Source organism: Clostridium sp. MSJ-8 (genome assembly GCF_018918325.1).
Lineage (GTDB): Bacteria > Bacillota > Clostridia > Clostridiales > Clostridiaceae > Clostridium.
Window position 1 is genome coordinate 1 of sequence record NZ_JAHLQH010000043.1, and the last position, 57,671, is coordinate 57,671.

Annotated in this window: 55 protein-coding genes and 2 pseudogenes (1 of these 57 running past the window's edge); 2 read left to right on the forward strand and 55 right to left on the reverse strand. The window is 28.1% G+C overall.

Annotated features, from left to right (window positions below; translation table 11 throughout):
* Positions 1-319: 319 nt before the first annotated feature.
* Positions 320-1,222, reverse strand: a complete 903-nt coding sequence (locus KQI77_RS09530; RefSeq protein ID WP_216390198.1) for a chemotaxis protein — start codon at positions 1,220-1,222, stop codon at positions 320-322.
* Positions 1,223-1,460: 238 nt separating this feature from the next.
* Between KQI77_RS09530 and KQI77_RS09535 the strand changes: the two genes are divergently transcribed.
* Entirely contained in the window at positions 1,461-1,874 is a 414-nt protein-coding gene (locus KQI77_RS09535; RefSeq protein ID WP_216390199.1) for a hypothetical protein, read from the forward strand.
* A 52-nt stretch (positions 1,875-1,926) separates the two neighbouring features.
* On the opposite strand, the gene KQI77_RS09540 is transcribed toward KQI77_RS09535, so the two are convergent.
* The 3 genes from KQI77_RS09540 to KQI77_RS13210 form a co-directional block, all read right to left on the reverse strand.
* Positions 1,927-2,787 carry a hypothetical protein gene (locus KQI77_RS09540; RefSeq protein ID WP_216390200.1) on the reverse strand — a complete coding sequence of 287 codons (861 nt, stop codon included), beginning with the start codon at positions 2,785-2,787 and terminating at the stop codon, positions 1,927-1,929.
* A 246-nt stretch (positions 2,788-3,033) separates the two neighbouring features.
* A complete protein-coding gene (locus KQI77_RS09545) occupies positions 3,034-5,583 on the reverse strand; it encodes a calcium-translocating P-type ATPase, PMCA-type (protein WP_216390201.1) in 2,550 nt (849 codons plus the stop codon).
* 95 nt (positions 5,584-5,678) lie between these two features.
* Complete coding sequence (locus KQI77_RS13210) at positions 5,679-5,804, reverse strand: hypothetical protein (RefSeq protein ID WP_301281685.1); 126 nt, start codon at positions 5,802-5,804, stop codon at positions 5,679-5,681.
* 161 nt (positions 5,805-5,965) lie between these two features.
* Between KQI77_RS13210 and KQI77_RS09550 the strand changes: the two genes are divergently transcribed.
* Positions 5,966-7,612: a putative manganese-dependent inorganic diphosphatase gene (locus KQI77_RS09550; RefSeq protein ID WP_216390202.1), complete on the forward strand. Its 1,647-nt coding sequence runs from the start codon at positions 5,966-5,968 to the stop codon at positions 7,610-7,612.
* Positions 7,613-7,665: 53 nt separating this feature from the next.
* Here the strand turns inward: KQI77_RS09550 and wecB are convergent, their stop codons facing one another.
* The 51 genes and pseudogenes from wecB to KQI77_RS09795 form a co-directional block, all read right to left on the reverse strand.
* A complete protein-coding gene (gene wecB / locus KQI77_RS09555) occupies positions 7,666-8,769 on the reverse strand; it encodes a non-hydrolyzing UDP-N-acetylglucosamine 2-epimerase (RefSeq protein ID WP_216390203.1) in 1,104 nt (367 codons plus the stop codon).
* A 254-nt stretch (positions 8,770-9,023) separates the two neighbouring features.
* Positions 9,024-10,778, reverse strand: coding sequence for a methyl-accepting chemotaxis protein (locus KQI77_RS09560; protein ID WP_216390204.1), 1,755 nt, complete (start codon positions 10,776-10,778; stop codon positions 9,024-9,026).
* Positions 10,779-11,655: 877 nt separating this feature from the next.
* Positions 11,656-12,423: a flagellar hook-basal body complex protein gene (locus tag KQI77_RS09565; RefSeq protein WP_216390205.1), complete on the reverse strand. Its 768-nt coding sequence runs from the start codon at positions 12,421-12,423 to the stop codon at positions 11,656-11,658.
* A 43-nt stretch (positions 12,424-12,466) separates the two neighbouring features.
* Positions 12,467-13,240, reverse strand: a complete 774-nt coding sequence (locus KQI77_RS09570) for a flagellar hook-basal body complex protein (protein ID WP_216390206.1) — start codon at positions 13,238-13,240, stop codon at positions 12,467-12,469.
* Positions 13,237-13,359 (reverse strand): hypothetical protein, encoded by a 123-nt coding sequence (locus KQI77_RS13215; RefSeq protein ID WP_301281686.1) that lies wholly within the window; start codon positions 13,357-13,359, stop codon positions 13,237-13,239. The genes KQI77_RS09570 and KQI77_RS13215 overlap by 4 nt, the downstream gene beginning before the upstream one ends.
* 80 nt (positions 13,360-13,439) lie before the next feature.
* Positions 13,440-13,883 (reverse strand): hypothetical protein, encoded by a 444-nt coding sequence (locus KQI77_RS09575; protein WP_216390207.1) that lies wholly within the window; start codon positions 13,881-13,883, stop codon positions 13,440-13,442.
* 17 nt (positions 13,884-13,900) lie between these two features.
* Positions 13,901-14,626, reverse strand: a complete 726-nt coding sequence (locus KQI77_RS09580; protein WP_216390208.1) for a FliA/WhiG family RNA polymerase sigma factor — start codon at positions 14,624-14,626, stop codon at positions 13,901-13,903.
* A 20-nt stretch (positions 14,627-14,646) separates the two neighbouring features.
* Positions 14,647-15,282: a flagellar brake protein gene (locus tag KQI77_RS09585; RefSeq protein ID WP_216390209.1), complete on the reverse strand. Its 636-nt coding sequence runs from the start codon at positions 15,280-15,282 to the stop codon at positions 14,647-14,649.
* An 11-nt stretch (positions 15,283-15,293) separates the two neighbouring features.
* Positions 15,294-16,178 carry a MinD/ParA family protein gene (locus tag KQI77_RS09590; RefSeq protein ID WP_216390210.1) on the reverse strand — a complete coding sequence of 295 codons (885 nt, stop codon included), beginning with the start codon at positions 16,176-16,178 and terminating at the stop codon, positions 15,294-15,296.
* Entirely contained in the window at positions 16,172-17,320 is a 1,149-nt protein-coding gene (gene flhF, locus KQI77_RS09595; RefSeq protein WP_216390211.1) for a flagellar biosynthesis protein FlhF, read from the reverse strand. The genes KQI77_RS09590 and flhF overlap by 7 nt, the downstream gene beginning before the upstream one ends.
* On the reverse strand, positions 17,320-19,389 hold the full coding sequence (gene flhA / locus KQI77_RS09600) for a flagellar biosynthesis protein FlhA (RefSeq protein WP_253289421.1): 2,070 nt from the start codon (positions 19,387-19,389) through the stop codon (positions 17,320-17,322). The genes flhF and flhA overlap by 1 nt, the downstream gene beginning before the upstream one ends.
* 38 nt (positions 19,390-19,427) lie before the next feature.
* Entirely contained in the window at positions 19,428-21,269 is a 1,842-nt protein-coding gene (locus tag KQI77_RS09605; protein WP_216390213.1) for a fused FliR family export protein/FlhB family type III secretion system protein, read from the reverse strand.
* 10 nt (positions 21,270-21,279) lie between these two features.
* On the reverse strand, positions 21,280-21,549 hold the full coding sequence (gene fliQ / locus KQI77_RS09610) for a flagellar biosynthesis protein FliQ (RefSeq protein ID WP_216390214.1): 270 nt from the start codon (positions 21,547-21,549) through the stop codon (positions 21,280-21,282).
* 20 nt (positions 21,550-21,569) lie between these two features.
* Complete coding sequence (fliP, locus tag KQI77_RS09615) at positions 21,570-22,358, reverse strand: flagellar type III secretion system pore protein FliP (protein WP_216390215.1); 789 nt, start codon at positions 22,356-22,358, stop codon at positions 21,570-21,572.
* The gene (locus KQI77_RS09620; protein ID WP_216390216.1) at positions 22,327-22,728 is read right to left on the reverse strand and encodes a flagellar biosynthetic protein FliO; all 402 of its coding nucleotides are present in this window, start codon (positions 22,726-22,728) and stop codon (positions 22,327-22,329) included. Before KQI77_RS09620 ends, fliP begins: the two co-directional genes overlap by 32 nt.
* Positions 22,729-22,740: 12 nt before the next feature.
* Positions 22,741-23,223, reverse strand: coding sequence for a flagellar basal body-associated protein FliL (fliL, locus tag KQI77_RS09625; protein ID WP_216390217.1), 483 nt, complete (start codon positions 23,221-23,223; stop codon positions 22,741-22,743).
* On the reverse strand, positions 23,223-23,963 hold the full coding sequence (locus KQI77_RS09630; RefSeq protein ID WP_216390218.1) for a flagellar motor protein MotB: 741 nt from the start codon (positions 23,961-23,963) through the stop codon (positions 23,223-23,225). Before KQI77_RS09630 ends, fliL begins: the two co-directional genes overlap by 1 nt.
* Positions 23,964-23,966: 3 nt before the next feature.
* Entirely contained in the window at positions 23,967-24,770 is an 804-nt protein-coding gene (locus KQI77_RS09635) for a motility protein A (protein ID WP_216390219.1), read from the reverse strand.
* An 11-nt stretch (positions 24,771-24,781) separates the two neighbouring features.
* Positions 24,782-24,973: a flagellar FlbD family protein gene (locus tag KQI77_RS09640; protein WP_216390220.1), complete on the reverse strand. Its 192-nt coding sequence runs from the start codon at positions 24,971-24,973 to the stop codon at positions 24,782-24,784.
* Between the two features lie 84 nt (positions 24,974-25,057).
* Entirely contained in the window at positions 25,058-26,557 is a 1,500-nt protein-coding gene (locus tag KQI77_RS09645; RefSeq protein WP_367397298.1) for a flagellar hook-basal body complex protein, read from the reverse strand.
* Positions 26,558-26,737: 180 nt separating this feature from the next.
* A pseudogene (locus tag KQI77_RS13290) lies at positions 26,738-27,046 on the reverse strand (flagellar hook-basal body complex protein); the annotation flags it as partial.
* An 85-nt stretch (positions 27,047-27,131) separates the two neighbouring features.
* Positions 27,132-27,521: a TIGR02530 family flagellar biosynthesis protein gene (locus KQI77_RS09650; protein WP_216390222.1), complete on the reverse strand. Its 390-nt coding sequence runs from the start codon at positions 27,519-27,521 to the stop codon at positions 27,132-27,134.
* Positions 27,522-27,563: 42 nt separating this feature from the next.
* Positions 27,564-28,241: a flagellar hook assembly protein FlgD gene (locus KQI77_RS09655; RefSeq protein ID WP_216390223.1), complete on the reverse strand. Its 678-nt coding sequence runs from the start codon at positions 28,239-28,241 to the stop codon at positions 27,564-27,566.
* A gap of 14 nt (positions 28,242-28,255) precedes the next feature.
* Positions 28,256-29,923: a flagellar hook-length control protein FliK gene (locus KQI77_RS09660; RefSeq protein WP_216390224.1), complete on the reverse strand. Its 1,668-nt coding sequence runs from the start codon at positions 29,921-29,923 to the stop codon at positions 28,256-28,258.
* A gap of 3 nt (positions 29,924-29,926) precedes the next feature.
* A complete protein-coding gene (locus KQI77_RS09665) occupies positions 29,927-30,370 on the reverse strand; it encodes a flagellar export protein FliJ (RefSeq protein WP_216390225.1) in 444 nt (147 codons plus the stop codon).
* A gap of 25 nt (positions 30,371-30,395) precedes the next feature.
* Positions 30,396-31,700 carry a flagellar protein export ATPase FliI gene (gene fliI, locus KQI77_RS09670; protein ID WP_216390226.1) on the reverse strand — a complete coding sequence of 435 codons (1,305 nt, stop codon included), beginning with the start codon at positions 31,698-31,700 and terminating at the stop codon, positions 30,396-30,398.
* Between the two features lie 12 nt (positions 31,701-31,712).
* Complete coding sequence (locus tag KQI77_RS09675; protein WP_216390227.1) at positions 31,713-32,483, reverse strand: FliH/SctL family protein; 771 nt, start codon at positions 32,481-32,483, stop codon at positions 31,713-31,715.
* Positions 32,467-33,495, reverse strand: a complete 1,029-nt coding sequence (gene fliG / locus KQI77_RS09680) for a flagellar motor switch protein FliG (RefSeq protein WP_216390228.1) — start codon at positions 33,493-33,495, stop codon at positions 32,467-32,469. Before fliG ends, KQI77_RS09675 begins: the two co-directional genes overlap by 17 nt.
* 6 nt (positions 33,496-33,501) lie before the next feature.
* Positions 33,502-35,079, reverse strand: coding sequence for a flagellar basal-body MS-ring/collar protein FliF (gene fliF, locus KQI77_RS09685; RefSeq protein WP_216390229.1), 1,578 nt, complete (start codon positions 35,077-35,079; stop codon positions 33,502-33,504).
* 18 nt (positions 35,080-35,097) lie between these two features.
* A complete protein-coding gene (gene fliE, locus KQI77_RS09690; RefSeq protein WP_216390230.1) occupies positions 35,098-35,418 on the reverse strand; it encodes a flagellar hook-basal body complex protein FliE in 321 nt (106 codons plus the stop codon).
* A 14-nt stretch (positions 35,419-35,432) separates the two neighbouring features.
* Positions 35,433-35,837 (reverse strand): flagellar basal body rod protein FlgC, encoded by a 405-nt coding sequence (gene flgC, locus KQI77_RS09695; RefSeq protein ID WP_216390231.1) that lies wholly within the window; start codon positions 35,835-35,837, stop codon positions 35,433-35,435.
* A 30-nt stretch (positions 35,838-35,867) separates the two neighbouring features.
* Complete coding sequence (flgB, locus tag KQI77_RS09700) at positions 35,868-36,275, reverse strand: flagellar basal body rod protein FlgB (protein ID WP_216390232.1); 408 nt, start codon at positions 36,273-36,275, stop codon at positions 35,868-35,870.
* Between the two features lie 219 nt (positions 36,276-36,494).
* Positions 36,495-37,976 (reverse strand): glycosyltransferase, encoded by a 1,482-nt coding sequence (locus tag KQI77_RS09705; RefSeq protein WP_216390233.1) that lies wholly within the window; start codon positions 37,974-37,976, stop codon positions 36,495-36,497.
* Positions 37,977-38,105: 129 nt separating this feature from the next.
* A pseudogene (fliB, locus tag KQI77_RS09710) lies at positions 38,106-39,298 on the reverse strand (flagellin lysine-N-methylase).
* A gap of 149 nt (positions 39,299-39,447) precedes the next feature.
* Positions 39,448-41,802 (reverse strand): glycosyltransferase, encoded by a 2,355-nt coding sequence (locus KQI77_RS09720; protein WP_216390236.1) that lies wholly within the window; start codon positions 41,800-41,802, stop codon positions 39,448-39,450.
* Positions 41,803-41,826: 24 nt separating this feature from the next.
* Positions 41,827-43,911: an adenylyltransferase/cytidyltransferase family protein gene (locus tag KQI77_RS09725; RefSeq protein ID WP_216390237.1), complete on the reverse strand. Its 2,085-nt coding sequence runs from the start codon at positions 43,909-43,911 to the stop codon at positions 41,827-41,829.
* Complete coding sequence (locus tag KQI77_RS09730; protein WP_216390238.1) at positions 43,908-44,972, reverse strand: glycosyltransferase; 1,065 nt, start codon at positions 44,970-44,972, stop codon at positions 43,908-43,910. Before KQI77_RS09730 ends, KQI77_RS09725 begins: the two co-directional genes overlap by 4 nt.
* A 30-nt stretch (positions 44,973-45,002) precedes the next feature.
* Positions 45,003-46,799 (reverse strand): alkaline phosphatase family protein, encoded by a 1,797-nt coding sequence (locus KQI77_RS09735; protein WP_216390239.1) that lies wholly within the window; start codon positions 46,797-46,799, stop codon positions 45,003-45,005.
* Positions 46,800-46,839: 40 nt separating this feature from the next.
* Positions 46,840-47,991, reverse strand: a complete 1,152-nt coding sequence (locus tag KQI77_RS09740) for an adenylyl-sulfate kinase (RefSeq protein WP_216390240.1) — start codon at positions 47,989-47,991, stop codon at positions 46,840-46,842.
* A gap of 84 nt (positions 47,992-48,075) precedes the next feature.
* A complete protein-coding gene (locus KQI77_RS09745; protein WP_216390241.1) occupies positions 48,076-49,353 on the reverse strand; it encodes a WcbI family polysaccharide biosynthesis putative acetyltransferase in 1,278 nt (425 codons plus the stop codon).
* A gap of 36 nt (positions 49,354-49,389) precedes the next feature.
* Positions 49,390-50,433: a glycosyltransferase gene (locus KQI77_RS09750; protein WP_216390242.1), complete on the reverse strand. Its 1,044-nt coding sequence runs from the start codon at positions 50,431-50,433 to the stop codon at positions 49,390-49,392.
* A 26-nt stretch (positions 50,434-50,459) separates the two neighbouring features.
* Positions 50,460-51,752, reverse strand: coding sequence for a radical SAM protein (locus KQI77_RS09755; protein WP_216390243.1), 1,293 nt, complete (start codon positions 51,750-51,752; stop codon positions 50,460-50,462).
* 13 nt (positions 51,753-51,765) lie between these two features.
* Positions 51,766-53,034: a radical SAM protein gene (locus KQI77_RS09760; protein WP_216390244.1), complete on the reverse strand. Its 1,269-nt coding sequence runs from the start codon at positions 53,032-53,034 to the stop codon at positions 51,766-51,768.
* Positions 53,035-53,259: 225 nt separating this feature from the next.
* Positions 53,260-53,556 (reverse strand): hypothetical protein, encoded by a 297-nt coding sequence (locus tag KQI77_RS09765; RefSeq protein ID WP_216390245.1) that lies wholly within the window; start codon positions 53,554-53,556, stop codon positions 53,260-53,262.
* Between the two features lie 168 nt (positions 53,557-53,724).
* Complete coding sequence (locus KQI77_RS09770) at positions 53,725-54,948, reverse strand: radical SAM/SPASM domain-containing protein (protein WP_216390246.1); 1,224 nt, start codon at positions 54,946-54,948, stop codon at positions 53,725-53,727.
* Positions 54,949-55,198: 250 nt separating this feature from the next.
* Complete coding sequence (locus tag KQI77_RS09775; protein WP_216390247.1) at positions 55,199-55,510, reverse strand: hypothetical protein; 312 nt, start codon at positions 55,508-55,510, stop codon at positions 55,199-55,201.
* A 90-nt stretch (positions 55,511-55,600) separates the two neighbouring features.
* Positions 55,601-55,918 carry a hypothetical protein gene (locus tag KQI77_RS09780; RefSeq protein ID WP_216390248.1) on the reverse strand — a complete coding sequence of 106 codons (318 nt, stop codon included), beginning with the start codon at positions 55,916-55,918 and terminating at the stop codon, positions 55,601-55,603.
* 59 nt (positions 55,919-55,977) lie between these two features.
* Positions 55,978-56,100, reverse strand: a complete 123-nt coding sequence (locus tag KQI77_RS13220; RefSeq protein WP_301281687.1) for a hypothetical protein — start codon at positions 56,098-56,100, stop codon at positions 55,978-55,980.
* A 67-nt stretch (positions 56,101-56,167) separates the two neighbouring features.
* Positions 56,168-56,425 (reverse strand): hypothetical protein, encoded by a 258-nt coding sequence (locus KQI77_RS09785; protein WP_216390249.1) that lies wholly within the window; start codon positions 56,423-56,425, stop codon positions 56,168-56,170.
* A gap of 13 nt (positions 56,426-56,438) precedes the next feature.
* Positions 56,439-57,557: an FkbM family methyltransferase gene (locus KQI77_RS09790; protein ID WP_216390250.1), complete on the reverse strand. Its 1,119-nt coding sequence runs from the start codon at positions 57,555-57,557 to the stop codon at positions 56,439-56,441.
* A 14-nt stretch (positions 57,558-57,571) separates the two neighbouring features.
* Positions 57,572-57,671: the end of an NAD(P)-dependent oxidoreductase gene (locus KQI77_RS09795; RefSeq protein WP_216390251.1), read on the reverse strand. The gene runs 782 nt beyond the window's last position; the window shows 100 of its 882 coding nt (coding positions 783-882); the start codon falls outside the window, past its right edge; its stop codon occupies positions 57,572-57,574.

Sequence of the window (57,671 nt, forward strand, 5' to 3'; positions counted from 1 at the left end):
AAAATGTATTAGCTGAAAGTATTTTGCTTGCCTTAGCACATAATATAAATAAGTTACATAATAAAATTCAATCAGGAAAAACAGGAACACATTTATTTCATATTCAAAAAATAGCTTAAAATTTAGTAAAAAAATATGATTTTTATATTTCCTTATTAAAGTGCACCTATTTTTAAGAAAAGTACTTTTTATAGTTTTAATCATTAATTTAAGACATGAAAAAAGGGTTTGCCGCTAGCAGTTTTTAACTGCTAATGCGACAGCCCCTTTTTCAGATTATATATTATACAAAAAAATATATTCACCTTTTCATTAATAATTATAATTCTAACAATTTATCTACAACTTCAACTAATTGTTCTACTTCAGGTTTGCTTAGTTGTGCGTCAGCTTTAACTTCTTCACCTTTATGTCTTAATTCATCAGTAATTAAAGATGAGAATATTATTACAGGTAACTTAGATAATATAGGATCTTCCTTAATTCTTCTTGTTAATGTTAAACCATCTAGTTGAGGCATCTCAATATCTGTAATTAACATCTGAGCTTCATCTTTAAAGTTTTCACCATAATCCTTAGCTAATCCCTTTAAATAATCTAAAGCTTGTTTTCCATCATCAAATATAGTTAAATTCTTGAATCCAGCCTTAGTTAAAGTATCTTTTAATAATCTTCTAATTAAAGGTGAATCATCTGCTAATACAAGTTTTACATTTCCTCTATCTTTATACTCTACCTTCACTAATCTATCTTCACTTATTCCTGCATTAGGTGCTATATCTGTTACTATTTTTTCGAAATCCAACATTATAACAACTCTTCCGTTTATTATGATGTTACCTACACCTAAAGAAGATTCAGTTAAATCATCTGGCTTCTCTATTTCACTCCATTTAATTCTATGGATTGCAAGTATATCATCTATATTAAATGCCACTTTAACCTTGTTAAATTCACATATAATAACTTTAGACCCCATATTCTCGCTCTTTTGTCTAGTTAATATATACTTCAAATCTACAAGTGTTAATATATCTTGCCTACATAAAAGCAAACCAGCTAATTCTGGTTTAGGATCTGGTAATTCAGTAATTGCATTTTTATTCATTTCTATAACTTCTTTTACTTTAACAACATTTATTGCATAATGAACCCCGTTAACCACAAATTCTATTATTTCTAATTCACCAGTGCCTGATTCTAATAATATGTTATTCTCCATATATTCCACCCCAATTCATAATCTTGTCATTTCTTAATTACTTATCGTGTTTGTTTACATATTACTTAATCCTGCAAATGTTAACTATTCTTTAATATAGAATAAATGTTGGCTAACATTATATTAATTTTGTTTATTTTACAATCATTTAATATATGATATAATACTTAATAATTGGTGAATTATTCACTATTATAGTGATATATCGAGGGAATTTTTTATAAAGGAGTTAAAGAATATGGGTTTTAAAGATAAATTAAACAAATATTACACTGAATCATATATGCAGAAATATGGTGATAGAATAACTAGTGCTTCTGGAACTGTTGTTTCTATTAAGATGCAAGAAAAGAATTACATTATAATAAAAAAATTAATTGTAGATCTTGTAATAAAATCTGATACAAGTAGAGGCGTTGTTAAAGCTAGATATAGTAAAAGAAGATGGTTTAAGAAGGTTGACTTCATCCCTATAAGCATGGGTCATAAAGTAATGATTATGGGACTTAAAGGAGTTAAAGGTAAAGAAAATTCTGAAGTTGTTGCTGTACAAAACATCCTTAACTTAACAACTAAACGTGATTTAATTCCTATGGATCATTCTCAGATAAAGAAATCAAGACAACAAGCTAATAGAATAAGATATAAGTAAACAAATATGCCATCATACTATTAAAGTATGATGGCATTTATTATTTAATCTATTATTCTTTTTCTTTCCATTCAGATGTTTCTACAAAAGAAAAATCTCCTCTTTCACTTGTTCCAGCTTCTTGCCATTGAATATGATCTATGTTTAATCTACATTCACTCTTTGTTACAATTCCACTACTTCTATCTACTAAATATGATATATTTAAATCATATGTAGTATTAACTATCTTTTTATTCCCCTCTAATTTAACTAATACAAAATTATCAGTTATATCTTTTATTATAAGTTTTGTGCCTATATCAGATAGTTTTATGTCTGAGTTTTGCAATATATCTACTTGCACCAAGTCTTTAAGCAAATAATTATCCCCAAGAATATTTCTATAGACAGCTAATCCTCCTTCAGAAAATGTTATTCCCGAAAATGTTCCCATACTTGTATCTAAAAATGACATAAGCATTTCATCACCAAAAGCTGCTTTTATATACTCATCCATTTGACCAACATCTGCAGCAAGAACCTTACCTTCATCACTCACTTCATATTCTATATTTAAGTTATCTAATGCATCATAGAATTTTCTATACTTTTCATCACTTCTAATTATAGATTTTTCTTTATCTAGCTTATTTTTTAATTTTACCTCTGAAGAAAAATCATCTATATTAAATCCTATAAGATATCCATCATCTGTCTTAGATTTTATATCTATATCAGTTGATAAATTAGTATCATTTGAATAAATTTTTTCTCTGTTGACTACAAAATCAGTTTTATCTTGTATTCCACAATTATATTTGCTTCCAACTTGTGGGGTAAATTCAATTTTAGCATTTTCACCACCACAACCTACAAATGAAAATGCCATTCCCCCTATTAACATTCCTGATAATATCTTTTTTATATTCATACCTTTACATTGCTTTGGCCACTCCGACCAAATATCCCCCTATTTTCAATTTCATTGTAAATATTATACAATAAAACACAGCTTATTACAATAGACATACCAATTAGGGAAAAAATCGAAACAGAAATAATTTGTTTTCAATATTAGATAAAGATACCATTAGAAATGCTATATTGTCTGAACCTTAATAAGTTTACATAGCATTTAGGTATCTTTACCTATTTCTAATATTTAATATTATGCAATTTACTTTCTCTTTATATACAAAAATAAACTATTAATCATAGCTATGGTTCCAGAAAACACAAAAACTATACACCACATCTTTAAATTTAAAGGTACTGTATGAAATATTCCTTGTAAAAATGGAATGTATAATACGCAAATGAGCATTACAATAGATACTGATACAGCTCCTAGTAAATACGGATTGCTTAATAATTTTATAGAAAATATCGAATATCTCTCTGATCTACATTCAAATACATGAAATAATTGAGACATTATAAGAGTTGATAATGCTATTGTTCTACATGTAATTAAATCCATCTTCATAAATCTACTTATTATAAATGATAATAATGTACAAATTCCTATAAGACATCCCCTTACAATTATCTTTTCAGCTAAACCTCTTGCAAAGATATTTTCTTTTTTATTTCTAGGTGACATTCTCATTATATCTTTATCTGCTGGATCTACTCCTAATGCAATTGCTGGAAGTCCATCAGTTGCAAGATTAACAAAAAGAATCTGAATAGGTGTCAATGGATTAGGTAATGTAAATAATGATGCCAAAAACATTGTAAGTACTTCACCTAAGTTGCATGATAAGAGATACCTTATAAATTTTCTAATATTATCATATATAATTCTTCCTTCTTCTACAGCTGCAACAATTGTACTAAAATTATCATCTAGAAGTATCATAGAAGAAGCTTCTTTTGTAACATCTGTTCCTGATAATCCCATGGATATTCCTATATCAGCTTCCTTTATAGCAGGAGCATCATTAACACCATCTCCAGTCATTGCAACTATATTATTCTTAGCCTTAAGACTTTTTACTATTCTAAGTTTATGATCAGGTGAAACTCTTGCAAATACCCTTATTTTATCTATTTTCTTATCTAGTTCTGCATCATTTATGCTTTGTAATTCTTCTCCTGTCATAACTTGACTATCATTACTACATATACTTAATTCTTTAGCTATAGCTAACGCTGTATTCTTATGATCTCCTGTTATCATTACTGGCTTAATCCCTGCTATCTTACACTTTAACACAGCATCCCTAGCTTCTTTTCTAGGAGGATCTATGCTACCTGCTACCCCTATAAATATAAGATTATCTTCTAACTTTTCATTCTTAACTATACCTTCAACTTTATATGCACATGCAATACATCTAAGTGCTCTAGATGACATAGATTCAATTAATGAATTAATCTGTTTTTTCTTTTGAATAGTTAATATCTTTACAACATTATTTTCTAATATATATGAACATCTTTCAATTATTCTCTCAGGTGCACCTTTTACATAAGCTACTTCTTTATTATCCTCTTTCATAACAACAGACATCATTTTTCTAGTAGAATCAAATGGAATATCATATACTCTTGTTGCACAACTTAGAAATCCTTTTAATGCTACTACATTATCAAAAAACACTCTAATAAGTGCTGTCTCCGTTGGATCACCATGAAGAACTTTCTCCATAGAACTATAATTAAAATCATAATTACAATCATTACAATAAATAAAAGCCTTTTTTAGCATTGATTCATTATGAAGCTTCTCTTCATCAACCTTTGTAATTCGTCCATTAATATATACTTCTTTTACTGTCATTCTATTCTGAGTCAATGTTCCTGTTTTATCTGAACATATGACAGAGGTACACCCTAGTGTTTCTACCGCTGGAAGTTTTCTTATAAGAACATTTCTCTTAAGCATTCTAGACATTCCTAAGGCTAATGATACTGTTACTATAGCTGCTAACCCCTCCGGAATAGCTGCTACTGCCAAACTAACTCCCAATAAAAACATATCTGTTATATTATTCCCTCTAATTATACCAAGTATTGTTACAATCATACATATTACCAAACATATTATAACAAGCACTCTTCCTAAAACCTCTAATCTTTCTTTAAGAGGTGATTTATCTTCTTTTATATTTCCTAAAAGATTTGCTATCTTACCCATTTCAGTATCCATTCCAATAAACTGAACCTTAAATAATCCTTTACCCTTTAATAATGTAGTTCCCATATATCCCTTATTATTTTTAGAACTATGCCAATCTTTAGTTACTCCTATTGACTCACCTGTTAACAGTGATTCATCTACCATGATTCCTGAAGATTCTACAAACTCTCCATCTCCTGGAATTCTATCACCAGCTTCTAACACAACCATATCGCCTATAGTTAATAATCTAGAATTAATAATTTTTATACTTCCATCTCTGTATACTTTGCATGTAGGAGCTGCAAGATTATTTAATGCTTCTAACGATTTTTCTGTTCTAAATTCTTGTATAAAACCTAATATAGCATTAACTATAACTATAATTATAATTGTTACAGCATCAGCTTTATCTCCCATAATACTTGATACAACAGTTGCTCCTAACAGAACCCATACCATAAAATCATTAAATTGTGATAAAAAAATCTTAATAGGAGATACTCTTTTTTTATGTTCTAATTCATTATATCCGTACTCCTTTATCCGCTTTTCTGCTTCTTTTGTTGTTAATCCGGGAATAATCTTCTTTTCCTGTATCACCTTTTTTCCTCTCCCCACTATTAAATACTTCTTTTTAGTATATTTAAATAAAAAAAAACTTAGTCCTATTTTTTAGAACTAAGTTTCTATAATTTTTATCTATTCATAGAAAAAACAAAAGCATCATGTTCACTTGTTTGTATCATTGAACGAATATGAATTGTTCCTGCTTGATTATCTGTTATATAAGCAAATATTATACCTTCAGCTGTTTGCAACACTCTAAAACATACAGCCACTGTCATCAATTTAATTTTAAAATATATTATGACTATTGAAAATATAAATTTAAGCTATAAAATACTACGGTAGTTGAATTAATTTACTAATTGATTTAAAATAATATTGTTTATGTTATTTTTGTATTAGAGGAGGAAATAATTTGAAGAACGTAATATACGTAACTGGACATAAGAACCCTGATTCTGACTCAATTGGTGCTGCTTATGGTTATGCAACATTTAAGAATCTATGTGGAAGTAAAACTCCTGCTGTTCCAGTTAGACTTGGAGATGTAAATAGAGAAACTCAATTTATTTTAGATTATTTTGGAGTTGAAGCTCCTGAATATCTTGAAACTGTTAAACTAAAAGTTGAAGACTTAAAAATTGATAATATTGGACCTGTACTTCCAACTATTTCACTTAGAAAAGCTTGGAATATAATGAAGGATCAAAATGTAAAATCATTACCAGTAGCTGACAAAAACGGTCATTTACTAGGAATACTATCTATATCTAACTTAACATCATCATATATGGATGAATGGGATAATTCAATCCTATATAAGAGTAATACAACTATTGATAGTATAATCGAAACACTTTCTGCAACTGAAATTTCAGTAGAAGATCGTGCTAAAACTTTCCCAGGTAAAATCACAGTTGCTGCTATGCATCCTGACAGTATGAAGAATGTTGTTTCTGAAGGTGATATAGCAATAGTTGGAGATAGACGTGAAGCTCAAGAAGAATTAATAAACCAAAAAGTTTCATTAATGATTATAACAGGTTCTCATAACTTAGACGCTGACTTAACAAGTTTAGCTAAAGCTAATAATGTTACTGTTATCAGTACACCACATGATTCATTCACAACTTCAAGAATAATAGTTCAAAGTATTCCTGTAAGTTATGTAATGGTAAGAGAGAATCTTGTTTCATTTACTACTGATGAGCTTGTAGATGACATTAAAGGAATAATGAGAGAAACTAGATATAGAAGTTATCCTGTTATTGATGCTACTAATGGAAAAGTAATTGGTACAATATCTAGATATCACTTAATATCTGATTGTAAGAAACAAGTTATCCAAGTTGACCATAATGAAAGAGGTCAATCAGTTGATGGTTTAGAAGATGCTGAAATACTAGAAATTATCGATCACCATAGAATAGCTGATATTCAAACTGGTAATCCAATATTCTTCAGAAATGAACCTATAGGAAGTAGTTCTTCTATAGTTGCAAAATGTTATTTTGAAAAAGGTATGACACCTTCAAGAGAAGTTGCTGGTCTTTTAATGGGAGCTATTATTTCTGACACATTATTATTCAGAAGTCCAACTTGTACTAATGAAGATGTAGAAATCTGTAATAAACTTGCTGAAATAGCTGGTATAAAAGATCTTGAAGCATTTGCAACAGAAATGTTCAAAGCTGGTACTTCATTAAAAGGAAAGACTGTTGAAGAAATCTACAATCAAGATTTCAAACCATTTAACATAGGTGACCTTAAGATTGGTGTTGCTCAAGTTAATACAATGGATATAGAAGGTTTTATGCCTCTAAAAGATGAAATGCTTGAATATATGAATTCAAAAGCTGACAGTGAAGGTTTTGATTTCATGTTATTACTTCTTACTGATATATTAACAGAAGGATCTCAATTATTATTTGTAGGTTCTAATGTTGAAATAGTTGAAAAGACATTTGGTGTAAGTATAGAAGATAATACTGCTTTCTTACCTGGAGTTTTATCTAGAAAGAAACAAGTTATTCCACCACTTACAGCAACAATTAATTCTTAATAACTAGAATAAAAAATCGACGACTATTTGATTTGAAGCCGTCGATTTTTTTATTACTTATTCACTTGTTTAATTATAGCATCTACAATTCTCTCACTAGCTCTACCATCTCCATATGGATTACTAGCATGTGCCATTTTATTATATTCTTCTTCATTAACCAATAATTCTCTTGCAAGCTTATATATAGTTTCTTCATCCGTACCAGCAAGTTTTAAAGTTCCTGCTGCAACACCTTCTGGTCTTTCTGTTGTGTCTCTTAAGACTAATACAGGTTTACCTAATGATGGTGCTTCTTCTTGAATTCCACCACTATCTGTCATTATTATATGTGCCCTGCTTAAAAAGTTATGAAAATCTAAAACTTCTAATGGCTTAATCAAATGAACCTTTTTATTATCTCCTAATTCTTCTGATGCAATTTGTCTTACCATAGGATTTAAATGAACTGGATATATTACTTGAACATCTGAAAATTCCTTAGTTATTCTATTAATAGCTCTAAACATATGACGCATAGGATCACCTAAGTTTTCTCTCCTATGAGCCGTTAAAAGTATAATTCTGCTATCTTTTAACTCTTCTAATAATGAATTATCATAACTATCATCAACTGTTGTTTTTAGTGCATCAATGGCTGTGTTTCCAGTAACATATATTGTATCTTCTGATATATTTTCTTTTATCAAATTGTTTTTTGCAACTTCAGTAGGTGCAAAGTTCATATCTGCTATTACACTTGTTATTCTTCTATTAACCTCTTCTGGATATGGAGAAAATTTATTGTATGTTCTAAGTCCTGCTTCAACATGACCTAACATAACTTGATTATAAAAAGCTGCTAAGCTTCCCGATAGTGTAGTAGTAGTATCTCCATGAACTAATACTATATCTGGTTTAACTTCTTTTATAACTGTATCTAGTTTAGTTAATGCTATAGTTGTTATATCTGTCAACGTTTGACCTTGCTTCATTATATTCAAATCATAATCTGGAACTATCTTAAAAGCTTCTAAAACTTGATCTAACATTTCTCTATGTTGAGCAGTAACACAAACTATACTTTTAATTTCTTCTCTGCTCTCTAATTCTTTAACTAGTGGAGCCATCTTAATTGCTTCTGGCCTTGTACCGAATATTGTTAATACTTTTATCATCATTTCACATCCTAAGTTATAATCTACCTTATTTCTTCTTAATTATTATATCATATTACATCAAAGTCGTGAATTGTAAGTGTCAAAGACCTCACGTATTTTAACTATATACCTCTGATGAATGAAAGAGTAAGAATTAGTAGGAAATATTATAGTTTAATCAAGGTATGAGAAAAATCTCATACCTCATACCTTTTAATTAATTTATCATAGAAAGCTATTTACAGAAAAACTTCATACAGTCTATGATTATATTATTCTTCAATATCTTCATCTATTACAGTAGTACTCTTATCTTCTTCATCATCTTTAAGAACAAATCTATTAACTAATGCATCCATTGATAATGCTTGAGCAGATAATTCTTCACTAGTAGCTGAACACTCTTGTGCTGTTGCTGAATTTGCTTGAACTACATCTGATATTTGAGTTGTACCAGCTTCAGCTTGTTTCATTTCTTCTGCTTGTTCTGCAGAAATTTCACTTAACTCTTTAGATGCATTTGCTATATCTTTTACACCTTCAACTACTTCTGTTATAGCTGAAGCAACTTCTTCTGCAACTTTATTACCTGCTTCAATTTCGTTTATAGCACCCTCTATAAGTTCACGTGTATTTATTGCTGATTTTGCACTTTGTTCTGCTAGATTTCTTATTTCATCAGCAACAACTGCAAATCCTTTTCCTGCATCTCCTGCTCTAGCTGCTTCTATTGCTGCATTTAATGATAATAAGTTAGTTTGACTAGATATATCTTCTATATCAGATATAATCTTCTCTATATTCTTTGATGTCTCACTTATTCTATTCATAGTTTCTATCATCTTATCCACTTGAGATATACTATCATTAGCTTGAGAAGCATACTTTTCTGCCTTCTCATAAGATTCATTAACATGAGTTGCTGTTTTTTCTACATGTTCTGTAAGATTAGATATACTTGCTTGTAATTCTTCAACAGCACTTGCTTGATTCATTGCACCTTCTGCCATAGCTTGTGATGCTTCAGATAAATTACTTGAACTTGCAGATACTTGATTTGATGAATCTTCTATTTCACGTAATGTTTTATTCATCTTATCATTCATCTTATTCATAGCAACATTTATTTCTTCAAATTCTCCTAAATATTTATCTGGAATTTTTGTGCTTGTTGCATAATTTCCATCTGCCATATCTCCTAATAATTGTCCAATATCATTTACAATTAATTTTAATGTACCTGCCATTTCTTCTGCTTCATCAATCATATTAGTTATTTCATCCTTAGCATCAAAAGATGGGAATGGTGAAGATAAATCACCTTGTGCTAATTCATGTAGACGCTTAACTAATTTATCTAATGGTTCTTCTATACTATTAGCTATTCTATCTCCTAATTTTATACCTATTACTGCTGATAATCCTATACAAACAATTGCAACTATTATAAGAATAATTTCTACAGTCATTAATATTTTAGCCATATTGTCACCTTTATCAACATTGACATTCATCAATTTTACAAAGCTATTATACACAGCTTCATATTGAGGTCTAAGTTCACTTACAGCTAAATCTTGAGCTTTTTGTCTGTCAGCATCATTTTGTCTATCTGTACCAAGTTTAAATATCTTATCAGATATCTCCCAATAACCTTCTAATTCATTTTCTAATTCAGAATAAGCCTTGTTACCTTCTGCTGTAACCATGCTCTTTTTTATATCTTTCATATACTTTTCAAATGATTCTTGTTTCTCATAATAAGTTTTTTCTAAACTCTTTAAATTATCTTCATCATCATATCCTAAAACCCCACGAAGTGCACTTCTAGTTTCAGAAAATGTAACCATAGCCTTTCCTATGTCTCCTTGTGGAAACGCATAATTTTTAAGTGTAAAAGAATATCTATTGGCTACAATAATCAAAAATACACATACTAATATAGCTACTGCTGATGTAAACATTCCTACAATTTTGAATGAATTCTGTATCCTTTCTTTTACATTCATTTGATTCAACTTCTTCATAATTTATAACCTCCCTTAAGTCTCTATCTAAATATGTATTATTTTGTAGTTATTTAAAAATACAAACTTATGACTATTTGTCATATTTTGTCCTATAATTATGATAACATATTTTTAGATTGTACAGTTTGACTTTACAAATTGTTGAATAAATCTTTACAGTTTTCTATTAAAATAGAATGTTTATAATTAAAATATAATAGCATTAGTTCAGTAACCTATTGTTCCATATTATTCATACTAATCTCTAATTCTTCATAGTTATATCATTCTATATCTACCTATAATTCTAACCCTAACAATAATGGTTACTTCCACTAAGCTTATTATATTTTAATTATTTAAGCGTTATGGTAATTTTTAGTGTATCTATATTATTTCAAGTATCTTAAGTATTCAGTAATTCTTAATTTTAAAAGATTATCTAATATATTTTTTGATTACTTATCTTTTAAGTTAATTAATATCAAATTATTGATTCAAGTAAATTATCTATAATAGAATTTAGTATTTCTTATAATAAAAAAGTAAAGATCCCGTTAAAAATACTATACTGTTTGAGCTTTAGCGAGTTTATAGTATTTAGGGATCTTTACTCTTTTTTATTATATTAGTAAATACTTAATGATATTATATTATTTACTTAGAACATATAATTTTGATATTAATTATTGTAAAATATAAGTTATCTAACAATAATACCTTAATTTTTCTATAGTTAGAAATACTTAATGAAATTATGCTATTTATGAAAACATATAATATTGATACTAATTATAAACATAATATTAATCAAACCAAATAACATTGGATTTTATACGTATTATATTATTTACTTAAACATATAATTTTGATATTAATCATTGTAAAATATAAGTTATCTAATATTGTTAATCATTCCCCACATATCATCTGCTGTTTGTAGAGCTTTAGTTGATAATTGGAATGCTCTTTGTGTAACTATCATATCTGTAAATTCTTGAGCCATATCAACATTAGATGCTTCTATATACCCTTGGTGAATATATGCATCTCCTGATTGATATACTTGTGCATTGTCTGCTGGAACAAATGTACTATCTCCATTGGATATAAATGCTTTATCACCTACAGCAGTATACAAATTAATCTTACCTATTTGAATATTTGTACCATTGTTTTCTGTAAGATATATATATCCCTCTTCATTAATAGTCATTTTATCTGATGCTAAAAATGTATTTTCATATCCAGGATTATAGTCTATATCAAGATGATTTCCATAAGAATCTACAAGCTTTCCAGCTGAATCAATCTGAAAAGATCCATCTCTTGTATACACCTTTTCTCCTTTAGGTGTAGTTAATCTAAAATAATGATTTTCTCCATCTATACATAAATCTGTATTTAACCCTGTACTAGTTAAATTACCTTGTTTATTTGAACGAAACCAATCAGTAGTTCTAGTACCTGTACCCATTATTGCAGATTTATCTTGAAGTGGATATCCTTTTCTATCCAAGCTTTCACTCATTAAATCTTTGAATGAAACATCTAGCTTCTTATATCCTGTAGTTGTTGTATTTGCAAGGTTATTTGAAATAACATCTAATCTATCTTGATTTGCATCTAAACCTGTTTTACTTGTCCAAATACTTCTTAACATTAAGTTACATCTCCTTCTCTACTCTTTTATCCATAATTTTATATTATACTTTTCCTACTTTACTTGCTGCTATTCCTAATGATTCATCTACCATAGTCATAGCCTTTTGAACTGATTCAAAGTTTCTCATAACATTTATCATATTAACAGTTTCATTTGTAACACTTACATTAGATGATTCTAAAGCATTCTGATGTACATTTACAACTGCATTAAATATAGGATTAGCACCTTGATAATAATTGTCTCCTATTTTATCAAGTGTAGAATAATCTTGAAAGTCAGCTGTTAACATTGTATTAGTAGATTGTCCATTAACATATACTTTATTATCATCATCTATGTAAAAATCTGAATTGTCTCTTCCTACAAATATTGGCTCTACAGCACCTGTTTGATTATTAGTTGATAATACCCTATCACCTGTTGTTGTAACAAGATATCCTGCATTATCTATAAGGAATTTACCATCTCTAGTAAATACTTGGTTATTTCCTGATTGAACTACAAAAAAACCTCTTCCATCTATTGCAAAATCAGTATTATTTTCTGTTTTCTTTATATCCCCTTGAGTAAATTTTGTAATAACTGTATCTATTGAAGCACCTAAACTCATGGAACCTATTGTATGTTTCACATTTTTGTTACCAACTATTTTATCTTTGTTTTGAATAAGTACTTCATTAAAATTACTAACTGCCAAATCTTCTGCCTTATATGCATTCGTATTAGCATTACTTATATTATTAGTTATTGTATTCTGCTTATTTTCTAATGTAATCATCCCTGAAACACAGTTATACAAACTTCTGATCATTTTCCTTCCTCCTCATTAAAAAAAGCTTTGCAGTCATCACTAGTATGCATTCCTAAAGCTCTTGCTTTTTCTTCTATTTGTGCATCTGATAGTGATGCCTCATATTTATACCCTAACATACTTATTACACCAATAACTAATCCAATTCCAATGCCTAGTAGTACTTTTTTATCACATATAACATCTAGAATTGATTTAATTACTTGTATAAATTTCTTACTAATAGGACTTCACCCTTTCCTAACGATAGCTTTTCACATATTTCATCATCACTTAAACCTAAATCTATTAATTCCTTTATCCTATTAGATTTACTATCCATATTAATGTCATTAATAACATCATCTTTCACATTAATATCTTTACTACTATTTAATATCGGTTCTTGTTCTGAATTCTGAATAGCTATAGTCTCTTTTCCTTCTAATATATCTATTCTTTTTTTTAATTCTACAATATCTGTCTGTAACTCTAATATAGTCTCTGCAAAATCTTTTCTAAGAGCTGCTAATTCTAAGTTTACTTCAGTCATATTCTCCTCTTTATATTTTAACACAGAATTAAATGGCCTTTTTTCCTTTTTTATAGATATTATGTTAACAATTATTAAACAAATTCCAAAGAATATTATAACTACTGGCATTATTCAAACTTCCTTCTTTATATATAATTTAACTCTTTCATTTTTGCACGTAAATTTCTAATAGCTCTACTATGTAATTGACAAACTCTCGACTCAGATACATTAAGTACTGTACCTATCTCCTTTAATGTTAATCCTTCATAATAATACAAATTCAATACTATTCTATCTTTTTCATTTAATTCTTCTATAGCTTTTGCTAAAATATCTAGCTTTTCACTATATTCATATGACTCTTCTGGACTTGGGCTATTTTTATCTTCTATTATCCCCATAATTGTCATATCTTCATCATCTGAAAAAACTACATCTTCTAATGAAACTACTGATATGTAATTAATATAGTTTTCTATCTCCCCAACTTCTGTTAGAGATAAGTTTAATTCTTTCGCAATCTCATCATTACTAGGTTCTCTAAATAATTTTTTTTGTAACTTTTCAACTGCTGTATTATATTTATTTAGCTTATCCATAGCCCCTTTAGATATTGGTCTAGATTTTCTAATTTCATCGATAATAGCCCCTTTTATTCTTATTGATGCATATGAAGAAAACTTGATACCCTTGCTTTCATCGAATTTTGATAGCGCATCCATTAATCCTATTACTCCATAACTCACCAAATCTTCATAATCCATAACGCTATTTTTCCCTAAGCTTATTCTAGAAGCAATATACTTTACAAGCGGTATATACTGTTCTATTATATTCTCTTTTCCCATTGTTGTATTATAGGCACCCATCTTAGTTTTCTCCTCTCTTTTTATAAACTGTTATGCTGCTTTCTCATTTGTTTAAATACATGTTGTATTACTTTTTCTCTGATTGATTCCTTTATGTCTATAAATTCTGCTGCATAAATCTTACCATTATCAGTTTTTTCCATATCTCTTACTATTCTTGCCTTTATAAAATATGAATTTCCATCTAAAAATAACTTAAATTCTACAACATCATGAATGTTATATTCACTTTGAGACTTAAATCTAAGTCCTCCCCCACTTAAATTAAGTAATAAATCTTTATGCCATTTACTATCTATTCCCTCTATTATAGGTCTTGTATACATATAATCTACAAAATCTACCCTTACAAAATCTCGTCTTTGAATCTTCTTTACATTGTATGGCCACTCTATCTTATATAATGGCATCTGCATTTCTGCATCCTTTTCTCTTGAAATAAATCTTGAATTAAATATATAATAGCAGGAATCTCCATAATAATTTATTTCCAATTCTCCCAATTCTTCTATAAATAATTGTTTGCCCTTTCCTACTGGAATATTTATTACTATTGATTCCTTTTCCTCAATATCTTCTATTGAACTTTTGTATGCGACATCCTCATTATATATTACAATATTTCCATTTAACGATATTTTCATATTACCAACCATATTTATACCCCCTATGCAAATAACTTAAATAACTTTTTAAATAAACCTTTTGCCCCAATACCCTGATTTTTATTATTTTCTAGTATCTTATTTGATATCAGCTCTATACATCTTGCTGCATCTGAATTAGGATATTTTATTGAAAAAGGGACTTGTTCTCTTACACCTTTTACAAGTTTTCTATCATCTAATATATATCCTAAAAATGATGCGTCCATATTTAAAAATTTTGTAACAACACTATATAACCTATTGTATGTTTGCATACCTTCTTCTTCATCAAGTGCTCTATTAACTACTATTTTCACTTTATCTTTAACCTTAAAGTGATCAGCTGTCTTTATTAAACTATATGCATCAGTTAATGAAGTAGGCTCTGGTGTTGTTATAACTATCACCTCATCTGAACAAGCTATAAATGCTAATGCACTTCTATTTATTCCTGCTCCTGTGTCCATAAGTATGTAATCAAATCCATTTAAATTTTCTAATTTATCTAGAAAAATTTTTCTCTCTTCTTGTTTTAAATCCTCTATTTGATTAATTCCAGAACCTCCTGATAATAACTTTATACCATAGGGTCCTTCCTCTACTATCTCTTCTATCTCTCTTCCTTTTATAACATCAAACATTGAATACTTTGGAAATACCCCCATAAGTACATCATCATTTCCCATACCAATATCAGCATCAAATATAAGAACTTTCTTTCCTTGCTTTTGTAACGTTATTCCAAGATTTACAACAAAATTACTCTTGCCTACTCCACCTTTTCCTGAAGTAACTGTTATTATCTTGGCCTTATCTTCCTTTTTAACTTCATTATTTGTGTTTAAATCGGGAACTATAGAATCTCCTTCAACCATCCTTCTTAGTCTTTCAGCTTGATCTAACATAGAGCTTCCTCCCCAAATATGAATTTAACTATATCATCCTTTGTTGGCTCTTTTATATCATCTGGAACATTTTGTCCTATAGTTATAAACTTTAATGGCTTTTCTGCCCTTTTTTCAATATTGTACAAAGATCCATAGGTGGTAGTTTCATCTAACTTAGTTATAATAACTTTGTCATAATTCAATTCTCGATATCCATCTAATATAGTTTTTATATCTCTATTCTTAGTTGTAGCACTTATTACAACACTTATACTATCTGGCTTTGCCCTCTCCACAAAAGCTCTAAGTTCTGAAATCTGCATAGAATTCTTACTGCTTCTACCAGTTGTATCAATAAGAATAACATCACACTCTTTCATATTTTCTATTGCTGTTTCCATTTCTTTGGTAGTAATTACAACCTTAAAATCTATATTCATTATCTCTGCATAAGTTTTAAGTTGTTCAACTGCTCCTATTCTATATGTATCTATAGTTATAAGTCCTACTTTCTTTTTTTCAACAAGTGCCAATCTACCAGCAAGCTTTGCTATAGTGGTAGTTTTACCTACTCCAGTAGGTCCTACTAAAACTACTTTTCCTCTTAATTCTTCAGTAGATATTTCTATAGAATTTTTTATGTATTCTCTTAAACTATCTTCTAGATTATCTCTATTTACCTTTTCATTAAATTCATCATAAAAATCAGAATCTATATCTAAATCTTTAAGTATGGTAATAAGTTCATCTTCTTTAGGTTTTTCTTTAGTTGTATTTTTAATTACTTCATTAAGTAATTCCTTCATAGCCTTCATTTCATTCTCAATATTCTGTTGTTCTTGATTTATAACTTTATTATCTGTATTATTTGTAGCAATAGATTCAGTAATAACCTTATCTTCTTTTTTCTTATTCATAAATTCTTTGCTTATGAAATTCTGCATATTCTTGATAGAATCTTGCATATTAACATCTTTTTCATCTTTTGAATAATTCTCTATTGCTGCAGTAACTTCTATTTGTTTACCTTTAAATAATCCTTTAATTCCTGATCTCTTTATTTTTCTATGGCTTATTATTACTGCATCTCTTCCTAGTTCATGCCTTATTCTTGTCATTGCTTCATTCATATTATTTGCAATATACTTTTTTATAACCACTACAACCTCACAACCCCTTCTGTTCTTATTTCAACATCATTTGGTATTTCATTTAGCGATAATACCATTAAATGTGGGAATGCCATCTCTACTAACTTTCTAAATACTGGTCTTATATTAGGTGAAACTAATACTATTTGTTGATTATTATAGAAATAAACACTATCTAAAGTTTCTTTTAATTTCTTAAATAAATTAGTTGTAACATCAGGATCTATTGCTGGGAATGATCCATTTATAGATTTTTGAACATTACTTGCAATTAATTGTTCTATTTGAGGATCTAATGTAACTACAGTTATTGCTCTATCTTCATTAACCACTTGATTACATATTGTCCTTGCAAGTGCATATCTTACGTATTCAGTAAGAACCTCAATATCTTTTGTGTTTCTAGAATTATCAGCAAGTGATTCCATAATTGTTACAAGATCTTTTATAGGAACTTTTTCTCTTAATAAATTTTGTAATACCTTCTGTAATTCTCCTATTGTAAGAAGATCTGGTATTAATTCTTCAACAACAGCTGAATACTTCTCTTTTAAGTTATCAACAAGTAATTTAACTTCTTGTCTACCTAATAATTCATATGCATGTGCCTTAATAGTTTCAGTTAAATGTGTAACCATAACAGTTGTTGGATCAACTACTGTTAATCCTTTAATTTCAGCTTCTTCTCTCTGATCTTTATTAATCCATACAGCTGGAAGGTTAAATGTAGGTTCTATAGTTTTAATTCCAGGTATATCTGAATTTTCTCCAGTTGGGTCCATACATAACAACATATTAGCCATAAGCTCTGCAGATGCTATTACTGTTCCTCTTATTTTAATAACATACTCATTTGTCTTTAACTGAAGATTATCTCTTATTCTAATAGGTTGTACAACAATACCCATCTCTATAGCACATTGTCTTCTTACAGATGCAATTCTCTGTAATAAATCACCACCTGATGATTCATCTGCAAGTGGTATTAAACCATATCCTATTTCTACCTCCATTGGTTCAACAGAAATAAGATTCATAACATTTTCTGGTTCTCTTCTCTCTACTTCCATTGTTTCTTCTTGCTCTAACACTTGCTCAAGTTTCTGCTTATTTTTATTTTCTTTAAATAACATATAAGCTAAAAATCCAGTTGCTGCTGAAGCAAATAAAAATGGTACCTTAGGCATTTGTGGAATAAGAGCTAATGCAAACATAACTCCACTAGCTATAGCAATAGCTACTGGGAATCCTGTTAATTGTTTTGCCAAATTCTTACCTACATTATCGCTATTACCTGCACGAGTAACTAATATACCTGATGATGTTGATATAAGTAGTGCTGGAATCTGACCTACTAACCCATCACCAACTGTTAATCTTATGTATCTTTGTGCCGCATCTGCTATATCCATATTTTTCATTACCACACCAATTACTATACCACCTAGTATATTAATCATTGTAATAACTATACCTGCTATAGCATCACCTTTTACGAACTTAGAAGCACCATCCATAGAACCATAGAAGTCTGCTTCTTCTTGCAATTCTTGTCTCTTTTTCTTTGCTGTTGCTTCGTCAATAAGACCTGCATTTAAATCAGCATCTATACTCATTTGTTTACCTGGCATAGCATCAAGTGTAAATCTAGCTGATACTTCTGAAACTCTACCAGAACCATTTGTAATTACTATAAACTGAATTACCATAATGATAAGGAAAATAATTATACCAACAACATAATTACCTCCTATAACGAATTCACCAAAAGCATCTATTATATTACCAGCATCACCTTCTGTTAATATAAGTCTTGTAGATGATATATTTAATGCTAATCTATATAATGTTGTAACAAGTAATAATGTTGGAAATACTGATAATTGCAATACATTTGTGGCAAATACAGTAATTAACATAATTGTTATAGCTAATGTTATATTAATAGCTAATAATAAATCTAACACACCTTTAGGCAGAGGTATTATAATCATCATTACAATCATTATAATGGCAACTGCAACAAATATATCTAGATTATCTTTTATGTTTATTCGACTCTTTCTTTCTTGTAACAATTTAATCCCATCCTTCTCTTTACACATTTATACAAGTGTTACTTCTTGTTTTTTAATTTAAATACCATAGCTAAAATTTCTGCTACCGCTTGATACATATCTTGAGGAATTTCTTCATCAATCTCAACTTTCTCATACATCATTCTAGCGAGAGGTTTATTCTCCATAATTGGCACATCATGTTCTTTTGCTATTTCTTTTATTTTAAGTGCTATATTATCAGCACCCTTTGCTACTACCTTCGGAGCTTCCATCTCTCCATCGATATACTTTATAGCTATAGCTAAATGAGTAGGGTTAGTTATAACTACTGTTGCATCTGGAACAGCTTCCATCATTCTTCTAGTTGCTATCTGTCTTTGTTTCTGTCTTATCTTACTCTTAATCTTTGGATCTCCTTCCATTTGCTTGTATTCATCTTTTACTTCTTGTTTTGTCATTCTCATATCTTTTTTGAATATTCTCTTCTGTAAGATGTAATCTATAATTGATAATATAACCATAAATAATGATATTCTAAAGAATAAATTCACAATTAAACTTTTAACTTCTTTAGCTATTTCTATAATTCTTATATTACCAACTTGAAGTAATGAATTATAATTTTCTTTTACAAACGAATAAGCAAAAAACCCTATCATTGTTACTACAATTAGATTTTTAACAAGATCTAATAAAGCTTTCTTAGAAAAAAGATTTTTAAAACCATTTATAGGATTTATCTTATTTAAGTTAAACTTAAGTGGTTCTGATGTAAACATAAAACCTGTTTGCACTATACTAGCAACCATACCTGCAATACTTATAGATACTAGAAATGGTAATACGCATATTGCTGACTTTATCATGAAATTAAGAGTAATTTGTTTTAATGATAAATCAGTAACATCAATTAGTAAGCCATCACTCAAATAAAATTGCATTACATCCTTAAGTGTAGAAGCTATTAATCCAGTTGCAAGTAGAATAAGAAGTGTACATGCAACTAATGATACTGCAAGAGGTAAATCTTTACTTCTTGCCACCTGACCTTTTTTCTTAGCATCAGATAATTTCTTACTTGTTGGTTCTTCTGTCTTATCATCTTTCGCAAAGAAAAATACTATAGGGCAAGCTGTAAATGCTTTTAGTATGTTATAAAGTATCTTCTCTATTCCATCAAATCCATAATTAAGAGTTTTTAATAATATAGGTAATATAGCTGTTAATGTAACTAATCCAATAACTATCTTTATTGGAATTCCTAAAATTAATATATTAATCTGCGGAACAGTTCTAGAAACAAGAGCCATAGACATTTCCGCAATAAATATTACAAGTATTATTGGTAATGCTATTCTTATACCTAGTTCGAAATATTTAACAAAAGCACCTATCAATGTTTCAAAAGAATTAGAAAAATTAATTCCTTTTCCTATAGGAACAATACTAAAGCTTTTTATTAAACAACCGATTAATACATAGTGACCATTTGCTACAAAAAATAAAACTAATGCTATATTGTGCATTAAATTAGACAAAATAGTAGTATTTTCAGAACTATTTGGATCTACTACATTCATCATAGCAAATCCAACTTGAAGATCTATAAATGCACCAGCCATCTTGACTACTTGGAATACTATATTAACTATTATTCCCAAAGTCACACCACACAAAACTTCACATAAAAGGCCATAAATCAAAGAATAATTACTATCTATATTAAGAACTGATCCATAGTCTATACCTGAAATCACGCCAAAAGACAGAATCATTCCTATAACTCCTTTTAGTATCTTAGGTGTTCCATTTGGAAAAAATACTTTTGTAGCTAATAAAAATGTTGTTATTCTAATAAATATAAAAAATAATGCTAGAAAGTAGGCTGTATCTATCATGCTCTACCCCCTATGAAGTTATTTTGCTTATTATATCAAAAATTCTTTCTGTAAATGCTGTTAACTTATGTAGCATCCAACTTCCTGTCATTATTCCTATAATGGCCATACCAATTAATTTAGGCAAGAATGTTAATGTTTGCTCATGAATCTGAGTTGTTGCTTGTAATATACTAATTATAAGTCCTATTACAACTGCTACTATAAGCATAGGTGCAGCTACTGTTAATGCTGTTGTTATAGCATCTTTAAGTACACCGGATATTAAACTTTCTGTCATATCTTATTTCACCTCTCATTTTACCCAAAACTGACAATCAAAGACTTCACTAGCAGATTCCATCCATCTACCATTACAAATAACAATAATTTAAATGGTAATGAAACCATAGCTGGTGGTAGCATCATCATTCCCATAGACATAAGAATACTACCAACAATTAAGTCTATTAATATAAACGGTATGTACAATAAAAAACCTATTTGAAATGCTGTCTTAAGCTCACTTATTGCAAAAGCAGGAACTAATGCTGTAAATGGAACATTCTCTTCTGTAAGTTCACTTTTATCTATATTAGCTGCTTCTACAAATAATTGTAGATCCTTCTGTCTAGTTTGTTTAAGCATAAATGCTTTAATTGGTTTTGACCCTTTTTCTATAGCCTCTTGTTGCGTTATTTCCTCATTTAAATAAGGCTTTATCGCTTCTTTGTTTACTTGTGTTGCTACTGGTGTCATTATAAAAAATGTCATAAATAACGCTAATCCTACCAATATCTGATTAGGTATTGATTGTGATGCTCCTATTGCTGTTTTTAAGAAAGAGAGAACCACAATTATTCTTGTAAATGATGTTACCATTATCAATATTGAAGGCAATAATGATAATACTGTTAATAATATTAATAACTTCACATTACTAACATAATCTTTTGGAGTACTCTCACTACCATCACCTACTGATATATTAACATTGGGAACATCAACTTCTGTTGGTGCAGCATAAGCTACAACACTTACTATACCTATCATTAATAAAGTAAGAAAAAGTATTCTCTTAAAGTTCTTGCTCTTTATAAATTTTTTCATTCTTCTCTTCCTTCGACTTTATTTTATGTATTTTTGTTTTGTATTTGTCAAAGTATTTATTAATACTTGCTGACATTTCCTCATACCCTCTACTTTTTTCCTTCTCAATCTTTTCTATTTCTTCTTTAGTTAATTCTTCTAACTTCTCTGTATGTCCTGTACTGGTTATTACAACTAACCCCTTTTCCCCTATCTTTATTATACATATTGCACTATCCTTAGTAAGTTGAACTCTATCTATAACCTTAATATATTTATTTTCATTAAACTTAGTTAACCCCTTATTACTAAGCTTTGCTGACAAAAATAATAATCCAAATACTAAAGCTAGTGCAAAAACATATCTAAATATTATTATGACTTGATCCATTATATTACTTCCTTACTGTACTAAAAATCCATTTGGGAAATATACATTTACTATTTCACCTTTAGTTAATATGCTATTTATAGAATTCTTTAATTCTTTCTTTAATGCTTCTTCATTCGAACTAGTAAAGTCATCAGAACTTTTAGATTGAAGAAATAATACTGCTTTATCTTGAACTTCTACTGTCTTACTAGTTATTTCGTCCCCAAGTTTAGAATTCTTTTCATTATAAGATATATACACTGTAGTCTTTAAGAATCTATCTTTTCCATCTGCTAAATTAACTGTAACATCTTCTAATATTGGTACTTTAGTTTCTACTATAACTTTTGCCTTTTGACTATTTTTTTGCATAAACAGATATGCACCACCAAAGGCTCCTACACCAAGTACAACTACTAAAATCACAATAATAATTATAGGATTCATTTTTTTGCCCTTAGAAGCTTCTTGTTCATTTACATTTTCGTTATTTTCCACTTTATTTTTTGCCATTATTTTCCCTCCTCATTATTTGCAACAATTAATATGTTAACCCTTCTATTTAAAGCTTTATGCTCTTCTGAATCATTTGGATATAAAGGTTCAGTATCCCCAAGTCCTTGGAATACAAATCTTGAAGCATCTTGACCTTTTTCCTCAACAAAATATCTTAAAACTCTTGAAGCTCTTGCACCTGATAACTCATAATTTGAAGGGAATTGATAAGTGTTAATTGGAACATTATCTGTATGTCCTTCTATTATAATATTGTTAGGTAAAGTAGCAATAAGAGCATTTATCTTATCTAAGACTTCTTTTGAATTATCTTTTAAATCTGCTTGTCCAGTTTCAAATAAAATACTATCTTTTATCTGAATTATAACTCCTCTTTTATCAGATATTATTGAAACAATTGATGATAAATCATTTTCATCTACAAACTTCTTAACATCATCATAAGTACTACTTTCTCCATTTTCTCCTGTCTGATTTTCATTGTCTGTTGTAGTTGTTTCTTCCCCACCTATTAGAGGAACTTCTCCTTGATATATGTCATACTCTAATATTGTCTTAGCATCATTTCCTGTCATAAGTGAATTAAGTGCTTGTGATATCTGTTGGAATTTTGCTGAATCAACAGAACTCATTGAGTATAGTAAAACGAAGAATGTCATAAGTAGAGTTATTGTATCTGCATATGTGTCTATCCAGCTTGACTCAGGCAACTTAAGCTTTTTCTTTTTCTTAGCCATACCTTATACAACCCCTTCACTATTTTCTCCATTAGCTTTATAAAATGCAGCTTTATCTTTAGGATTTAAATATGTAACTAACTTCTCTTCAACTATTCTTGGATTAACTCCTGATTGAATAGCTAGTATACCTTCTAACATCATTTCTCTGTTCTTAACTTCTTTTGCATTTTTCTTTCCTAGCTTTGTTGCTATAGGATTACATATTGAGTTAGCTAATAATGAACCATAAAATGTTGTAATTAATGCTTTACCCATACCACCTGCAATTTTAGATGCATCATCTAGAGATACAAGCATTTGAATAAGTCCTATTAATGTACCTAACATACCAAAAGCTGGTGCAAATGCTCCCCATGTAGATACAACACCTGCATTAGTAGCATGTCTATCTTCCATTTCTGATATTTCAAGTTCTAATATCTCTCTAATTGTTTCAGGTTCTATACCATCAACAACCATCTGAAGACCTTTCTTCAAAAATTCATCATCTAAATTAGATATTTCTTCTTCTAGTGACAATAATCCTTCTTTTCTTGCTCTTTTTGATAAAGATGAGAATTGATTGATTATATCAATATTGGAAACCTTTATTTCTTTAAAGCTTTGTGCAATAATTGAAAAAAGGTTCTTAGTTTCTTCCATTGAAGATGTCATTATAGTAGCTGCAAGGGAACCTCCTACTGTTATAAATATTGATGATGTATCCCAGAACATTCCTAGACCATTCTCATTTAACATACCCATAAGTATAAGTGCTAAACCACCTATTAACCCAACAATGGTTAAAATATCTGTTTTTTTCATTTTTCTGCCTCCTATAATTTATAAGTAAATATTCTATTCTTATACTTTATAACTGCATCTTTTACTTCATCTATACTTTCTAGTACAAGATACTTTTTACCATTAACCAGAGTAATTAATGTTTCTGGAACTTCTTCTATCTTCTCAATATGATCAGCATTCAGAACAAAAGACTTATTGTTCATTCCTGTTAAATCAATCATTCTCTCCACCCTCTCTTCTAAGTTTTTAATCAACAACAATTAGCTACAATTACGTAGCTAATTATTGTTGATTACATTAATTATTTATCTTACTAAATTTATAATATCTTGTAATATTTCATCACCAGTATTAATCATCTTTGAACTAGCTTGGAAAGCTCTAGTTGCAGTTATCATATCTGTAAATTGTTCAGCAAGGTCAACATTTGACATCTCTAAATAATTCTGAACAAAATCTCCAAATCCTAAACTATTATCTTCACCAGTAGTATTAACACCAGATCTTAAAATAGGATCACCAGAGTTAACTGATGTAGAGAAAAGGTTTCCTGATTCTCTAGTTAAACCTTCTTGGTTCTTAAATGTTGCCATTGCTATCTGTCCTAACGCTGCACAACTACCATCTTCTAGAACAGCACTTATTATACCGTTAGTTTGAATAGTATAACTTACTACTGATAATTCATCAGTTGATCCTGCAACTTTTACAGTATCAGGAATCTTTAAACTCTTTAATGAACCATCATAACAATTAACAGTTGCATTAGCACTTACGAAATATATTTCTCCATCTCCAGATATACTTTGTACTGGTGTACCACCATAAGTTGTATCTGATTCACTATTAGATATTTTTGCAATTTTTGTTTCTGTTTTAGGAATCTCTAAACTAACTTCTGTTATGCCTTTTTTAGATAAAGCTGCATTTATTGCATTTGCTACATCTGTATCATTTAGATTACCTGATACAAAGTCTGCATCTACAGTTATTGTTTTACCCTTTGTATCAACTGTAGCTTGAGTAGTTGTGCCACTAGACATTTTTCCCATAACAATTTTATAATCATTTAATATAGAGGATGCTAAAGTAGATGTAAATGTAAATGTTGCGCCAAATGCTTTTATAGCACTTGGAACTGTACCATCTGTACCACCTGCTGTAGCATCTGATTTCATATCTGCTGTTGCTGATGATGTTAATGAGCCTGTTATCTTCTTAACTAACCCATTAACTTTATCATTTATCTTAGTTGTTAGTTCTTCACTAGATAAACTTGATATTGCATCGAGATTTAAAGTAATTTCTTTTTTTGCAGCATCATATGATATAGGATCAGTAGTTGAACCATTTTTAGCTGTTTTAAATGTATAGCCATTACCTTGAGTTCCTTCATTAAATGCTATTGTATACCCTGCAAATGCTATTGTTGCTGGTGCGCTCTTCTCACTACCTCCAACTACCTTCTCAGAAGTTAAGTTTGAATACCCTTGAACGCTTCCTGTAACTGATACAGTTTGTGATATTCCTGCTCCTGATAAACCTAAGTTTATTGCTGTTTGAACAGCTTCTGCTGTTAATGCACTTGTTGTAGAGAAGTCACCATTAACTATTATTTCTTTTGCATTTTTATCAACTGTTGCAGTAGTACTTGTTCCTTCTGCTATAGTTCCTAATATAACCTTATAATTATTAAGTTGTGATCCAGGTCCAAATACGAAGTTTAATCCTGCTGCAGAAACATTACCTGACCTCTGAGCTGTAGCTTCTTGTGTACTATCATCATTAGTTACTGAGTATCCCATAACTCTATATCCATCTGATGTTAATAGATTACCTTCTTGGTCTAATACAAAAGACCCATCTCTTGTATACTTAAGCGAAGATCCAGAAGAAGATAATGATGATGAGCTAATTGAATGATTACCAGCTGTATGACTTACTTGAATAACTGAATCACCTGAAACTACAGGTCCTTTACTAACTACAAAATATCCAGTTTGATCTATAGCTACATCTAATGCTCTACCTGTAGATTGTAAGTTACCATTTGTCATAACCGAATCTATACTTGCAAGTTGAACACCAAGTCCTACTTGACTAGCATTGATACCACCTTGATTAATAGATGGTGCACTTGCATTTTTTGATGTTTGGCTTAATGTAGTTGAGAATCTAGCTCTTTGTGATTTAAATCCTGTTGTACTAACATTTGCAATATTATTTCCTATTACATCTAGTTTAGTTTGGTTTACTTTCATACCACTGATACCTGAATATAATGATCTTAACATTTTTTAATCGACCTCCAAAAATTCTAATTTTTTTGTAACTTGTATCTATCTTTCAACAAGTTTAGGCCTCCGTCCTTGGTCCAGCCTATAGTATCACAACGCTATCTACGTTAGTGAATACATTATCTTGTGCTCTATCTTTCTGTACTGCTGTTATAACAGTTCGGTTCTCTATACTAGCAATTATTGCTACATCCTTGTATAACATTACAGAATTCTTTGACCCTTTTTCTTCTGCTAGAGCGAACCCTTTTTCTATATTCTTTATATCGCCTTCATTAAAATCTATATCTTTTAATCTCTCGGCTGCATGTTTTGATATTGTATAACTTTTTTTCTCTTGTATCTTTTGATTAAGTACATCTTTAAAATTGCTTGATGTAGATGATCTTTTGTTTGTTGTACTGTTAGAGCCTTGTAATTCTCCAATATTTCCTACTGGGTATGCTCGTCCATTTACTATTCTATATCCCATCTCTATATCATCCCCTGCCTACTTCTTTCAGCTAGAGCTTAATTAATCCACATTTCCTACACTATTTATTTTGTCATAAGTAACTGACTTAGTTTCTCCAGAACTAGTTTTAACTTTTACATATACTACTCCGCTTTCTTTATAAGCACCTATTACGTTTCCTACTTCTGGATCTTTTGCATTACCTTTATCATCTAACTCAGTGAATTTTACATCTTTGCCTATTAATGAAGAAGCAAACATATATTGTAGATTACCATTTATATTGATTGTATTATTTTCAGTAGAATCTGCCACTTCAACTACAGATTCAACATTTTCTATAGGAAAATCTTTATAAACATTTTCTCCATTCTCATTTACAATCATAGATATATAACCTTTACCATTTACTGAAGTAACTGATTTTACTATTCCAGTATACTTATTACCCTTTGTATCTGTATCTTGTACTGTAACACCTTTTCCAACTAAACTTCTATTTGCTGAATCTGTCATTGTATTGTTAAGATTCTGCATCTGTTCCATTGAAGCAAATTGTGCTAATTGTGATACATATTGAGTAGAATCAATATCTTGTGTAGGGTCTTGATTAGATAACTCTGCTGCTAATATCTGCAAAAATGCATTTTTATCCATATCTTCTCCAGACTTTACTATTCTTGTTCCACGATTAGTATAACTTTTGCCTGAATAATCTGTTATTATACTAGTTGCCATATAACATTAACCTCCTATACCAAAATGTTTAAATCTCCAAGTAATGAATATTCATCATCATCTTCTATATCATCTGACTGAGTTCCATCTATAGCTGTAACTTCTTTTTTATCATTATGTCTATTTCTATTTTCACCAAAGAATTGCTCTAAAGATGAATCTGTCTTATGCTCAGTTGTGTCTTTAGCTAATGAGATATTAACTTCATCAATCTTGATATTTTGCTCACCTAAATACTTCTTTATCTCATCAGAGTTTTGTAAAAGCATTCTGTAAGTTTCTTTATTTGTAACTTCAATATCAGCCTTCATACCATTTGCATCTTTTGATAAGCTTATAACTAGTTCTCCTAATTCTCTAGGATTAATCTTAACCATTAATTTATCAATGCCTTCAGCTGACATAAACTTAATGTTTTGAACTAAATCTCTAGCCATTGTAGCCTCATTAATTAATTCTTTTGCAGTTACTATGTTATTACTACTTACACTATAATTTGAACTAACCATTGTAAATCTATCAGTAGCATTTACAGCTTTTCCATCTATTATAGATTGAAGAATTTGATCTTCTTTAGTTCCTTCTGAACTTTGACTTAGATTTTGACTGCTTGCATCTGAAGTATTTCCTTGAGTTTCTTGAACTACTTGTGTATTATCCACATTAATTTGTGCATTATTTATATTATTCTGTGTATTATTAATATTTGTTTGTGTAAAACTTGCATTAACTTCTTCATTTTGAATAACACTTTGCATAGTACTCATTATATCTTCATTTAATTCTTTACCAGTCACAACACCTGCTTCTTGTAATAAGTTCATTAAATTCTTAACTTCTTCACCTTGAGATGTGTTAGACTCCATTAACTTAACTATTGCATCAGAATTGTTATTAAGTAAATTCATAAATATTGGTTTGACATCTAAATTTGAATTAGTAGTTAATTCCTGTAATGTTGTGTCTAATCCATTTATAAAATTCATTATATCTGAAGCATTTATTCCTTCTACTTCATTACCTAACATCTCTGTCAAGTCTTCTATTGGTGTGCTCTGTAATAATTGAACTAAATTCTGAAGTGCTGACACTACTTGTTCATTTGTAAGATTTCCATCTTGAATACCTTTAAGTGCATCTGCTATATCCTTAGAATTATCAATATTTATAGTTATATCAGAATTAGTATTTTCTATATTTTCTATTGTTTTTTCTATATCAGTTATTTTTTCTGATATATCTTCTCTAGAAGAAACTTCTTTTGGTATATCCTTTATAGAATCTTTTAACTTCTTTAAATCTTCTTTAGATACTTTTTTGTCACTTTTTAATTCTTTAGATACTTTATCTAATTTATCACTTAAATTCTTAACTGCTTTTTTAGTATCTTCCTTCGCATAAGCTTTATCCTCTATTGTTTTTGAAGAATTATTTTTATTATATGCACTTTTTAACTTATCTACTGAAGTCTTAAATTCGTTTATATAACTATTGCTATATTTATTATTAGTTACTTTTTCTTCTGATTTTTGATCTGATAATTTTTTAGTAAAATTATCAACAACATCTCCTAAATAACTATTAAAAGATGATTCGCTAGATAATGATATTTCTTTAGATTTTAAGATAGCGCTTCCTAGTTCTTTTTGTAATTCTTGTTTATTAATTTCTCTTATTTCCATTCTTTATTCACCCCCTTTCGCGTTTCTTATATATCCATAAAGGGCAATCTCATCATTGTTTAATTGTTCTATACGATTTTGCTCCTTTACAAATGCGTTATAATCTTTTTCCTTTAGCTTAGCTACTGTCTTTCTATCAATTTGTTTCTGAGTTAAATCTACTCTTCTTTTTTCTAATTCTCTTTCTTTTATAACAAGTTCTTTTTTCTTGCTTTTAATTCCAGCTTCTAATGCAAATAAATATCTTCTTTTTATCTTTTGATATACTACATCTTCATCTGGACTTATTCCTCTATATTTTTCAAAATCATCCTTAAGCTTATTTAACTCTTCTTCTGTCTTTATTTTTTCTTTTTTACTTTCTGTAAATAATCTCTTGCTCTCTTCTTCTTTATCTTGACGTATCTCTAAAAGTTTTTCTAAAGAGAACTTATACCCATTAGCCATATTTCCTCACCTCATAAACTTTCTTCTATTCAAACATTGTAATTAAATTATTGATACTTTCATCAAAATTTGCTTTTTCATCAACCTTTTGTTTTAAGAATTCGTCTATTTTGTCATAATAACTTATAGCTAAATCAATCTTCTTGTTACTACCCTTAACATAAGCTCCAATATTTATTAAGTCTTCTGAATCTCTATAAGTAGCTAATAAATCTCTTGCAAACGATGCTGCTTCCTTATGCTTATCACTTGCTATTGAAGACATAAGTCTACTAACACTATTAAGCACATCTATAGCTGGATAATGATTCTTATGAGCTAAATCTCTAGATAAAACTATGTGTCCATCTAATATACCTCTAACAGCATCAGCTATAGGTTCATTGAAGTCATCACCATCAACAAGCACAGTATAGAAGGCTGTTATTGATCCTTTATCAGACATTCCTGACCTTTCCATAAGCTCTGGCATCTTTGCATAAACTGAAGGAGTATATCCTTTTGTTGCAGGAGGTTCTCCTATAGCTAATCCTATCTCTCTCTGAGCCATTGCAAATCTAGTTACTGAATCCATCATAAGTATTACTTTTTTACCTTTATCTCTGAAATATTCAGCTATAGCAGTTGCTGTAAGAGCTCCCTTCATTCTTATAAGTGCTGGTTTATCTGATGTTGCACAAACAACTACAGATCTCTTCATACCTTCTGGTCCTAAGTCCTTCTCTATGAACTCACGAACCTCTCTACCTCTTTCTCCTATAAGAGCTATAACATTTATATCAGCCCTTGCTTCTCTTGCTATCATACCTAATGTAGTACTCTTACCAACACCTGAACCTGCAAATATACCTATTCTTTGTCCTTCTCCTACTGTAAGAAATCCATCTATTGCTCTAACACCTGTTGGCATAACATCTTCTATTCTTCTTCTAGTCATTGGATCTGGTGGTTGATTTTCAAGTGGATAAGGTGTTCCTGTAAGTTCTATATCTGTATTGAATTCACGACCTAATCCATCTAAAACCTTACCTAGAAGATCATCTGAACAATTTACTGATAATGGTCTATTTTGTGGAATTACCTTACAGCCTGGTGCTATTCCTGTTAACTGTCCTAGTGGCATTAATATTACAAAATCATCTCTAAATCCTACGACTTCACAATCTATCTTCTTACCACTTTGGTTATACACATAACACAATTCACCAACAAAAGCTCTTATTCCTTGTACTTCAACTGTTAACCCAATTACCTTTCTTACTACACCTTCACTATAAATAGTATTGGTTTCTGTTATCTTTTTTTCTAGTGCATCAAAATTAATTACCATAATAGTTACCTCTTACATCGAACTAAGCGCTTCCTTTATTCTGTCTAATCCTAGATCAATACCAACTTCTACTTTTCCAGTACTCTTTTCAACAATTGCACTTCCAAGTTCCATATTTACATCTGGTAGAATGAATATTTCACCTTCAATGTTACTTAATGTTTTCCACATTTCCTTATGTCCTTCTAGTTCTTCTTTGTACTTAGGATTACATTTTATTATTACATTTTCAGCGCCTTTAGATAATTTTATAGCTTCATCTATTAACCCATTAAGTGAATCTACATCTTGTACTTCTCTTTTTAGCACTTGATATGCAATATCTAATGTCATATTTATTATCTCTTGTCTTTTATCATCTAGAAATTTATCATATTCAATCTTAGCTGACTTTAATATATCTTCTGCCTCATCTATAATATGCTGTGCTTCTTGTCTAGCATCTGGAATTGCCTTTTCAAATGCTTCTTTTTTACCATCTTCTCTACCATTTTTTAATCCTTGATCATATCCTTTATTGTATGCTTCCTTCTCTATGTCCTTACCCTTCTCAGTCATTTCTATGATATACTCATTTTTCTTTTTCTTGGCATCTTCTATTATTTCTCTACCTATTTTCTCATAATTGTTTATATAATTCCTAGCCTCATCATAGGTTATACCTGTTTCTCCGTGAACGTTCTTAACATCTTCATCTAGCTTAAGATTGATATCAGTGGATATAGTTTTTACATCTTTATCTAATACCCTGTTTTCTTTTATAACATTATACGATAAGTGCATCTTCTCCACCTCTTGATATAATTATTTCTCCAGCTTCGTCTAATCTTCTTATAATAGATACAATCTTCTGTTGAGATTTTTCTACATCCATAAGTCTTACTGGTCCTAAGAATTCCATATCTTCCTTCAATGAAGCAGCAGCTCTCTTTGATTGGTTTCTGTAAATAGCTTCTGCAACTTCTTCAGAACATCCCTTAAGAGCAAGTGCAAGTTCCTTAGCTTCAACTTCTCTAAGAATTCTTTGAATAGAGATATCATCAAGAGTAATAATATCTTCGAATACGAACATAGAACTCTTAACCTTGTCAGCAAGCTCTGCATCTTCTCTCTCTAAGCTCTCTGTAATATTCTTTTCAGTTGTTCTATCAACTTGATTAAGTATATCTACTAAGGATTGAACTCCACCTATAGTTGTAGTTTCTGTTCTAACAACTGAAGATAATTTACTCTCTAGAACCTTTTCTATTTCCTTTATTACCATAGGTGATGTTGTATCCATAGTAGCAATTCTAAATGCCACTTCACTTTGAACTTCTTCTGGAAGCTCAGCCATAACTTGTGCTGCCTTATCAGGTTGAACATAACATAATACAAGTGCTATAGTTTGAGGATTCTCATAGCTTATAACATTTAGTAATTGTGATGCTTCTGCCTTTCTAGCTATTGCAAATGGTCTATATTGTTGTTGAGCCTCTGATACCTTTTCTAGTATCTCCATTGCTCTTTGATTACCTAATGCCTTAGATAATAATGCCTTAGCATAATCCATACCACCTTCTAGAATATAATCTCTAGCTTTATTTATCTGTAAGAATTCATCTAAGATGGCTTGTCTTACTTCTGAATTAACAGAAGTAATATTAGCTATTTCATATGTTATTTTCTGTATTTCTGCTTCTGGTAGTCTCTTCAATATTCCTGAAGACGCTTCAGGTCCTAGTGTTATGAAAAGAACTGCCGCTTTTTGAGTTCCTGTTAACTTTGCTGTTGAATTAGCACCTTCTTTTGACAATTCTCATCACCTCTCACTATCATTTAACCAAGATTTAACTATTTCTGCTACTTGGTCTGGTTTTTCTGTTGCATATTTCTTAATTTCATTTTCTATATGAGTCTTTTCATTATCTTGCTTAAAGTCAATTGGTTCATATTCTACTGGTTCAGTATCATCACCAACAACAACATCTAATATATTCTCTTCCTCTTGTTCTTCTTCGTCTGAGTTTCTCTTCTTAAGTACTATTACTATTACAGTACCTATTATTAATAATGCAACTACTCCAAGTACTATATACTTGATTAATTTATTTCTTTCTGCTGCCTTTTGAGCTGCATTGTACTTATCTATTTGTGCTTGAGTTTGATCATCTACAGTTGTGTCGAAATTCATTCCAACTACTGATATACTATCTTGTCTTGTTGCATCATAACCTGTAGCTGCCTTAATAGCATCTTCAAATGCTTTTTGAGTTTCTTGATCTAACTTTCCATTTATAAATACTGAAACTGTAAGTCTTCTTACTTCTCCTGGAGCCTTAACTGTTTCTGTTTTCTTATTACTATGATCATAGTTGTTAATCTGATGCTCCGTACTTGAAGATGATTTATCTCCATTTGAATCTTGAATTGTATTACTCATATTATTATCAACTGGACTCTCTGATGTAGTATCTCCAGAATTAGCTGAATTATATGAGTTTTCTGTTTCTTGACTAATAAGAACATCATTTGGATCTATATCATATTCAGAAATCTTCTTAGAATCAAAATCCAAATCTGCATTAACTTGGGCTTGTACATTGTTTGGCCCAACTATAGGTTCTAATAAATCAACAACCTTCTTTGCTATTTTATCTTCATAGTTCTTCTCTTGATCATATTGTGATGTTATAGTTTCTGAAGTTACTGTATTACTTCCATCTGTACTACTACTGTTTGCAGAATCTTTAGTTAATAGATTTCCATTCGTATCTACTACAGCTATATTTTCTTTAGGTATATTTTCTGTTCCCATTGATACCATTGCCACTATAGCTTGTACATTTTCTTGACTTAATTTAACACCTGGATTAAGTTCGACTACTATAGATGCATTTCCTTCAGTTGCTGACTGTACAAAAACCGAATCTTGTGCTGGTGTTATCATTACTTTACAATTCTTGATAACATCTAGAGTCTTAATACTTCTCTCTAGTTCCCCTTGAATCATTCTAATCTTATATATCTGAAATTCTTCATCAGTCATACCAAAGGAACTACTATTATCCATAAGTTCATATCCCTTACTAGATGATGATAGATTAGATGCTAAACTTAGTCTAAGTTTATCAACTTGAGTAGCATCTACCAATATATCTCCACCTTCTACCTTGTATGCTACTGATTGTTCATCTAGTGACGCCATTACTGTCTGTGCATCAGCACTATCTAAATCATAAAATAATGTTGCGTATTTAACCTTTGATGCACTTGCAATTGCAATAACTATTGCTACTAAGACGGCCACTATTGCTACTATTATTGTTATTCTTATAATCTTACTAAAAGCTTTAAATTTTTCCCAAAGCTTTTTAAAGAACGCTGAAAGCTTTTCCATTGATTGCACTCCTTACCCTTATAGTGACATCTTCATTATCTCATCATATGCACTTAATAACTTATTTCTAACTTGAACTGCTAATTGCAAAGATATCTTCGCTTCTGAAGAAGCTAGCATTACACTTGCAATATCAGTATCTTCATCACCTCTTACATAAGCATCTGAAGCATTTTCTGCTGCAACTTGTTTATCATTAACTGAATTAAGTGCATTAGTTAAAACATCTGAAAAACTAGTACTACTTGAATCTGAAGTTCCATTTACTTTATCTGTATTATTACCAAAAGCACTCTCAAATATCTCTAAACTAGGTACATAACTATTATTAATCTCCATACCAAAACCCTCTCTTACTTGCCAATTTCTAATGCTTTAGAATACATAGATTTCGAAGCATCTATTGTATCTGCTATAGCTTCATATGCCCTTGATGAAGCTATCATATCTGCCATTTCATTTAATATATTTACATTAGGATATGTTACATATCCATCCTCATCCGCATCTACATGACTAGGATCATATACTTTTCTATAATCTGATTCATCATCTTCTATCGCAGTAGCTGTAACGCCATTAAATTTATTGGCTGCATCATATGCTTCCTTGAATACAGCTATCTTTCTTGTATATGGTCCGCCACTTTCTGTTCTTGTAGTCTGTGCATTCGCCATATTAGAAGTTATCGTATCCATTCTCAATCTCTCTGCTGACAACCCACTTGCACCTATTCTAAGTGCTGAAAACATTCCCATTTCTCTATACCTCCATTCATCTAACTAACACTATTGTGTTATAACATAACTTGTATTGCTAATTCTTGCACTTGCAAGTTGAACTAAGCCATTATACTTAATTGTATTAGCCGCTTGGTTAACCTTCTCAACATCTAAATCCACATTGTTACCATCTGATCTCATACTTGTACTTGTATCTTTCTTAACTGATATCTCACCAGCTTTTCCTCCTGATGTAGAAATATGCCTATCATTATTAGTAGTTAGTCCTAATTCTCCATCTGAATTTCCTTTTAAGTTTTCTTCAAACACTACTGAAAACTTCTTATAATTCTTGGTATTAACATTTGCCATATTATTAGCTATTACTTCACCTCTTAAATCAGTAGCTTTTATCCCTTGTTTTAATAAATTATATGTACTAGAATTAGTTCCTAATATTGATGAAACTGACATAACACACCTCCATAATCAATAAAATCTATAATTATAATCACAAATATTTTCATATATATTTTATTATAATTTAAGTTCTTGGCATTTTCTAGGTTTTGAGACACCATACGACCATTGTTAATACAAAGTTAATATTTGTGACACATTCTATTAATTTTTGACTATAAAGATAAACACCATGTAGAATCTTAACGATTTTACATGGTGTTTGGTAACTTTTTATCTCGTTATATATTCGAAAGACATATTAACACTATATATTTTATCTCCATCATTAACCTTATATATATTTTTTAATTCTAATTTATTCTTTAATAACTTATTTTGAATATGTTTTATATCAGATATATCAAAATATTCAACATCTAGATAGTATGCATCTAAATTAACTATAAGCCTTCCAGATTCAATATTTAAATACTTATGTATTTCACTTATAAATTCATTATCTTCTAGTATTTCATAATTATTAACTATGATACAATCAAAATAATTCTTATATATATCATTTTTATATGTATCAATACACTTTATACCTAACTTCTTCAATAGGAAATGTAAACTCTCATTTTCTTCAATTCCAAAATAATTAGCATTATGTAATTTATTCCTTATATAAACAAGGTTGCTCCCTATCCCACAGTCAATTTCTAATATATTCTTATCAGATTCTTCAACTAATTCCTTGTCATACCTATATAACATCATTGCTCGAGAACTTTTAAAATCCCATTTTTCTATAAATTTAATATTATTTCTACATAATAAATTATAATATTGCTCTAGGTTATCTCTAAAAGACATCCCACCATAATGATATATAAATGAATCCTTACATAAAAGTAGCTTATATCCCTCTGCTATTATCCTTACACTTATATCATCATCTTCATAATTACCAGGTGTAAATCTCTCATCTAATAATCCAACTTTGTCTAACACATTTCTCTTAATTAACATGGCAAAGCCAATAAGTTTGGTCCTTTCTTCATAAGAATTCTCATCTGTAATATTATTGACTAATATATTATGTTCATATTCTTCCATTGTATCCGCACTTAAATCTACAGTCTGAAAATATGGTACATTATTACTCACTGCACCTGTTGCTCCTATCTCTTCTGATGAATATAATCCCATTCTCATATTAAATATAGAATTAGGTTTAATAATAGTGTCATTATTAAGTAAAAAAATATCATTATTCTTAGAAGCTATTTCTATTCCTTGATTACACCCTTTAGGAAATCCTTTATTATCCTCATTAAATATACATCGTATATCTTGCTGCTCTCTTAACCACTCAGAAGTTCCATCTGTAGAATTATTATCTACAACTATTATTTCATATGTAGATTTATTAACATTTTCTCTAATACTATCCACACAATTCTGTGTATATTCTAAATTATTATAAGTTAATATGATAAAAGATAGTGGCTTAACTTCAATATTATAATTTTTCTTCAAATTATTCATCTTATTATTTATGTATAATTTATCTTCTTCATCCTTACATAAATACAATGCTTGCTCATAACATAGATAAGCTCTGTTATATTCTGATATAGACTTGTAGAATTCACCCATATCATAATATATCTTGCTGAATGTTGGATTGTTTTTTAATTCTTCTTTTATATTTGATAAAGCTTGTTGTATAATTTTCGAATCATTAATATTATTATTTCTTTTTGCCATTATTATCATCTCATTCCTAGTTATTAGTTATAATTTCAAAGCATAAAAATCCTGCAAGCCTTAATTTATAAGAGCTTTCAGGATTTCAACTCCACTTATTATTCAACGTACAATAATCCAAAACTTTATTTATCTCATAAGTATAAGTAAATATTCCTTAGTCCACAAACCTCTCTCTCCTAGTTTCCTTATTATTTCATTAAAATATTCCTTTGAATTATCAACTAACCTAGACAAATTATATATGTTTTCTTTTATATCATTTATATCTATTTTCCCATATTTTATATATTTTAATAAATTCATTGCTTTCAACAACATATAACTTATTATTAATCCCCCTATAATATTATCCTTATCTGATTTAAAGTAATTTTCGTATAAATAATATACAATATAATTTTCATATATATAGTCATACATTTTATATTTTTCATTATATTCATTGTCTATATTTACCCAACGACAATTTACTGTTTCTATTTCCTCTTCTCCTATAAAATCACTTAATATCTCATAACTTTCATTTAATTCTTTTTTTGAAATATCATTTAATATACATAAACTTAAAACTCTTATTTTTACATGTGATACTTGGGATATTTGTTCTATTTTATCTAACTCTTTAAGCAATTCTTCAGAATCTATTTCCTGTTTAGTTCGCTGTATAATATTTTCTATGCCTTTATTATTTTTTGATTCAAATAGCTTCTTCACTTCATCTTGCATTCTTAATACAAAATATAGCCTCTTCCATAGAGATATATCTCTATACTGTATTATATCTATATAAAAACTTCTCACTTCAAAAAATAAGTCATATATTTCTTTATCAACATAATCTTTTTTAACAAGCAATTCCCAATCGTTTAATTCTTCTTCACTTAGCACAAAATCCAATGGATCTCTATGCTCACATAACAATCTAGCAACTTCTGGGCATAACATAACCAAATTCTTTTCACAAAGATTATTATATTTTTTTATTAATCTTGGATATTTTTTACACGTTATGCACATATTTTTTCTCCTAATTCATTATATATGCTGCATAATCCATTCTCTGTTAGAAGTGAACATTTTCCATCTTCATTTAGTTTAAATTCAGCATACCATGTATCACTTTTATTATTACTATTATTAATTATTATTGAATCCTTTAATTTTTCCCCATATTTTCCTCTAACACTTTTATATCTTTTATAACTAACCTCATCTATTGGAATAATCCACCCCTTACAACATGTGTTCTCACATTTACCCCCAACACATTTAAAATCATCATAATAACTTGGTTTTAAAACCCTATATAAGCTTTCCATATTTTTCTCCTTTTAAAACACTTATATTTTACTTAGCTATTTAATAGATCATCATCTCCACAACGTTAATATAATTAAAACAGGATAATCATATAATAATTTAACTTTTTATAGTCATTTCATTAATGATTATCCATAATTTGTTTATATTATAAATTTGTTATCTTTTCAAATAGTTTTGATGCTTCATAAATATTAGATACATTGTATTTAGAAGCATCTAATATTATGCCACCTAATTCTGTTTTGCCTTCACTATATGTTTTTTTCTTACTAACACTATTAATCTTTTCTTCATCTATAACCCTTGGAATTAATGCCTCTTTGTAAATAGTATCATCAAACCACTTTAAAAATTCCTCTCCATGTAGTGATGCTGTATATCTCATATAATGTATCTTTTTATCATAATAAACATCTCTAACATCAAGTAACCTATAACATTCTATAAACATTTTCTTAAAATCAAAAAGATTATCTATATACTCTATTGGAAATATTCCTCTAGCTACTGTTCTTAATAAACTATTATATAACGAACTCACATCAGTTCCAAGTTGAGGCATAAGTCTTTCTATATATGACATTGAAAAGCCTCCTATATTATTGGTTCTTTCTACTTCTACAGCATCATTTTTAGCTTTGCTTACATCTTCTATAGCTTTATTTGCTAGATAACCAATGGAACTACTACTCATTCCTGCAATTGTTATAGGATATTTAATATTTAATATTTCTTTATTTATACCAACATTAATTACTCCCATATATATGTCCTGACATATTCCATCCCATAACCTACCAGTTTGTTTATATATTTTCTTTATATAACTCCTCTTAAATCCAGAATTAATATAAAGCATAGGTAAACTATACATTTCTTGAGGATTATTTAATACTTTGGCTAAATATTCTTCCCTCTCAACCTCATAAAACTCATACTCACCTTTTTTATACTCTCTTGGAACAAATAATTCATTTTCTTGTCCTCCATTAAATCCAGGCCATGCATAAAATCCTCTTTCCCACTGTATTAAATCCTCTTTAGGATACTTATTTATTACTTCATCAATAACCTTTAATCCCCATGGAAGTAGTGCATCATCAGAGCCTATCGATATAATAAACTCACCTTTTGCTTTTAAATATACAAATTCAAAACTCTTTGAAAGATGTAAGTTTCTAGGAGTTTTATAATATTTAATTCTTGGATCATTTATTTCTCTACATAATTCATAAACTTCAGTATTACCATTAGTAGAATTATCACTTATTACTATTTCATAACTTCCCTGATATCTTTGATTTAAACATGTTTTTATTGTTTCTTTTAATGTATAAGAAGAATTTCTAGCTGGAATAACTATAGAAAATTTACATTCTGAAGGTTTATTTATTTCCTTTTCTACATCAAGGCAATATATTCTACTTATATATGATAAATAATTACCTACCCATCCAAAGGCCATATTTTCTTCTCTATATTCAGCTTCAAATTGTGATAATCGCCCTAATCTCTTTTTCATTTGTGGTCTTAAGGATAACTCATCAATAAGTTTTCCACTAGTAATTACTGTTGCTAAATCATCTTTTGTATAATTCTTACAAATATAATCTATAACATAATCTATATTATCTCCTATAACCTCTCCATCTTTAACTAACTTAATAGGATTGATTAATTTTATGCCTTCATAATACTCTTCACTATTCTCAATACTAACATTAACAGTATCTTTTATATTTATCTTTTCATTTACTTTAGCTTCTATAGGATTATTTATTATAAAAACTTGTTTGTTAAATTTATTAATAATATGAGCAGCTACTTCATAATCTTTAACATTGCCATCTATAACTAATATAAATGTTTCTCTATCTTCACTTTCTAACATTTCTTTTAAATATCCAACATTAAGCATATTTATAATCCACTCTCTATGAGTTGTAGAATAATTGTATTTATCATAATCAGCTACACCCATTTTATCCAACAAAAACATAATCAACAAATATAATATTTTATTTTCAAAAATTAACGAACAATCTTGAATTTCTAACAAATGCTTTAAAATTTGTTTTGAATCAGCACCATCTAAAAATTTATTTTCATTATCATCTAATCTTTTAATGTTTTCATCTATTACTTTTTCACATTCTATTTTTTCTTCTTCACTACATTCTAAATATGCAGCAGTTATTCTATTTCTATAAGAATCAGAATAATCATAATATATAGAATTAATTTTTGAATATAATCTCATGTAATCACTTACAGAATTGTAATTATATACCCCCCAACCTTTTTCACTTAAAATATTCCATATTTCACCATAATCTTTTTTAGTCTTATAAATTAATCTTGCCTTTAAAATAAACCATTGCAATCTCACAGGTTTTATCATGTATAATTGTTCTAACTTCTCTTCTGCTTCTTTAAAATTATTTTTATTAATTTCATTATCTATTTCTTCTAACTTTAAAAAGTATTTTTTTTCTTCCATTTAATTCTCCTTAAAACACACCTTTTATAGATATTTTTCACATAAAAATTCAAAAGTACTTTCCGGAACTATATTCTTGATTTCATCAATATTAGACTCTTTAATTAATTTTCTTACATAAGATGCACTTATTATCCTATTATTATAATGCAATCTCGGAATTTCTATAAAATCTATTCCATTTGCAATTAACGTTTTACGCATTTCTTCATTATATTGTCTAGTTATGTTATCTATAGGTTCTTCTCCTGCAAACCTTATCTTTATATTCATATATGGGGCAATATATCTTGAAAATATATTAATATCATTTGTTGCATCTATTACTACATCTTGTTCTTTTTCTTTTTCAAAATAACTAGGCAATGTAGTATAAGATAAAATAAATTTACCTGAAGGAATTACAGATACATTTTCTAAATGAGCTACGCCTCTTTTTACTAATTCAAATCTTTCATTAAATTTAAAAAATGACTTATCTTCTTCTACTACAAATATATATAAATAGTCCACTTGCTTCATTGCTTCTTCTATTAAATACAAGTGTCCTTTAGTAAACGGGTTGCAATTCATAACTATGGCCCCTACATTTTCCAAGTTACTTTTATATTTAGAAATTGAATTCAAATATTTATTTAACTTCTTTTTTTCGCTATTACTTAATAAATCTATTTTTTCATCTTCTATATATTTAGTTTTACTTATAAACTTTTTCAAAAATTTATTATATAATTCTTCTGATAAGATTTTAACCCCCCTTTTATTAAGGTGAATAGGTTGATCAAAGAAATAATCTAAATCAGGATTTCTATTCTTTAACATATCAGCTATATCATAATCGATCTTATATGAAATTTTTAGTTTATTTAAAATCTCTTTAGAAAACCTATTAATGTTGATAACAATATCTTCTTCTCTGATATTCAAACTATTAACAATTTCTCTATATTTCCAAAAATCCATCTCAAATACAGGAATCGATATAATACTATATAATTCTCCAAAATCCTTCTCTATTTCTTTTATTAAAGTATATTGCAAACTTTCCTCAAAAGTTGTTTCTGTTATTGTCGCCACACACTCAGGAACAATTAAATAAATTATTCTATTTCCATTACCATATTTAAAACAACTTACGTTTTTATTATCTTGAAGTTCTATAGTTATTTTATTATTATATATTTCCTTTTCTTTTTTCTTTTTTTCTATAAATTCTTCGACACTTAATCCTGAAACTTTTTTAAACTCATCTTTTTTTATACTAGAATCTTTATATTTCTCGATCCAAGCTCCAAAAATCATATATTTATTTCTAAAAGCTTCACCTTTACTCTCAAATGTTAAATCATAGATTTCTGGACATGAACAAACTAACACATTATCCAAGCCTTTATTTTTCATTTCTTCTTTGAATAACAAACACTCATATAATCGATTTAAAAAGCCCAATTTTCTAAAAATATCAATAAAAAAAAATTCATGATAAGATTTCTTTTCATTGACATATGCCGAATTTCCTTCTGAGTAAATATTTAACCTTGAAAAAGTAGGATATCCTTCATCTTTAGTTTCTATATTAAAAATTTGTTTCCATCTTGAACCTATAACTACCACTGGAAAATTTCTATTAATTAGTATTTTATATAATCGATATGCCCATTCATTTAAATCATAAATATATACACAAGAAACATTAGGATACAAATCATTTATAAATAAATTATCTTTTTTCTCTTCTAAGGCATGAATTACACTTTCTAAAAAATAATACTCTATACCTTTTTCACTACTATAACAAAAAGTTAACAAATCTCCATTATTGTTAAACACAGGCAAAATTTCCAAGTCTTTATTATCAAAAATTTTATTTGCATCTTGAAAAATATTTTCAGAAGCTATAATATATTCTTTTTGTAATTCAACAGAATTCTTATTTTTAGAATGAAGTAATGTTTTATATGTAACAATTCCTAAAAATTCACTATTTTCATCGTATACCACTATAACATCTTCCATATTTTCTTCCTGAATTAGAAATAAGAAAAGTTTACTTCTATTTAATTCTGCTTGTGATATAAAATGAACTTTCCTATCATAGAAACATATCATAATACCACTCCTTTTTTATTAATTACCTTATAACCCTCTGGAGGATTATACGACTTTATTCTTCTTTCAATACTTATATATTTATTATTATTTAATCTATTTAATGCTTCTTCTTTTGGTATTTCCAAGCATTCCTTTAACTCCTTATACAAATCATTTTGTATTATTTCTCTTTTGAATGCAGGTGCTATAAATAAATACTTTTCAGCTATATCATTTAATCCATTCTTTATCATTTTAATAGCATATCTTAAGCACATATCTCCAAGTTTTTTTACTGCTTCATCATACCTTGTTAAAGGTTTTTGTAAATTGAATAAAACTGATAATTCTTTAAATGCATTTAAAAGATTATAATGTTCAAAAATACCCACTAGATTTTTTTCTGATACACTAGTTTCATTTCCACTATGAACCCTATATTGCATCAATGGTTCCTTAATGTAAGCAACATCACCAAAACAACAATATAAGAAGTTATTATACCAATCTCCTGCTACTTGAAAATGTCTTTCATAATTTTTTCGCATAGCTATAATTGAACTTCTTATCATTCTTTGCCCTGGTATAGCAATTCCTGCCATCATATGTACAGCTGCCTGACTTTCTCCATCTATGATACAACTTTCATTATAAAAAGAGGCTCCTTTTGTTATCATGTTATTTTCATCTATTTCATCTCTATGAGTAATCACTTCAACAACATTTGGATTATTATTTAAAATATCAACGCATCTTTCAACAAATGTTTCCTTAATTATGTCATCACTAGCTAATACATATAAATAATCCCCATTAATATCTCTCATAGATAATTTTGAATTAACTGAACTTCCTAAATTTTCTTTATTATTTGCTATTGAATAAAAATAACCTCTTTTTTTAAATTTTTCTCTATAGCTATATGCAATATCATATGAATTATCTGTAGAACAATTATCTCTAAAAAAAACTTCTATATTATCATAAGTTTGATTTAATATACTATCTAAACAATCTGGTAAATATCTTGCATAATTATAATTAGGAATACATATACTTACTAATGGCTTATCACTCAATTTATTCCCCCCTTTACATCAATTCATAATCTATAATTTAATGTTATAAAACTTCCTTGTATTCTTATACTTTTCACTTTTCCAACTAGGGAAAGTAGAATTTTTTAAATTGTTCAAAATCTCCTTATCATCTAATTCATTAATTTCATCTTCATTATTATCATAAATACAATAATACTTCTTTGTATAATCATAAAATAGAACTGCTTTATATTTTTCAGTCCTAAAACATTTAAAGGCTCTTCCACTATCATAATCATTTCTTTTCTTTGCAACATTCAAATTGTATTCTGCATAAGTAAAATCTCTGTCAACTTCAACGTAATCTCTTTGATTAATACCTTCAAATACATCTCTATTATTAATTAAATTTATAATTAAATCTTTTGTATCTAAATGACTAAATAATGGTGTATACTCATACTTTTTATTTATATTTAAAACAATATAAGGAATATGTATATAGTCTTCACAATAATAATTATTATCTTTTATATTTTTATCATTTTGAATAATAGCACCATGATCTGAAAATAAAATAACTCTTGTTTCATCACCAACAATATTCATAAAAAATTCTATTTGACTATCTATGTATTTTAATGCTTCGTTATGCTGAAATTCTTCTAAATCAACATCTTCTATCGTATCTAACCAAAAAGCAGGAATCTTTTTTAATCTTTTTTTATTGACACCTGAAAAAAATGGTTGATGTGATTCTAAAAAATGTAAACAATATAATGTGTTAGTATCACTATTTAATGCATTACATAACCCTCTCCATATTATTTCACTAATATTGCTATTACTTTTATTAATTATATTCTCTTCTTTAAATAATCTTGTTCTACACCCCGCATATTTAAACTCATAATTTAGCTTTTTTATTTCTTTAAATAAGTCTTCATCCTCATCTATTAAATTTTTGTCATATACATCATCATCTAAATATTTTTTCCCTGTAAACAATGTTAACAAACTACCAGTAGTATATGGTACATGGGTAAATGCATTTTTTATAATTACTCCGTTACTAGCTCTCTTTTTTACATACTTCATTTTATTACCATCAAAAACATCTTTATATCTTAGTGCATCACATATTAACATAAACACAGAATTTGTATTTGTATTTTTTCTTATAAATTCAAATTTAATCTCATTAAGAATAGATTCTATTTTTTCTTTTAACACTATTATATTACCCTTATTATACTTGCTAATATAAATTTCCATAAATTTAATTGAGTTTACAAAATCCCTAATATCCAGATAATTATAGATTAAGCTTAATAGATATCTTTCTTGATTTGTTTTTTTATATTTTATATATATATAATTTAACTTATAATACTTATCATTATAATTAACCTCATAGAAAGCATTTTTTAATGCCATTCCTCGTTTACTTAATTCATCATATAGCATTATGTATTCACAATAAGGCTTTATTTTTTTTAATTCTGTTTTTATTTCTTTTGAATATCCTAAGGAAGGTATTAATACAATATCAAAATCATATTCATTCACATCATTATATCCAATTACATTATAACCACTTAATTTATATCCATAATTATATTTATCAATTATACATACTATTTTATCCTTATTTTCTTTTACAATATCCAATATTTCAGTAGTAGAAACACCTGCTGTAGCAATAGCAATTCTTTTATTACTCAACATATCATTCCAGATGTTAATAATCATTTTATTAACATTCGATTCTCCACATTCTATTTTGTATTGTTCTTGAATTTCTTGTTCATATATATCAATATTTGATTCATTTATAGCTTTTAATAATTGTGAATTATAATCCATATATTATCTTCTCCCTCCTTATTAGATATTCTGTATACAATTAACTATTATCACGCTTTAATATACATCTCATTAATGTAGGATTAGAATCAGCTAATTTAGCATATCCCTTAGCTTCTTCCAATTCTACAATATCAAAACCTCCAAGATGTAATACTTTTTCTTTAAACTTGTCTACATTTATAAACCTTCTATAATGATTGTTATAAATATATTCATTATCCCCAATCTTCTTACCTTTACCATATATATCATCATTAATTGTTCTTGCTTCTATAAAAAAGTATCCATTATCTTTTAATGATTCTTTTACATTTAACAATAACTCTGTTTCTTGTTTTTCATTAATAGTATATAAGGTAAATCTACTATATATATAATCATATTGTTGTTGAAAAATATTTTTAGAACTTACAAAATCATCACATATAAATAATGAATTACTATCAACTATTTCATTATTTAATTTATTAATAACATAGTCTGATGAATCTACACCAACAACATTTAAATTATTATTTATAAAGAATTTACTATCTCTCCCATTACCACACCCCAAATCAAGTAATATTTTATTTGGGGTTATATAAGACATTATATATTTTGCAAAACTTGTTGGATCCACAATTGTATTAAAACTTTTTTCATAAAATCCATTCCAATAATCTATATTATTAATAATTGATGCTTCTCTATATTGATAATTCAAAATAATATCCATACATTCTTTTACAGAATATCTTCCATCATTATTAATAATAATATCAGGATTCTTTGGAAATTCCACTTCAACATCAATCCCCACAACATTGCTTTTATTATCAGAATATAAGCCTTTTTTATTTCTCTTTAACAATACTTCTATATCTACATCTAAAAAAACTTCTATATATTTGTCTATATTATTACGATTCCATTCTCTTATTTCATCAAACATTGCAATAGTACATATTACTACATTAATCCCTTGGTCTACTAACATTTTGCAAATATTAGAATACACTCTTGCACGTTTTTTTCTATCTTCATATGAATATCCTGATATTTCTTTTGAAATATTTTTCAATATATCCCCATCTAAAATTACTGTATTAGATTTTTTCTTTTTTATTTCATAATATAACATATTACCTATAGTTGTTTTTCCAGAACCAGCCAAACCTGTTATCCAATATAATATACCCTTTTCCAAATTCTCTCTACTCCTATTAACATAATAAATTTTTAGTACTATAAAAAATATAAAACGCACTTAAATATACATATATTTAATCTATTATTTAAAACAAATATCAAAATAGCATTGTATAGCTTCATCAAAATTCATAGGAATATCAAATATTCTATTATTTAAGTAATAAAGCTTATTATTAAATTCATTAGGCAATCCTAAATGTTTTATTACAGATGGATAAACTACTTCACACATATGATTATAAGGATATTTATCTAGCCATTGCTCTATATAATCTTCCTTTATAAAGCTTTTATCCTTTATTCCTATATACTCTAATATCCTAATTGAATATTCCTTAACAACAGATGCCTTAGGATGATATGGACAATAAAATAATGCCTGTTTTTTATAATTTTTTAATATATAATCCGAAATATGTACATCACATTGTTTTTCTAACAATTCTAATCGATTAAATTCTTCTTTTTCAAAATTATTAATAAACTCTTTACTATAAAAATCTTCTTTTTTTATAATATTTAAAAATTCATTAACATCTCCATTCTTATTCTCTCTTAAATATTTGATTATATTTTTATCACGACATTGTATTCCTTCCCAATCAAAATCATTGTACCCACAAAAAACCTCATTACCATCTTGAGGAAAATATCCATTAAATTTCATATTCATTATTTTAATTATTGTATAATTTTCTTTATTATTTAGTGATAATTTCTTTATTATGTTATTAAATGAATATTCTTTTCCAAAATAATTTTCTTCTCTTATAATTTGAGTAATAAGTAAATTACACTCTTTCCATAATAAATTATCATTTATAACTTGTTTTAAATTTTGTGTATCCCAAATTGGAGGAATTGTAATGATAATATATTTTTCTGCAAATTCTACATTATTTATCAAAAACCTTCTTATTCCATCAGCTTGACAATTTCCATATATAATCACACCTTTTAAACTTTTCTTCATTTTTTTTATAATTAATTCTAGTGCATCTATATTATTATTTACTATATTTTTCAGCCTAATATAATCTATATGATTATATTCTAAACACCAATAAGGAATATAATCATAATAAATATTTTTATTACTAGCTATTAATTGATTTGCTATTTCTTTTTCATATTTATCGGTTGAGATTATAATTAGAGCATTAATATTTTTATTATATTCAAGAAACTCTTTGTAACTGTAAACTTTTATTCCATATATATATTTATCTTTCTCTTTTAAGTTATTATCTATAAAGGCTACTACATCATATTTTTTTCTAAATTTATAATAAGTCTTAATGCCTATAATCCCACAACCAAATATAGCTATTTTAATTTTATTATTATATAAAAACATATCTTTCTCCTTAATTAATAACTAGATTTAATATACCTATACTATAATTTCCTTGCTTCCTATAGGTGGATCATAAGACACTTTTCGAACAATATCTTGTTCATTTTTTAAAATTTCTTTCAATTCATTACTACTTAATTTAACCCAACTTTTCATTTTTTTATATTGCTCATTTTTTATTATATTTTCATCGAAAACTGGAGCCAACTGTAAATATCTTTTTGCACTTATCATTTCATCTGCTTTTAACATTTTTAATGTATACCTTAAACACATTGAACCTAACTTCTTTATGGCTTCATTATATCTCTCAATTACATTCTTATATTTAAACTCATTTCCTAATTTTAAAAAATAATTTATTATTTGATAATGTTCAAAAATTCCAAATAAATTTATTTCAGAAACATTAGTCTCATTTCCACTATGAATTCTATAATTACAAAGAGGTTCTTTTATATATCCAATATCAGAAAAACATGAGAATAAAAAGTTCTGACACCAATCTCCTGCTACTTGTAAACTTAACATAAAAGGATCTGTTTTATTAAATATACTCCTCCTACATACTACTTGAGATGGTACTGCTATTCCTGACATCATAAAAACAGAAGCTTGTGCTTCTCCATCAATAATACAAGATTTATTATAAAATGGTGGCTGCTCATATACCTTGCCAAATTCATCAACTTCATTCCTATGAGTCATAACCATTCCAACATTTTGATTATCAATTAATATTCTCATACATTTTTCTATGAATGTAGGTTCTAAATAATCATCTGATGATAAATACATCATATAATCTCCTTCACAGTCTCGTGCACACTTACAACTATTCTTAAAGCTTCCTACATTGTATTTATTCCTCGATACTGAATAAAATATTCCTCTCTCTTTAAATTTAGGTATATAAGATAATGCTACTTCATATGAATTGTCTAAAGAATTATTATCTCTAAAAATAACTTCATAATTCTCATATGTTTGATTTAAAACACTATCTAAACACTGTTTTAAATAACATCCATAATTATAATTTGGAATTAATATACTTACTAAAGGCATTTTATTACTCATCATTCCACCTCTTATTATATTTCTTTCTATAATTGTTTTTTAAAATCAATATATCCTTGTTCAGCTGCCTTAGCTGTTTTTCCTTGTGCCTGACAATGGCCACAAACTTCATAATATGGCTTATCAATAAATTCAATTATCTTATTTTTTAATTCTTTAGAATCTTTATATTGATCAAATTCAATATAATCTTCCTTATAATCAGCTATTCCTAAATTATAAACTGCTGCAGCAAAATCGCACGGATGTAATTTTCCATTTTTTATCATCATACATCTTGGATTATGAGTACAATTTTGTTTTTTATTAATAAGTTGTTCTTTTGTCATGTTCTTATTATATAATGTTGATGGAACTATCCATTCAGGCATAGGTACTCCTACTGTATACGCTATTCCACTATCTTTTACCTTTTCAATACTTTGATGCATTATCCCCCTTAACTTTTCTGATATACTTGGTTCATAATTTGAAAAACTAACATTAACTCGCTTGTCATTTAAGTATTCTAATTGCTCATTTTTTATTGGAAATGTACCTGAAGTTGCAATACAAATTAGCCCAATATTCTTTTTACTTAATAATTTTTTCACAATCAATGCTAAATCAGGATGCATAAATGGCTCTCCCCCCATAACTGTAACTGATCCAACACTATCAATAGCATCAAAAAATTCATCTATATCTTTTTCAATTCTACTTAATGGAATATTTATTCTATCTTTAACTGGATATTCGTTCATATATGATGTACAACACTTACACTTTAAACTACATCTCTGATTGATTGTAAGGGTTACATGAAAAATAGAAAAATGATTTTCTTTTAAATTGTTATTTTTTACAATATTGTCTAGTCTTTCACAAAACATTGCTCTACAACACATACTTCCTTGACATACCTTTGAATCAATTCCTGTCTTATTATCAAACTCACATACTATGCCTTCATATAAATAATCTCCTCTTAGAACATACTTATACCCTTTGCTATCTAATTCAAATAATAATTGTCCTCTAATTACATTATTTCCAATGCAAAAAATAACTAATGTATTCTCTAAATCATCAGTTGTAAATGGCATTATTGTATCAATTCCATTTACTTTACTAATCTCATTACATCTTAAATCCCAATAATTTTCAATATTAACTCCTAAATCAATCAATTTTTTTCCTACTGCTTTACCTAAAAAACTCGCTCCCCAAATTACTACATGAGAAAATGTATTAATGTATTCTATAACCTCAGCAATTTCATTTTTTTCTAATTTTCTTCCCGAATGAGCCATTTTATAAAATTCTTCTCTATTAAACATATAATCATCCACCTTATTTTTTATTAACAAAATCAAAAAATCCCTGTTCTCCTGCCATAACTGTACTTCCACCACCATCACCACAATGGCGACATGAATCATAATATTCTTGATTCATAAATTTCTCTATATCTTCTTTTAAATTTTGGCTATTAAGATTAACATAATCATTTTTATAATCAGCAATTCCAATCTCATGTAACGATGCACTAAATAGACAAGGATATAACCTACCATTTACAACTTGCATACATCTAATTGGAATCCTACAATTTTGCTTCTTTCTCTTCATAACTTCAATTGAATAATTCTTACTCCATAATGTAGGTGGTATAGTCCATTCTGGTACTTTAACACCTACAGTATGTTGAACATTATATTTTTTCATAAGTTCTATATTCTTGTAGTAAATATCTAATTTTTCCTTAGGTAACGCATCATAATACCCTGAAAATGCAACATTTACTCTTTCATTTGCTAATTTTTTTATTTTTTTTTCATCTATTTTAAATATTCCATTCGTTGCAATTATTACTATTCCAAAATTCTTTTCTAAAAGTTTCTTTACTATTTGGTCAATATCCTTATGTAGAAATGGCTCTCCACCTTGTATTGTTATCGATCCTACAGAATCAACAACACTAAAAATATTATCTATATCATTACTAATTTGTTCATATGTAAAAAACTTTCTTTTAGCATTATCATAACTATTCATATATGCAACACAGTATTTGCACTTTAAACTACAATGTGTTGTTATCATAAAAGTCAAATTAGGAATATATAATCCACCTTTGTCATTTTTATTTTTTATAATGTTATGTAATCTATCGCAGAACATACTTCTACATTCCATTGTTTGACTACAAACATTCGCTTTTATTCCAATTTCATTATTAAAAGGGCAACAAATACCTTTGTATAAATCTTCACCTAATAAAATATTTTTATATCCATTAGAATTTAATCTTCTAATTAATTGTGCTCTAATTGCAGTATTGCCTATACATAAAATAATTAAAGTATTCTCATTATTATCATTACTAAAAGGAGCTATAACTTCAACATTATTTACTTGTTTAATTTCATCATAACGTAAATCCCAATAATATAATATTTTCACTCCTTTTTCTAATAATTTTTTACCAATAGCTTTTCCTTGAAAACTTGCTCCCCACAATATAACTTTTTCATAGGATTTAATATAATTTATTATTTCTGTATCATCAACACATCTTCCAGTAGAAGCTTCTTCATAAAATTTATTTAAATCACACATTCTTTTCCTCTCCTACAACTTTATTAATAAAAATAACAATCTGTATCCCAAATATTTTTACCATGATGCCTTAATGCTATTTTATATTTTCCTTCTGATAAATTATAAAATAAATGTTATTTTTTTATCTTTTAATTCATCATGCACTTAACTACATAACAATAATCTGAAACAAGTGAATCTACAGCATTAGCTCTTGCATCACTTCTAGAATAGTCAAATTTTTTATTTGCAATTCTTTATATATTGCATTTCATTATTTATCCCCTCTAAAAAATTAGTTTTGTTAACATAGCTTAAATTCTTTAATTTTTCTATATTGGCATTAAGCAAAAATGTCTTATTAATATTTGTACTCTTTACTCCAAATTTTAAATCTGCTTCAGAATTTATAAAATTTCTAACTGTCATAACATAATCTTTTAATAATCTAGATTCACCTGAAGCTATATTATATATTCCATTTGTATCAGCATCTTCACCTAATATTCTTAATGCATTAACACAATCATCTATATACATAAAATCCCACATATTTTCACATGGTGATAATTCCAGAACATTACCTTATTTCAATATTTTTATCAAATAAGACATTAATGTTCCTTCATTTTCACCAGGTCCATATACACTATATATTCTTGTTCTTGGCCATACAAATTAAACATTTTCTTCATCCCTTTTTTATTATTATTTAAACATAGAATAAATATCATTGATACTAATTATATTATTTAATTTCAATTCATCTAATTCTATTCTTAATTTTGAATCATCTTTAATATGTGTTATTATTAGCAAATTATCATAGTTAATTAATTCTTTCGGTGAAATGCATATTTTCCCTCTAATCTCTTTTCCCCACATATCCTCTGCATTATCAGAAAAAATAATATTGTCAAAAGCTTCATTCCACCTTTGATTATAGAAGTTATCCCAAAATAGCTTTCCAAGTCCAAAAATGCATATATATTTTGCATTTGATAATTTTGACAAAATACTCTTCTGCTCATTATTCAAATTTAAGCATCTATTATTCTTATAATCGGATAACATCTTTTTTAATTGATATGCAGGAATCATTGATTTATTCCTTGCAGCTATACATTGTCTGCATAATATATTACTTTCTTCACATTTCATTCCTTTTAATACATCTTGATAAGCTTTACCTCTTAATATTTCATCTGCAGTCATTTCAACAATATTACCCAATACATGTTGCATTCCATAATCCATACAACATAATATTACAGTACCATCTGGTAAAATTTCTGGTGCCCAATTTCCTAAACCTGCATTAGTCCCCACCATACATACTATTTCTCCATTTGAATAAACTTCTTCACCTTCACTTAAATTTCCTGCTCTATTGTTCATTGTTTTACCAACAAAAAGGTTTGTATCAATTATATTTTTTACATCTGGATGAATATTCCCATGGCATGAATAATTAGTAATACTAAACATCTGTTGAAATTTAGAAACTATCTCTAAATATTTATCTGTAATTATAAATTTCGAATTTCCTTTATCATCAGGAATATGTAATGTAATTTCATCAAATTTTACATCTTTCAAATATTCTAAATCTTCTATTGACGCTCCAATTAATGTAGTCAAGAGTGATATCCTATACCCATTTTCAAATGCATATTTTATCATTCTAGCACAATTAGGATTATGAAATACTTCACACATACCCGAAAAACAAATTGTACCGCCTCGTTTTACCTGAGTTAAAATTCTTTTAAAAACCTCCATACTCATTATAGAATCTAGTTTTTTATTATCACTAAAATATCTATTTAATAATTTTTTTTGTGGACAAAATCTACAATTCAGCTTACATCCCATTGCCAACGTAACTTCTACCGAATTAAACTTTTTATTATTATCATATTCATATCGCATATATTTACTCAAACCCTTCTACTTTTTATATCTTTTCTATAACTCTAAAATCCGTGTAAAAAATAATTTGGTACTGAAGTACCTGATAAATGCAAATCCATTGAGTTATTCAACTTATCTAAAAAGAATAATTCTTTTCCTTCTTATAAATTAAATTCTTTCATTAAATAATTACCAATTCTAGCCCCTGCTCCTTGATAATATTTTTCACTAGTAACTACTACCACCAAATTTTCTCTCTTAATATTTTTTATGATATCAGGTCTTTGTACAACATAATTTTGAATAGTATTAAAATCCAACTTGAATTATCCCATATGTCATTAACATTTTTCTGTTGTTTATTAACATCACTATCTACTACATAAAATTGCTTCACTCTCTTTAAACAATTATGATATCTTTTAATTGCCCAATGACATTTATCGCCAGCCCCATAAAAAATTAAAGTCATATCTTCAAAGTTCTTTTTTGTTATCATTTCAAATATACTTCTTTCAGTTTTCCATGCATCTTTAATCCATTGAGCTTTTTGTATTTCACTTATATATGATGCTTTCATCCCACTATAATATATTTGATTTTCTGTTCTTTTATAATATTCACTTAATTTGCAAAGATTTTTATATTTATTCATAGTTGTTGTTAAACGTTATATTACATAATTTATTGCTTTTTCTTTTAACCATTCAATATCTGGTACATTAGGATTCCAATAAATACTATCAAATTCTTCAGGCTTATATACTTTAATAATTCTATCTAAGCCTGAAAATCTGCACACTTCAACTAAACCTGTATCACATTGGTGGGCTAACACAACAGGAACCTCCATAGCTATACATGGAAGTGCAACATGTAGCCTTCTTGTAACAACTAATTTTGCATTTTCTTTTATTTCTTTCATTATATCTTTATACAACTTTTTACCATACAATTCATTTTCTAAACAATACCCTGGCTTAACCATCTTTCGATATGGTGCTGGAATCTCTATATATCCATCTTTAAAAATATTATTCTCTATAATTATGTTACTAAATCTTTAGGTGGATCATATAAATAAACCCTTCCATCTATTAGCTCTGATTTACGTCTTTTATATCCAATACTCATATATGCTTCTACACCTTGAGCTCTCATTAATTGCATTGTATATAAATCTCTACACCAAATAGATTCATAACAACTATATTTTTCTATTTCTTGAGCAATTTTTTCATCTCCAGTAAATCCCCCCTATAAATACAGATATTATTTGAGAAGAAAACAGTAAAATTTTTCGATTAATAGTTGAATTAATGGCACATGCCATTGGTAAAACAACATATTCACCCATATAATCATTTAAATGATACGCTTCAATTTCTTCTTTAGGAATTTTCATTCTTTTATATGCTTGTCTTAGTCCTTCCACCTGTACGTAATTTCCAATATTTTGCATATAATTTAAAAACTTTACCATACCATACTTCATTTTTTAACTCCTACTAATTAAATATTGCATAACAATCTGTATCCCAAACAACTGCTGTATGATGTCTTAAATATAACTTATATTGAGGCGAAATATTCTTTATCCATTTTGGAATCATCCACATATGTTCTAGTTTATGATATACACTAACTGCTAACTTAGGATGATTTTTCATAATAATATTCTTACTTCCCTCTAATGCATCAACTTCTGCTCCCTCAATATCCATCTTTATAAAAGTAACCTTTTCATTTTTCAAAATATTATCTAATGCATTTAATTCCACATTATATTCCCCTGTATCTCTTTCAATATGAGAAGAAGTTCCATTAGAACACATCTTAACCATATCATATTGGTTAGATAAGCCCATTTTAAATAACTTAATTCTATTATCATCATATATAGAGAGATTTTTTTTCATCATTTTATAATTAGTACTATCCATTTCAAATCCATATATCTCTTTATATTTTCCATCTACCGATTTTATAAACTGCAAAATTGAATCTCCATCATATGCACCTGCATCTACAAAACATTCATTATCTGTTAATGAAAAAATACCGCTCTCGAAATACTCTCCTTTTACTTCCATATCATGAAATTTATTCTTTGAATATTGGGGAGCAATTCTATTACAAATTACATTAACATATACTTCTTTTGATTCCTCGTCTTCAAATAAATCAATTCCTTCTAGGATCTCTTTTTTATTATTTCTAAACCATTCTGTTGAATAGTGTTCATCATATGAATTTAAATATAAATCACCAAAATAATAACTTTCCACCCCAATATTATCCAATCCTTTTTTTACTTCAACATAATCTCCAACCATTATTAATGTAACCACATCTTTCATCTTACTCAATTCTAATGGAGATAAACATTTTCTACCATCAAAAAATAATCCATGTTTTCTTGAATCTGAGTCGCAAACATAATCATACCTTTTTACATTTTTTACATAATCGTTATAAAAATTACCCAACCCGTATAAACATATTTTAGACGCTTCTTTTACACGTTTTCTCACTTTATTACAATAATTGAACATTGCATAATTATCACTTATAGCCGCATCAATCGCTAATTGTAGTCTTTCTACTAATTCATTATTTCTTACCAATAATTCTCAACTCCCTATTCTTCAGCTTTTCTTTTTATGCCTTCTCTAAATTTTACTTTTGATTCAAATCCAAGACTTTTTAGTTTCTCAATATTAGGTTCAAGCCAAAAAGTT

Excerpts from the sequence above, each read along its gene's own strand:
- fliF (WP_216390229.1), bottom strand. The coding sequence starts at position 35,079 with ATGGAAAAGCTTTCAGCGTTCTTTAAAAAGCTTTGGGAAAAATTTAAA.
- KQI77_RS09705 (WP_216390233.1), bottom strand. The coding sequence starts at position 37,976 with ATGGCAAAAAGAAATAATAATATTAATGATTCGAAAATTATACAACAA.
- KQI77_RS13215 (WP_301281686.1), bottom strand. The coding sequence starts at position 13,359 with ATGTTAGGGTATAAATATGAGGCATCACTATCAGATGCACAAATAGAA.
- KQI77_RS09640 (WP_216390220.1), bottom strand. The coding sequence starts at position 24,973 with ATGATTGATTTAACAGGAATGAACAATAAGTCTTTTGTTCTGAATGCT.
- KQI77_RS09655 (WP_216390223.1), bottom strand. The coding sequence starts at position 28,241 with ATGGCAACTAGTATAATAACAGATTATTCAGGCAAAAGTTATACTAAT.
- flgB (WP_216390232.1), bottom strand. The coding sequence starts at position 36,275 with ATGTCAGTTTCATCAATATTAGGAACTAATTCTAGTACATATAATTTA.
- KQI77_RS09530 (WP_216390198.1), bottom strand. The coding sequence starts at position 1,222 with ATGGAGAATAACATATTATTAGAATCAGGCACTGGTGAATTAGAAATA.
- KQI77_RS09775 (WP_216390247.1), bottom strand. The coding sequence starts at position 55,510 with ATGAAAGCATCATATATAAGTGAAATACAAAAAGCTCAATGGATTAAA.
- KQI77_RS09620 (WP_216390216.1), bottom strand. The coding sequence starts at position 22,728 with ATGGATCAAGTCATAATAATATTTAGATATGTTTTTGCACTAGCTTTA.
- KQI77_RS09755 (WP_216390243.1), bottom strand. The coding sequence starts at position 51,752 with ATGTTTAATAGAGAAGAATTTTATAAAATGGCTCATTCGGGAAGAAAA.
- fliL (WP_216390217.1), bottom strand. The coding sequence starts at position 23,223 with ATGGCAAAAAATAAAGTGGAAAATAACGAAAATGTAAATGAACAAGAA.
- fliQ (WP_216390214.1), bottom strand. The coding sequence starts at position 21,549 with ATGACAGAAAGTTTAATATCCGGTGTACTTAAAGATGCTATAACAACA.
- fliE (WP_216390230.1), bottom strand. The coding sequence starts at position 35,418 with ATGGAGATTAATAATAGTTATGTACCTAGTTTAGAGATATTTGAGAGT.
- KQI77_RS09760 (WP_216390244.1), bottom strand. The coding sequence starts at position 53,034 with ATGTGTGATTTAAATAAATTTTATGAAGAAGCTTCTACTGGAAGATGT.
- KQI77_RS09635 (WP_216390219.1), bottom strand. The coding sequence starts at position 24,770 with ATGAAAAAAACAGATATTTTAACCATTGTTGGGTTAATAGGTGGTTTA.
- KQI77_RS09735 (WP_216390239.1), bottom strand. The coding sequence starts at position 46,799 with ATGGATTATAATTCACAATTATTAAAAGCTATAAATGAATCAAATATT.
- KQI77_RS09565 (WP_216390205.1), bottom strand. The coding sequence starts at position 12,423 with ATGTTAAGAAGTATTTGGACAAGTAAAACAGGTTTAGATGCAAATCAA.
- KQI77_RS09745 (WP_216390241.1), bottom strand. The coding sequence starts at position 49,353 with ATGTTTTTATATAATAATAAAATTAAAATAGCTATATTTGGTTGTGGG.
- KQI77_RS09575 (WP_216390207.1), bottom strand. The coding sequence starts at position 13,883 with ATGCCAGTAGTTATAATATTCTTTGGAATTTGTTTAATAATTGTTAAC.
- KQI77_RS09675 (WP_216390227.1), bottom strand. The coding sequence starts at position 32,483 with ATGCACTTATCGTATAATGTTATAAAAGAAAACAGGGTATTAGATAAA.
- KQI77_RS09770 (WP_216390246.1), bottom strand. The coding sequence starts at position 54,948 with ATGCGATATGAATATGATAATAATAAAAAGTTTAATTCGGTAGAAGTT.
- KQI77_RS09765 (WP_216390245.1), bottom strand. The coding sequence starts at position 53,556 with ATGTATATAGATGATTGTGTTAATGCATTAAGAATATTAGGTGAAGAT.
- KQI77_RS09645 (WP_367397298.1), bottom strand. The coding sequence starts at position 26,557 with ATGGGATACTCAGTAACTAATGATGATAGTACACAAGAAGCTACAGCT.
- wecB (WP_216390203.1), bottom strand. The coding sequence starts at position 8,769 with ATGATAAAAGTATTAACAATATTCGGTACAAGGCCAGAAGCAATTAAG.
- KQI77_RS09540 (WP_216390200.1), bottom strand. The coding sequence starts at position 2,787 with ATGAATATAAAAAAGATATTATCAGGAATGTTAATAGGGGGAATGGCA.
- KQI77_RS09580 (WP_216390208.1), bottom strand. The coding sequence starts at position 14,626 with ATGGGTGCCTATAATACAACAATGGGAAAAGAGAATATAATAGAACAG.
- KQI77_RS09535 (WP_216390199.1), top strand. The coding sequence starts at position 1,461 with ATGGGTTTTAAAGATAAATTAAACAAATATTACACTGAATCATATATG.
- KQI77_RS09785 (WP_216390249.1), bottom strand. The coding sequence starts at position 56,425 with ATGAAGTATGGTATGGTAAAGTTTTTAAATTATATGCAAAATATTGGA.
- KQI77_RS09750 (WP_216390242.1), bottom strand. The coding sequence starts at position 50,433 with ATGAGTAATAAAATGCCTTTAGTAAGTATATTAATTCCAAATTATAAT.
- KQI77_RS09605 (WP_216390213.1), bottom strand. The coding sequence starts at position 21,269 with ATGATAGATACAGCCTACTTTCTAGCATTATTTTTTATATTTATTAGA.
- KQI77_RS09720 (WP_216390236.1), bottom strand. The coding sequence starts at position 41,802 with ATGGAAGAAAAAAAATACTTTTTAAAGTTAGAAGAAATAGATAATGAA.
- fliI (WP_216390226.1), bottom strand. The coding sequence starts at position 31,700 with ATGGTAATTAATTTTGATGCACTAGAAAAAAAGATAACAGAAACCAAT.
- KQI77_RS09725 (WP_216390237.1), bottom strand. The coding sequence starts at position 43,911 with ATGATATGTTTCTATGATAGGAAAGTTCATTTTATATCACAAGCAGAA.
- flgC (WP_216390231.1), bottom strand. The coding sequence starts at position 35,837 with ATGGGAATGTTTTCAGCACTTAGAATAGGTGCAAGTGGGTTGTCAGCA.
- KQI77_RS09590 (WP_216390210.1), bottom strand. The coding sequence starts at position 16,178 with ATGTTAGATCAAGCTGAAAGACTAAGAAGGATGGTTGAAGGAGATTCT.
- KQI77_RS09585 (WP_216390209.1), bottom strand. The coding sequence starts at position 15,282 with ATGGTTGGTAATATGAAAATATCGTTAAATGGAAATATTGTAATATAT.
- fliP (WP_216390215.1), bottom strand. The coding sequence starts at position 22,358 with ATGAAAAAATTTATAAAGAGCAAGAACTTTAAGAGAATACTTTTTCTT.
- KQI77_RS09780 (WP_216390248.1), bottom strand. The coding sequence starts at position 55,918 with ATGGTTAAGCCAGGGTATTGTTTAGAAAATGAATTGTATGGTAAAAAG.
- KQI77_RS13220 (WP_301281687.1), bottom strand. The coding sequence starts at position 56,100 with ATGCAATTAATGAGAGCTCAAGGTGTAGAAGCATATATGAGTATTGGA.
- KQI77_RS09650 (WP_216390222.1), bottom strand. The coding sequence starts at position 27,521 with ATGGGATATAGAATAGTAAATGGACGAGCATACCCAGTAGGAAATATT.
- KQI77_RS09665 (WP_216390225.1), bottom strand. The coding sequence starts at position 30,370 with ATGGCTAATGGGTATAAGTTCTCTTTAGAAAAACTTTTAGAGATACGT.
- KQI77_RS09660 (WP_216390224.1), bottom strand. The coding sequence starts at position 29,923 with ATGGAAATAAGAGAAATTAATAAACAAGAATTACAAAAAGAACTAGGA.
- KQI77_RS09570 (WP_216390206.1), bottom strand. The coding sequence starts at position 13,240 with ATGATCAGAAGTTTGTATAACTGTGTTTCAGGGATGATTACATTAGAA.
- KQI77_RS09560 (WP_216390204.1), bottom strand. The coding sequence starts at position 10,778 with ATGAAGAAGTTGAATCAAATGAATGTAAAAGAAAGGATACAGAATTCA.
- KQI77_RS09630 (WP_216390218.1), bottom strand. The coding sequence starts at position 23,963 with ATGGCTAAGAAAAAGAAAAAGCTTAAGTTGCCTGAGTCAAGCTGGATA.